57 protein-coding genes are annotated in these 57,671 nt (G+C 50.5%); 27 read left to right on the top strand and 30 right to left on the bottom strand.

Features of this window, described 5'->3' with window-relative positions:
* Positions 1–147 precede the first annotated feature (147 nt).
* The gene (locus C6Y40_RS08715; RefSeq protein WP_105934258.1) at positions 148–1,107 is read right to left on the bottom strand and encodes an alpha/beta hydrolase; all 960 of its coding nucleotides are present in this window, start codon (positions 1,105–1,107) and stop codon (positions 148–150) included.
* Positions 1,108–1,286: 179 nt separating this feature from the next.
* Here C6Y40_RS08715 and C6Y40_RS08710 point away from each other — a divergent pair, with 179 nt between their 5' ends.
* Positions 1,287–2,312, top strand: a complete 1,026-nt coding sequence (locus C6Y40_RS08710) for a CobW family GTP-binding protein (protein WP_105934257.1) — start codon at positions 1,287–1,289, stop codon at positions 2,310–2,312.
* Between the two features lie 109 nt (positions 2,313–2,421).
* On the opposite strand, the gene C6Y40_RS08705 is transcribed toward C6Y40_RS08710, so the two are convergent.
* From C6Y40_RS08705 to C6Y40_RS08690, 4 genes are read right to left on the bottom strand one after another with little or no spacing between them, the layout of a single operon-like run.
* Positions 2,422–2,637 (bottom strand): YgaP family membrane protein, encoded by a 216-nt coding sequence (locus C6Y40_RS08705; RefSeq protein WP_105934256.1) that lies wholly within the window; start codon positions 2,635–2,637, stop codon positions 2,422–2,424.
* A gap of 9 nt (positions 2,638–2,646) precedes the next feature.
* Positions 2,647–3,990 carry a DUF1302 family protein gene (locus tag C6Y40_RS08700; protein ID WP_105934255.1) on the bottom strand — a complete coding sequence of 448 codons (1,344 nt, stop codon included), beginning with the start codon at positions 3,988–3,990 and terminating at the stop codon, positions 2,647–2,649.
* Positions 3,990–4,805: an outer membrane lipoprotein-sorting protein gene (locus C6Y40_RS08695; RefSeq protein WP_105934254.1), complete on the bottom strand. Its 816-nt coding sequence runs from the start codon at positions 4,803–4,805 to the stop codon at positions 3,990–3,992. Before C6Y40_RS08695 ends, C6Y40_RS08700 begins: the two co-directional genes overlap by 1 nt.
* Positions 4,806–4,814: 9 nt before the next feature.
* The gene (locus C6Y40_RS08690) at positions 4,815–7,367 is read right to left on the bottom strand and encodes an efflux RND transporter permease subunit (RefSeq protein ID WP_105934253.1); all 2,553 of its coding nucleotides are present in this window, start codon (positions 7,365–7,367) and stop codon (positions 4,815–4,817) included.
* Between the two features lie 209 nt (positions 7,368–7,576).
* Here C6Y40_RS08690 and C6Y40_RS08685 point away from each other — a divergent pair, with 209 nt between their 5' ends.
* From C6Y40_RS08685 to C6Y40_RS08635, 11 genes are all read left to right on the top strand, one after another.
* Positions 7,577–8,785: an MFS transporter gene (locus tag C6Y40_RS08685; RefSeq protein WP_105934252.1), complete on the top strand. Its 1,209-nt coding sequence runs from the start codon at positions 7,577–7,579 to the stop codon at positions 8,783–8,785.
* Between the two features lie 223 nt (positions 8,786–9,008).
* Complete coding sequence (locus C6Y40_RS08680) at positions 9,009–9,590, top strand: TetR/AcrR family transcriptional regulator (RefSeq protein ID WP_105934251.1); 582 nt, start codon at positions 9,009–9,011, stop codon at positions 9,588–9,590.
* Positions 9,587–10,534 carry a DMT family transporter gene (locus tag C6Y40_RS08675; RefSeq protein WP_105934250.1) on the top strand — a complete coding sequence of 316 codons (948 nt, stop codon included), beginning with the start codon at positions 9,587–9,589 and terminating at the stop codon, positions 10,532–10,534. The genes C6Y40_RS08680 and C6Y40_RS08675 overlap by 4 nt, the downstream gene beginning before the upstream one ends.
* Before the next feature lie 60 nt (positions 10,535–10,594).
* Positions 10,595–12,088: a leucyl aminopeptidase gene (locus C6Y40_RS08670; protein ID WP_105934249.1), complete on the top strand. Its 1,494-nt coding sequence runs from the start codon at positions 10,595–10,597 to the stop codon at positions 12,086–12,088.
* Positions 12,089–12,186: 98 nt separating this feature from the next.
* Positions 12,187–12,258, top strand: coding sequence for a pyrroloquinoline quinone precursor peptide PqqA (gene pqqA / locus C6Y40_RS25405; RefSeq protein WP_073324441.1), 72 nt, complete (start codon positions 12,187–12,189; stop codon positions 12,256–12,258).
* Between the two features lie 164 nt (positions 12,259–12,422).
* The gene (pqqB, locus tag C6Y40_RS08660) at positions 12,423–13,346 is read left to right on the top strand and encodes a pyrroloquinoline quinone biosynthesis protein PqqB (RefSeq protein WP_105934248.1); all 924 of its coding nucleotides are present in this window, start codon (positions 12,423–12,425) and stop codon (positions 13,344–13,346) included.
* Between the two features lie 12 nt (positions 13,347–13,358).
* Entirely contained in the window at positions 13,359–14,117 is a 759-nt protein-coding gene (pqqC, locus tag C6Y40_RS08655; protein ID WP_105934247.1) for a pyrroloquinoline-quinone synthase PqqC, read from the top strand.
* Positions 14,118–14,393: a pyrroloquinoline quinone biosynthesis peptide chaperone PqqD gene (pqqD, locus tag C6Y40_RS08650; RefSeq protein ID WP_105934246.1), complete on the top strand. Its 276-nt coding sequence runs from the start codon at positions 14,118–14,120 to the stop codon at positions 14,391–14,393.
* On the top strand, positions 14,386–15,516 hold the full coding sequence (pqqE, locus tag C6Y40_RS08645; protein WP_105934245.1) for a pyrroloquinoline quinone biosynthesis protein PqqE: 1,131 nt from the start codon (positions 14,386–14,388) through the stop codon (positions 15,514–15,516). Before pqqD ends, pqqE begins: the two co-directional genes overlap by 8 nt.
* 7 nt (positions 15,517–15,523) lie before the next feature.
* Positions 15,524–16,972: an insulinase family protein gene (locus tag C6Y40_RS08640; RefSeq protein ID WP_105934244.1), complete on the top strand. Its 1,449-nt coding sequence runs from the start codon at positions 15,524–15,526 to the stop codon at positions 16,970–16,972.
* A 241-nt stretch (positions 16,973–17,213) separates the two neighbouring features.
* A complete protein-coding gene (locus C6Y40_RS08635) occupies positions 17,214–17,999 on the top strand; it encodes a siderophore-interacting protein (RefSeq protein WP_105934243.1) in 786 nt (261 codons plus the stop codon).
* On the opposite strand, the gene C6Y40_RS08630 is transcribed toward C6Y40_RS08635, so the two are convergent.
* The 5 genes from C6Y40_RS08630 to C6Y40_RS08610 all read right to left on the bottom strand — a co-directional run bounded on the left by C6Y40_RS08630 (position 17,996) and on the right by C6Y40_RS08610 (position 21,572).
* Complete coding sequence (locus C6Y40_RS08630; protein ID WP_105934242.1) at positions 17,996–18,616, bottom strand: DNA-J related domain-containing protein; 621 nt, start codon at positions 18,614–18,616, stop codon at positions 17,996–17,998. The two genes, C6Y40_RS08635 and C6Y40_RS08630, sit on opposite strands and share 4 nt — an antisense overlap.
* A gap of 40 nt (positions 18,617–18,656) precedes the next feature.
* A complete protein-coding gene (locus C6Y40_RS08625) occupies positions 18,657–19,532 on the bottom strand; it encodes a DMT family transporter (protein ID WP_105934241.1) in 876 nt (291 codons plus the stop codon).
* Between the two features lie 159 nt (positions 19,533–19,691).
* Positions 19,692–19,832, bottom strand: a complete 141-nt coding sequence (locus C6Y40_RS24715) for a hypothetical protein (RefSeq protein WP_170308446.1) — start codon at positions 19,830–19,832, stop codon at positions 19,692–19,694.
* Between the two features lie 767 nt (positions 19,833–20,599).
* Positions 20,600–20,947, bottom strand: coding sequence for a Fis family transcriptional regulator (locus C6Y40_RS08615; RefSeq protein ID WP_105934239.1), 348 nt, complete (start codon positions 20,945–20,947; stop codon positions 20,600–20,602).
* 46 nt (positions 20,948–20,993) lie between these two features.
* Entirely contained in the window at positions 20,994–21,572 is a 579-nt protein-coding gene (locus C6Y40_RS08610; RefSeq protein WP_105934238.1) for a DUF502 domain-containing protein, read from the bottom strand.
* Between the two features lie 220 nt (positions 21,573–21,792).
* On the opposite strand from C6Y40_RS08610, the gene C6Y40_RS08605 reads away from it, so the two are divergent.
* Both C6Y40_RS08605 and C6Y40_RS08600 read left to right on the top strand, forming a co-directional pair.
* Complete coding sequence (locus C6Y40_RS08605) at positions 21,793–22,614, top strand: inositol monophosphatase family protein (RefSeq protein ID WP_170308445.1); 822 nt, start codon at positions 21,793–21,795, stop codon at positions 22,612–22,614.
* Positions 22,615–22,747: 133 nt separating this feature from the next.
* Positions 22,748–23,722, top strand: a complete 975-nt coding sequence (locus C6Y40_RS08600) for a GGDEF domain-containing protein (RefSeq protein ID WP_105934236.1) — start codon at positions 22,748–22,750, stop codon at positions 23,720–23,722.
* Positions 23,723–23,799: 77 nt separating this feature from the next.
* Here the strand turns inward: C6Y40_RS08600 and C6Y40_RS08595 are convergent, their stop codons facing one another.
* The 6 genes from C6Y40_RS08595 to C6Y40_RS08570 all read right to left on the bottom strand — a co-directional run bounded on the left by C6Y40_RS08595 (position 23,800) and on the right by C6Y40_RS08570 (position 28,816).
* Positions 23,800–25,110, bottom strand: a complete 1,311-nt coding sequence (locus tag C6Y40_RS08595; RefSeq protein ID WP_105934235.1) for a sugar MFS transporter — start codon at positions 25,108–25,110, stop codon at positions 23,800–23,802.
* Entirely contained in the window at positions 25,107–26,237 is a 1,131-nt protein-coding gene (nagA, locus tag C6Y40_RS08590) for an N-acetylglucosamine-6-phosphate deacetylase (RefSeq protein ID WP_105934234.1), read from the bottom strand. Before nagA ends, C6Y40_RS08595 begins: the two co-directional genes overlap by 4 nt.
* Positions 26,238–27,236 carry a glucosamine-6-phosphate deaminase NagB-II gene (gene nagB-II, locus C6Y40_RS08585; protein ID WP_105934233.1) on the bottom strand — a complete coding sequence of 333 codons (999 nt, stop codon included), beginning with the start codon at positions 27,234–27,236 and terminating at the stop codon, positions 26,238–26,240.
* 16 nt (positions 27,237–27,252) lie between these two features.
* Positions 27,253–27,561 (bottom strand): BadF/BadG/BcrA/BcrD ATPase family protein, encoded by a 309-nt coding sequence (locus C6Y40_RS08580; protein ID WP_105934232.1) that lies wholly within the window; start codon positions 27,559–27,561, stop codon positions 27,253–27,255.
* Between the two features lie 105 nt (positions 27,562–27,666).
* On the bottom strand, positions 27,667–28,077 hold the full coding sequence (locus C6Y40_RS08575) for a chitobiase/beta-hexosaminidase C-terminal domain-containing protein (RefSeq protein WP_205664757.1): 411 nt from the start codon (positions 28,075–28,077) through the stop codon (positions 27,667–27,669).
* Positions 28,052–28,816: a TonB-dependent receptor plug domain-containing protein gene (locus C6Y40_RS08570; RefSeq protein ID WP_105934230.1), complete on the bottom strand. Its 765-nt coding sequence runs from the start codon at positions 28,814–28,816 to the stop codon at positions 28,052–28,054. Before C6Y40_RS08570 ends, C6Y40_RS08575 begins: the two co-directional genes overlap by 26 nt.
* 233 nt (positions 28,817–29,049) lie before the next feature.
* Here C6Y40_RS08570 and C6Y40_RS08565 point away from each other — a divergent pair, with 233 nt between their 5' ends.
* Both C6Y40_RS08565 and C6Y40_RS08560 read left to right on the top strand, forming a co-directional pair.
* Positions 29,050–30,072, top strand: a complete 1,023-nt coding sequence (locus C6Y40_RS08565) for a LacI family DNA-binding transcriptional regulator (protein WP_105934229.1) — start codon at positions 29,050–29,052, stop codon at positions 30,070–30,072.
* A 5-nt stretch (positions 30,073–30,077) separates the two neighbouring features.
* A complete protein-coding gene (locus tag C6Y40_RS08560; RefSeq protein WP_105934228.1) occupies positions 30,078–31,565 on the top strand; it encodes a tryptophan halogenase family protein in 1,488 nt (495 codons plus the stop codon).
* Between the two features lie 59 nt (positions 31,566–31,624).
* On the opposite strand, the gene C6Y40_RS08555 is transcribed toward C6Y40_RS08560, so the two are convergent.
* The 7 genes from C6Y40_RS08555 to recG all read right to left on the bottom strand — a co-directional run bounded on the left by C6Y40_RS08555 (position 31,625) and on the right by recG (position 41,721).
* Positions 31,625–32,806 carry a BaiN/RdsA family NAD(P)/FAD-dependent oxidoreductase gene (locus C6Y40_RS08555; RefSeq protein WP_105934227.1) on the bottom strand — a complete coding sequence of 394 codons (1,182 nt, stop codon included), beginning with the start codon at positions 32,804–32,806 and terminating at the stop codon, positions 31,625–31,627.
* 70 nt (positions 32,807–32,876) lie between these two features.
* Positions 32,877–34,478 (bottom strand): carboxylesterase/lipase family protein, encoded by a 1,602-nt coding sequence (locus C6Y40_RS08550; protein WP_205664756.1) that lies wholly within the window; start codon positions 34,476–34,478, stop codon positions 32,877–32,879.
* A gap of 105 nt (positions 34,479–34,583) precedes the next feature.
* On the bottom strand, positions 34,584–35,057 hold the full coding sequence (locus C6Y40_RS08545; RefSeq protein WP_105934226.1) for a peroxiredoxin: 474 nt from the start codon (positions 35,055–35,057) through the stop codon (positions 34,584–34,586).
* A 146-nt stretch (positions 35,058–35,203) separates the two neighbouring features.
* On the bottom strand, positions 35,204–37,690 hold the full coding sequence (locus C6Y40_RS08540) for a S8 family serine peptidase (protein WP_105934225.1): 2,487 nt from the start codon (positions 37,688–37,690) through the stop codon (positions 35,204–35,206).
* Positions 37,691–37,978: 288 nt separating this feature from the next.
* A complete protein-coding gene (locus C6Y40_RS08535) occupies positions 37,979–38,647 on the bottom strand; it encodes a response regulator transcription factor (protein WP_146129528.1) in 669 nt (222 codons plus the stop codon).
* A 220-nt stretch (positions 38,648–38,867) separates the two neighbouring features.
* Positions 38,868–39,647 carry a class I SAM-dependent methyltransferase gene (locus C6Y40_RS08530; RefSeq protein ID WP_105934262.1) on the bottom strand — a complete coding sequence of 260 codons (780 nt, stop codon included), beginning with the start codon at positions 39,645–39,647 and terminating at the stop codon, positions 38,868–38,870.
* Positions 39,640–41,721: an ATP-dependent DNA helicase RecG gene (gene recG, locus C6Y40_RS08525; protein WP_105934223.1), complete on the bottom strand. Its 2,082-nt coding sequence runs from the start codon at positions 41,719–41,721 to the stop codon at positions 39,640–39,642. Before recG ends, C6Y40_RS08530 begins: the two co-directional genes overlap by 8 nt.
* Positions 41,722–41,899: 178 nt before the next feature.
* On the opposite strand from recG, the gene C6Y40_RS08520 reads away from it, so the two are divergent.
* Both C6Y40_RS08520 and C6Y40_RS08515 read left to right on the top strand, forming a co-directional pair.
* The gene (locus C6Y40_RS08520) at positions 41,900–42,466 is read left to right on the top strand and encodes a hypothetical protein (protein ID WP_105934222.1); all 567 of its coding nucleotides are present in this window, start codon (positions 41,900–41,902) and stop codon (positions 42,464–42,466) included.
* A gap of 42 nt (positions 42,467–42,508) precedes the next feature.
* Complete coding sequence (locus C6Y40_RS08515) at positions 42,509–43,123, top strand: FMN-binding negative transcriptional regulator (RefSeq protein ID WP_105934221.1); 615 nt, start codon at positions 42,509–42,511, stop codon at positions 43,121–43,123.
* On the opposite strand, the gene C6Y40_RS08510 is transcribed toward C6Y40_RS08515, so the two are convergent.
* The 5 genes from C6Y40_RS08510 to gmk form a co-directional block, all read right to left on the bottom strand.
* Positions 43,120–43,746 (bottom strand): peroxiredoxin-like family protein, encoded by a 627-nt coding sequence (locus C6Y40_RS08510; protein WP_240621886.1) that lies wholly within the window; start codon positions 43,744–43,746, stop codon positions 43,120–43,122. The two genes, C6Y40_RS08515 and C6Y40_RS08510, sit on opposite strands and share 4 nt — an antisense overlap.
* Positions 43,747–43,846: 100 nt before the next feature.
* Complete coding sequence (locus C6Y40_RS08505) at positions 43,847–44,233, bottom strand: RidA family protein (protein WP_105934219.1); 387 nt, start codon at positions 44,231–44,233, stop codon at positions 43,847–43,849.
* Between the two features lie 16 nt (positions 44,234–44,249).
* The gene (gene spoT / locus C6Y40_RS08500) at positions 44,250–46,358 is read right to left on the bottom strand and encodes a bifunctional GTP diphosphokinase/guanosine-3',5'-bis pyrophosphate 3'-pyrophosphohydrolase (RefSeq protein WP_105934218.1); all 2,109 of its coding nucleotides are present in this window, start codon (positions 46,356–46,358) and stop codon (positions 44,250–44,252) included.
* Between the two features lie 138 nt (positions 46,359–46,496).
* Complete coding sequence (rpoZ, locus tag C6Y40_RS08495; protein WP_105934217.1) at positions 46,497–46,769, bottom strand: DNA-directed RNA polymerase subunit omega; 273 nt, start codon at positions 46,767–46,769, stop codon at positions 46,497–46,499.
* Positions 46,770–46,851: 82 nt separating this feature from the next.
* Positions 46,852–47,493, bottom strand: coding sequence for a guanylate kinase (gene gmk / locus C6Y40_RS08490; protein ID WP_105934216.1), 642 nt, complete (start codon positions 47,491–47,493; stop codon positions 46,852–46,854).
* 178 nt (positions 47,494–47,671) lie between these two features.
* On the opposite strand from gmk, the gene C6Y40_RS08485 reads away from it, so the two are divergent.
* The 8 genes from C6Y40_RS08485 (at position 47,672) to C6Y40_RS08450 (ending at position 54,522) form a co-directional block, all read left to right on the top strand.
* A complete protein-coding gene (locus tag C6Y40_RS08485; RefSeq protein ID WP_105934215.1) occupies positions 47,672–48,340 on the top strand; it encodes an alpha/beta hydrolase in 669 nt (222 codons plus the stop codon).
* Between the two features lie 120 nt (positions 48,341–48,460).
* A complete protein-coding gene (gene hemC, locus C6Y40_RS08480) occupies positions 48,461–49,390 on the top strand; it encodes a hydroxymethylbilane synthase (RefSeq protein ID WP_420836930.1) in 930 nt (309 codons plus the stop codon).
* 6 nt (positions 49,391–49,396) lie between these two features.
* Complete coding sequence (locus C6Y40_RS08475; protein WP_105934214.1) at positions 49,397–50,110, top strand: uroporphyrinogen-III synthase; 714 nt, start codon at positions 49,397–49,399, stop codon at positions 50,108–50,110.
* 3 nt (positions 50,111–50,113) lie between these two features.
* Positions 50,114–51,307: a uroporphyrinogen-III C-methyltransferase gene (locus C6Y40_RS08470; RefSeq protein ID WP_105934213.1), complete on the top strand. Its 1,194-nt coding sequence runs from the start codon at positions 50,114–50,116 to the stop codon at positions 51,305–51,307.
* Positions 51,304–52,476: a heme biosynthesis HemY N-terminal domain-containing protein gene (locus C6Y40_RS08465; RefSeq protein WP_105934212.1), complete on the top strand. Its 1,173-nt coding sequence runs from the start codon at positions 51,304–51,306 to the stop codon at positions 52,474–52,476. Before C6Y40_RS08470 ends, C6Y40_RS08465 begins: the two co-directional genes overlap by 4 nt.
* A gap of 63 nt (positions 52,477–52,539) precedes the next feature.
* Positions 52,540–53,454, top strand: coding sequence for a winged helix-turn-helix domain-containing protein (locus C6Y40_RS08460; protein WP_105934211.1), 915 nt, complete (start codon positions 52,540–52,542; stop codon positions 53,452–53,454).
* A gap of 127 nt (positions 53,455–53,581) precedes the next feature.
* On the top strand, positions 53,582–53,983 hold the full coding sequence (locus C6Y40_RS08455; protein WP_105934210.1) for a hypothetical protein: 402 nt from the start codon (positions 53,582–53,584) through the stop codon (positions 53,981–53,983).
* Positions 53,984–53,994: 11 nt separating this feature from the next.
* Positions 53,995–54,522, top strand: a complete 528-nt coding sequence (locus tag C6Y40_RS08450) for a tetratricopeptide repeat protein (RefSeq protein ID WP_105934209.1) — start codon at positions 53,995–53,997, stop codon at positions 54,520–54,522.
* 24 nt (positions 54,523–54,546) lie between these two features.
* Here C6Y40_RS08450 and feoB read toward each other — a convergent pair whose 3' ends face one another.
* Both feoB and C6Y40_RS08440 read right to left on the bottom strand, forming a co-directional pair.
* The gene (gene feoB, locus C6Y40_RS08445; protein ID WP_105934208.1) at positions 54,547–56,367 is read right to left on the bottom strand and encodes a ferrous iron transporter B; all 1,821 of its coding nucleotides are present in this window, start codon (positions 56,365–56,367) and stop codon (positions 54,547–54,549) included.
* A 37-nt stretch (positions 56,368–56,404) separates the two neighbouring features.
* Positions 56,405–56,638, bottom strand: a complete 234-nt coding sequence (locus C6Y40_RS08440; protein WP_105934207.1) for a FeoA family protein — start codon at positions 56,636–56,638, stop codon at positions 56,405–56,407.
* Positions 56,639–56,934: 296 nt separating this feature from the next.
* Between C6Y40_RS08440 and C6Y40_RS08435 the strand changes: the two genes are divergently transcribed.
* Complete coding sequence (locus tag C6Y40_RS08435; protein WP_105934206.1) at positions 56,935–57,306, top strand: VOC family protein; 372 nt, start codon at positions 56,935–56,937, stop codon at positions 57,304–57,306.
* Positions 57,307–57,671 lie beyond the last annotated feature (365 nt).

Below are 57,671 nucleotides of genomic sequence, written 5' to 3'. Positions count from 1 at the left end.
GCTCCAAGAACTAAAAACTCGCCAAACACCTTAAGTGTTCAGAACTTGAGAGAGTTATACGCACCAATTCACATGAATAAAAGTGACTTTATTTCATTAATTTATGAATAAAATGCATACTTTAATTGGTATAGAAAGAAGCACTGATTAGTGGCAAAACCGATCCAGTGCCTGTAGCAGGCGCTGATTAAACTCATCCGCCAGTTGGCTTTGCGGGGCTATGGACTCAAAGGCATGAAATGCACCGGGCACAGTGAAAAGCTCAGTTACAATACCTAAAGCCTTAAGCCTTTCGGCAAAGAAGCAGTTTTCGGCATAAAACAGATCCAGTTCTCCCACCGCAATGTAGGTAGGTGGCAATCCGCTAAGGGTTTTCGCTCTGGCTGGTACATGGTGACTGGGTATTTTATCGCTACCAGGGGCTTTGCCGAGGAAAGTGCGCCAGCCATAGTGATTCTGTTCGGCTGTCCATAAATACCGCCCCTGATGTGCTAGCGGCATCACGGTACTGCCGGTTTTGTCGTCCAGCATAGGATAAAGCAGCGCCATACCGGCTAAACCTATCATCTTATTATCGGCACAGCGTAGTGCCAGATTTACGGCATGGCAGCCACCGGCGCTCACGCCCAATAAGCTGATTCGGCTAGTATCAATTGCCAGCTTACCTGCCTGTGCAATGAGCCAGTTCAGCGCAGCCTGATGCTGTTTTTGCGCCTCGTCGGGCCCCACTTCAGGCGCCAGGCCGTATTCCACCGATACCACCGCGCAATTTAATGCTTTGGCCAGGCTTTGCATACGCGGCAGGGAATTCTGGCAGTTGCCCATTACCAGCCCGCCACCATGAAAGTGCAGTACTGCCGGCCGCGCCAGAGCATTCGCATTTGTATTGATTACCCAAAGTCGAAAGCCCCGGTATCCTTGCCCCTCGGCTACATCCACCACCTCAAAAGGCACATCATCAAGGGGCTTGCTGCCCCCTACTCTGGCGCGCTTGCGATAAAACCCCAGATTCGCGCCGTTTAAGGGCGGCGATTGCTCGGTTAGCTGCAATAAAGCATTAAGGGAGGGTAATAATTCATCCGCAACCAGCGGATCGGTTATGGCCATATGCGTTCTCTGTGATGGTTATACGATGTCAGCATCCAGACTTTATGCGTCATTCAGTAATGGTGTTTTACCAGGCCATACATGCTGCAGGCCCTTGAATTGTTATACTATAACGCCATTCTGTACCATACCAATATTGCTGTTTAGCAGTGTTTCATTTTTTAAGCGAAAGAGAAGTTATGAGCCAGAACACCCCGTTGATCCCCACCAATATTATTACCGGCTTTCTGGGCGTGGGCAAAACCACCGCCATTAATGCGCTGCTGGCTGATAAACCAGAGGGCGAAAACTGGGCGATACTGGTTAATGAGTTCGGCCAGGTGGGTATTGATCAGGAAATGTTACTCGATCAAAACGGTCTGCATGTAAAAGAACTGGCGGGAGGCTGTATTTGCTGTGCCCTTGGCGCTTCGCTGGGTAAAACGGTTCGCGCGCTGATTGAACAGGCCAGTCCCGACCGGCTGCTCATCGAGCCTACTGGTATTGGCCATCCTGAAGGGATAATTGATACGTTAACCGGCCCCGCGTTTCGCGATAAACTGGATTTACGCGCCACCATCTGCTTGCTGGACCCGCGTTCTCTGGGCGAACCGGAGGTAATTAACAACGAAACCTTTCACGACCAGTTAAACCTTGCTGATGTTGTACTGATTAACAAGTGCGATCTGGCTAGTGCAGAGCAGATTGCTGCCACCGAAAACGGCCTTAATGCTATGTTTCCGCCCAAGCAATACGTGGGCCGTACCACCCGTTCGGTTATCGATATAGCGTTACTGGACGTGGTACGAAACGGTGAACTTAAAGCGCAGTTTCCTGAATCTCATCACCATTCACATCACAGCCATGACCACAAACATGAACATACACAAGACCACAGCGACCATGCTGAAATCGCTACGCCAGGTAAGCCGGTGCGAAAAACCGGCGACGGCAATGGCCTTTACAGCTGCGGCTGGATATTTCACCGCGATGATTGCTTTGATTACTGGCAACTCGAAGCTATCCTCAACGGCCTTGAGCCTATAAGCCGCATTAAAGGGGTGATAAAGATTGGTACGGTGTGGGTCTTTTATAATCGGGTGAAAGACAAACATGACTTCGACAAAGTCGCCTATCGCCGTGATAGCCGGATTGAAATTATCAGTACCCAACCCTTGGACTGGGCACAATTCGAGGGCGAGATGCTGGCATGTTTAACCTCATAAAAAAGCCCCGCAACAGCCGGGGCAAGGAACGGATGGGAACATCCATCAATGAGGAAAGTATATAAGTAAGCATTTACTAACAAACACTTACTGACTGAATTTCCGGATATTACTGGTTGAGCGCCAGCTCTTTCTCGGTTTTAAAGCCAAACACCTTACGTAAAATAATGGTGGCCGGACAAAAACCGGTAAAGCTTTGCTGAAACAGGTTGGCGCCAATAAACACGGTAAACCATAAAAAGTTTTCATGAACAAACCAGGTGAGTACCACAGACAGCAACACCATAAATCCGGCAAAAGCGGTTAACGCACGTTCTGCAGACATAACTAACTCCTAATAAAAATAACGGAAAGACGCATACACATTGCTGGCGTCTTTAAATTGTGAGTAAAAGGTGTGGGGCTCATCACCGTAAAACAGATTGGCCCCGCCGTTTATCTGCCACTCATCCACCGGTGAATAGGTAGCACGAAACTTCATGTAACCATCACCGTCGGTGGGCGAATAAAAGTTAAACCAGTTAAGGGTTAGCGTTTGCCTGAGCGCCCGGTACATGAGTTGAGTGGTTACCACATGACGGCTTTCTTCCTGCTCGTACTGCGGCCAGTAAGCATTGGCCATCAGCGCATCGTGATCAACAATATGCTCGGCGTACCACTGCACGGTGCCGGTTAAATTGGCAATCAGTTCCTGTTCATAACCCAGTAAAAAACGGTGCTGACTGTTTGGCACCAGCGGGTTAGTGCCGTCACTGTCTTCCATGGCATCGTGGTAAGCGTATTCCACTTTTGCCAGGCCCGGTCCGAGCGGTTTAACGGCGCTGGCACCCCACACATTTAACCGGCTGTAACTAGGCAAGCCTTGCTCATCGGCAGCCATTGGCGTTTTGTTGTAGCCGTGATAACCGTAGAAGGCGAACTCGGTTTGGCCGACGGTTTTATACATACGCAACGCCCACTCGGCGTCATCCGGCTCGTTGCTGTCCAGTACTTCAAACGCAGGCGCTACGTTCATTCCAAACTGTGGATTAAAAAAAGAAAAATACTCACCGGTAATGCCGTTATCCGGCTCAAACCGGGGGGTAACCACCAGATCCACATTCACCCAGTCAAAATAGCCGGATAACTTGGCCGATAGACTGGGGGCCTTCAAATACTCGTCATCCCGACCGGCAAAGAAGGACTGATAATCCTTGGGAAACATATCATTTAAAAACACATAGTCACCCGTGCCCCAGGTTAATACCTGCTGACCGATTTTAGCGTCGAACTTGCTGCCCCAGTCACCTAAGAAGGCCAGGTTACCCTGCCAGGCCGCTTCGCGAATTTGCACTTCCACACTGTCGAGGACACCGTCGTAATACAGGTCGCCCCGAAACGACAGGGTTGACGCCTCAAGGGTATAGTCGGCCTGTAACTGCACCCGTAAATCCCGTAAGGTTTTATCGGTATTTACTGCCGGGTCGGAATTTAAGCGCTGACCCACAGCAATTTCCCCAAAGCCTGCCCAGGTAAAGGGGGATACTTCTTCGCTTTCTTCGAATTCATCAAACTCATCCCAGGCATCCCACTCATCACTGCTGGTCTGAGCTTCCTGAGCAGTCGATTCAGCTGAGTACAGTACCGGTGCTGCAATCAGAGCAGCCACAATGGCTAGGGATAACAATGAACGGCGCATTATTTTATCCACTGCACTGGTGGGTTACGCAGGCTTCGCTCGGTGAACACCTCATCCGGCAATCCCACGTTATATTCTGAGCCGCGGAACTCCATTAAGGTGTAGCCGCCGCTGCTCAGATCAGACACTTTTGAGCGCAATACGGTTGGGAAACCTTGCACATCATCGACCTGCACCGATTCTACGCGGCGGTAATTAGTATCATCACTTTTGTAGAAGTTAATCAGTACCGGTAAGGATGTAGCCTTGTCGATTTCGACGATGTAGTAGGCGAATTCTACCGAGGCTGGATCTTTAGGCACCGCTTTAAGTACATACCGCTCTGCGTTTTCTTCTACCAGTGAGAAGTCATCCTGGGATACGGCACGACCAGACACGTCTTCATAGAAGAAGTGCGAACCCACAAAGGAGGTGCGTTTATCGCCTGCTGAAATTCGTTTCACCAGATCCAGCGCAGGCAGGTACAACCAGCGGTCGTCATCCACATTGGTATCGGCATGTTTCTCTACCCGGAAAACCGTGTCTTTCACATCGGTAGGACGAGAGAAAAACACCATCATTTTCTGGTCGCCGTTATCTTCTACGTCCTTGCGTAAAATAGTGAACTGACGCAACTGTTTACGGCCCTGGCTGTCTACAATCATCATGCGGGCATCAGAGCGACCGTCGTCACCTGCATAGTAAGCGGCTTTTTCGGCCTGTTTGATCAGTTGGTCTACATTCACCTCTGCCATAGCGGGTGTCAAAAGTGTCAGGCTAGTGGCTGCCAGAATTGTCGCAGCCAGGGTTGTTTTAGCAAATTGTGTGAATTTCATAACCACTCCTTAATTCGCCGACTTGAAGACGATTTTACGGCCCAGACTCATTACCGCCGGTAATAACAACAGGGTTACCAGGGCGGAGATAGCCATAATGCTCGCAAGAAACACACCAACGGTGATGTAGGGTACGAGCGGGGCAAACAATAACGGGGTAAAGCCCAGCGCAATCACCAGTGCATTACGCGAAATGGCGGTTGCCGGCTCTTCAAACATAATAGCCATAGTTTGCTGAACGCTGCCTGTATCGTTGAAAGTAGCCCGGGCGCGTTCCAGGAAGTGAATCGCAAAGTCCACCGACAAGCCCAGGGTTAGCGCGGAAAGCACTGCGATAGGCATGTCGTAGTCCTTACCCACAATGCCTATCAGGCCATAAATAAAGGTAATGGTGATGGTAAGCGGCAGCATGGCCAGCACGCCGTACACCAACGAGCGAAACAGCACGATCATCATGACAAACACAATCACAAACGCGCCTATTAAGCTGTCGAGCATGCCGGCTACCATGTTTTCCTGCCATACCACGTTGAGGTAGGCTTTACCGGCCCAGTCGGCTTCAATACCGGCAGGCAGCGGATTGGCGTCAATATAGTCACTCACCAGCTGTACCACTGCGGTCATATCCTGGTTGTCACCGCTGGTCAGTTGCAGCCACACCAGCGCCGCCCGGTAGTCCGGCGTAACAAAGTGCCACAGGTCGTTTGGCCTGTGCGATGACTGATACTGCAACAAGGTTTGCGCTACAGCATTGCTGCTGTCAGGTAACTGATAGTCTTTCTGCTCGCCTGAACGTAGCTCGCGGTTAACCACTTTAACTACGTCTGGCAGCGCATTGGACTTGCCAACTAAACCAGAGTCCTGCAGGGTTTGTTGCAGTTTTTCAATATAGGCCAGTACTTCTGGATCCTGAAAGGTTTTGCCCTGACTATTAGCCGTTTCAACTTTTGCCATAACAGCATCAAGGTAGTCAGTTTCCTCGGGAGTGAGGTCATCAAACAGTTTATCGTCGATGGCAAAGATCAGGTTTTGCAGGGCTTCGCCTTGTGCACCTTTCTTCACCGTTGCCAGCGTTTCTTCGCGCCAGTCTTGCAGTGACGCAGGCATAGTCACACCATCCAGCATGCTCCGTGGCGTGGCCTGCTCAGTGCGGTCGGTTAATACCAGATAAGCATTATAAGTACCGGCAAAATTCTCGTTTAATACGCGGTCTGCCACGCGAATTTCGTGATCGGATTTAAACCAGCGTACCGGGTTATCATTAATCTGGATTTGTGTAACGCCCCAAACTGAAACCGCGAAAATCACGCCAAAGGCTACCAGTAAAGAGCCTTTATATCCGGTGGCAATTTTCCCCAGTCCGCGAGCGATACGAGCGATACGTGAACCATCGCCGTTGCCATCCTGATGCAGAGCTTCTTGTAAATTATTCAGCGCTTTGTCACTCATTCGCGAAAGGTAAGCGGGAATAAACACAATGGTCACCAAAAATGCAAACAGGATCCCAAAGCCCACAAAGGCACCAAAAATCTGTACCGGTGGAATAGGCGTTAGCATGAGCGAGAAGAAGCCAACCGATGATGTAATCGAGGTAAACAACATGGGGGTAAACAGGTGACCTACCACCTCTTTGACCACGGCTTTTAAATCTTCGCCAGGTTTATAGCGGTCAGAGAATTCCGACAGAATATGCACCGAATCCACCACCGCAATCGGCATCAGGAAGATGGCAATCATTGACGACATAATGTGCACGGTAAAACCAAAGCCAATCAGTAGTCCCATGGTCACGATAACGGTTGCCATGGCCACTACCATTGGTGCAATAATAAGTGGGATATTGCGGAAGAAAATAAACAGCAAAATAAAGATAGTCAGCCCCGCCAGTGGCGCAGAAATGCCCATTTGCACGAACATTTCAAAACCGAACTGATCTTCGGCCACCGGCAACCCGGTGATATACCATTGCTCGGTGCCGTCAAACTGATTGATGGCAGCGCGGATTTCTTCGGCAATTCGATAGCTCTCATTTTTATCGAGAATGGGCACGTAGATGGCCGCGGCTTTACCGTTTTGTGAAACCAGCGTGTCGTACAACAGAGGCAGGCGTTCAATATTGGTTTGAATTTGCGCCGCAGCGGCCTCATCAGCCGGTGGATTTGGCATCATCCATTCAAAACGAATGGTGCCCGGTCCGGCCTGAGAAATATTGTCTACCGTGGAGATAGACATTAAATCTGCATCTACCACGCCTTCAATTGACAAAATTGACTTAGTTAAGTCAAAAATGTCAGTCAAAGATGACTCATTGTAAACGCCCTGTGAATTTTCATCGTCCACAACACCAACAACAATGGCGTCGTACATGCCAAAATCTGCTTTGGTCTGATTGTGAAAAACCCGTGCGGGATGATCGGCATCCAACATGTTCTCCGGGTCTGTATCGATGGTAATCCGTGGGATCTGGCTACCAACGCCGAGGGTCAAAAGCAGCAGTATGGCATAAACCCATAATGGCTTTTGCGTACTGATTGCAACAAGTTTGCTGGATATACTATTCATAATCACCGTCGTTAAGACAATAAAACCTAATTTGTAGCAGCAATATATGCGCCAAATCTAATATAACAAGTCTTTTTATTCATGAAGTGCTGCTGCGCGGCAGCTGAATTGACAAATAAATACATCTAACAACCTGATATCGGTGGCAAAGCATCTGTTCGTGTTAGACTGGCAATTCATTCATTTATTTTCGGTGTCCCCTTCCTGACATGACCTTTCGCTTACTGTTCTTTTCGTTGCTTGCCACCGCCATGGGTCAGTCTGTTGTGATGACAACATTGCCGCCGCTGGGCCGCGAGGTCGGGCTTAGCGAATTTAACGTAGCGTTTCTGATGTCCAGCTCGGCCATGATGTACGCAGTGGGTAATGCATTCTGGTCACGAATTGGTAAGCGTCGTGGATACCGGCGTCTCCTCATCACCGGACTGACTGGCTACACCATAGGTACATTGATATTTGCCTCGGTATGGCTAACCGGTTTTCAGGGCTGGCTAGTTGGCTCGGCCTTATTTATCGCCCTTCTGTTTTCCCGCACAGCCCAGGCCACCATCATGTCGGCTACTCCGCCATCGGTGGTGGGAATGGCCATCGCGATCAGCAGTGAAAAAGAAAGGGTTAAAGCAATCAGTAAAGTGTCCTCTGCGCACAGTCTTGGGCAAATTCTCGGGCCAACATTCGCAGGACTGATGGTTAGTTTTCATCTGTTGGCACCACTTTATGGCATTACCCTGATGACCCTCATAGCGGTAGTACTGGTCTGGCGTTTTTTACCTGTGGAACATGGTCAACCTGCCAGCGTTGCACCCAGCAAAGCAATACAGCCAGGGTCTCGAAGTATACAGCCCTATGTACCGCTGCTAATTGGCATGAACGCCAGTGTCTTTCTGGCTATTGCGATGATGCAGCAATCCCTGGCGTTTTTCCTGATTGATCATCACAAACTTACCACTACCGAAGCCGCCCAGGCGGTAGGACTGGCGATGATGTTAAGTGCCATTTGTGCGTTAACCGTTCAAATCACGCTGGTTCAACGAACCAGCATGCACCCTGGTAACCTGGTTAAAATCGCTTTTCCATTGCTATCGATTGGCTATCTGATTATCTATTTGCATCAGCAAACGCCACACTTATATATGGCGATGCTGTTTTTAGGCAGTGGGTTGGGAATTAGCTACCCGGCCATCGCGGCACTAGCCAGTTCAAGCTGCAAACCGGAAAATCAGGCCACGGTAACCGGGTTTATTACCGCCTCGCCAGCCATGGGTTATATTATCGGTCCGCCTGTTGCGGCAACCTTATATGGCATCGGGCATAGAATGCCTTTTATTGCCGCATCGGTGCTGCTGGCAATAGTGACTGTAATCGCCATAACCCACTTGCGCGCCCGGCCGACGCCCCCGTCCACGTCTGTGGATTAGCCGCAAACTTGGTGGTTATCACCGTTTCTGAAAGGCATTAACTTTGGCTTTTTTAGGTGCCTTTCCTGGCATTATCACGCCTTTAAAAACAGATAGAATGATTGGTATAAAGACCAACAAAGACAAGCTATGGAGAATAGTTTTATATTTTAACAGTGATCTTACTTGTATCCTGAAAATTAACTATATAGACTAGTCTGTATAGTTAATTGTGGGGACGATTATGAGTCGGGTTAGTGCGCGGGATAAATTGCTTAAAGCAGCCGGAGAATTGTTTTACGACCATGGCATCACTGCTACCGGCGTAGACGCGGTGATCACCCGGGCCGGCGTTGCCAAGATGTCGCTGTATAATAATTTTAAATCCAAATCTGAGCTTATTGCCGCTTACATCGATGCCCGTCATCAGGAATGGCTCGACCTGTTTGCCCGCCGATCAGACAACCTTTCAAATGGCTGGGAGCGGGTTCTCGCGGTTTTCGATGCCTACCAGGATCACGCCGAGTTCGACTATCAGAATGGCTTTCGCGGCTGTGGTTTATTAAACGCCGCGGCTGAAATGCCAGCCGGAAGTCAGGAACGTGAAGCGGTCAACAGACATAAGCAGGAAGTTAGGGAAATCGTTATAAACCAGCTCAACGAATTACCCCTGACAGAAGAAAGCGGTAATACCGCTGCTTCACTGGCCGAACATATCTGTTTTTTACTCGAGGGCTCAATTTCGCTTGCCGGGTTGTCACGTGACGTACATGCCATCTCCCGCGCCAGAGCCATGGCAGACAAATTGATAGAGCGCGCCCTATGAGTTCACAGCCAGGCTATTTCGTTGGTATTATTGCCGTGGTTATTGCCGCCGTGCTGTGGGGAACCACCGGCACTGCGGCTACTTTCGCGCCACAGGTCAGCCCATTAGGTATAGCTTCAGTCACAATGGGGGTTGGCGGTCTGTTACTGGCGTTGGTTGCTGCAAGGCCCATAGCCCGGCATAAAACCGCACTTTTTAACAACCGTCTGCTGGTATTGGCAGCCGCGATGAATGTCGCCATTTACCCCCTGGCTTTTTACAGCTCCATGAAACTCTCAGGCGTCGCCGTTGGTAACGTAATCTCCATTGGCCTGGCGCCCATTGCCGCTGCGCTGATTGAGTGGACTTTCGATAAACAATCGCTAAATCGCAGATGGCTTATCAGTATTGCCTTCGGGATAACCGGAGTGGTGTGTCTGACGGCAGCAAAGCCCGCCAGCTCATTTGAAAACACTGCCACCAGCTGGCATAACAGCGTCGGGATCCTGCTTGGTTTAGTTGCCGCTTTCACTTATGCCATGTATTCCTGGATAGCTCGCCGCCTGATCGACCGGGGCATTGCATCCCGGGCCGCTATGGGCAGCATGTTTGGTCTGGGTGCCCTGCTGTTAATGCCCGTATTGTTCGTCACCGGCGCACCGCTACTCGCGTCAGTGAATAATTTTTCGGTGGGGTTATATTTGGCCGTGGTTCCTATGTTTTTAGCCTATCTGTTATTCGGCAGAGGCCTGACGGTTGTGCGCGCAAGTCTGGCCACCACTATCACACTGCTGGAACCAGTTGTAGCCGCCTTGCTGGCAGTCACAATAGTAGGTGAAAAGCTCTCCCTTACAGGCTGGTTTGGCATCGGCCTTATCAGCGCCTGTTTGCTTATCGCTACAATCAGAAGAAGAGTGAAAAGCAAACCCACGCCGTTACATCCGGTTAGCGAAAGCAGCACTTAGCCGTTACACTGATGGCACACTTACCCGCGTACAGATAGCACAGGAGTCGTTGCTGTGATAATGCAAACGCAACATCTGAATATGGCAGCCGTTGATAACCACAGTGCAGAATTGCTGGTTATTCTGGTGCCAGCCGGACAGACCGGCTTTCCTTCCCAGGCGTATCCGGCCTGCCTCGAAACCCTCATAGAACATTATAAAAAAATGGGTGACTGGCATTCAGAAAGTAAATACTTACTGTGCATAAATCCACCAGAATTTAAAGCTTCACGCATTTTGTTAGTCGACACTAACATGGATATTGTAAAGGCTGATGCCAAGCGTATCAGTAATGTGGTTAGCGACGTACTAGAACAACTGAACAAGGCGAAAGCTGAGATTATTATGCCCCCGTGGTTACAGGGTGGCGAACTTCTCATCCAGGCCCTTTTTCATGCCTCCTATAAGTTTAGCGATTACAAAACCAAAACATCCCGGCGTGAAGAAATTAGCGTAACGTTACTGGTCAGCGACGACAGCTTAGATGAGTCATTGGATTATGCCCGGGCTTTACATAACGGTATGAGCCGGACACGCGATCTTGCCAACATGCCGGGCAACCTGTGTACCCCCGGCTATTTTGCTGAATGTGCTCTGGCGCTTGACGAACAGTTTGCGACCATATCAACCGACGTTCTGGATGAAGCACAACTCACTGAACTGGGAATGGGCGCCTATCTGGCCGTTGGCAGAGGCTCGGTGCATCCAGGTTGTATGCCGGTAATTCGCTATGTAGGCGCAGAGCCTGAGGAGCCGGCAATCTGGGTCATCGGCAAAGGCATTACTTTTGACAGTGGTGGGATCACCCTTAAAAAGCCGCCGGGCATGCAAAGCATGATTTACGATATGTGCGGCGGCGCGTCGGTAATAGGCCTGATGGCCGCCGTGGCTGAGCTCAAATTACCGGTAAATGTTACCGGAGTAATTGCGACCGCCGAGAACATGCCCGATGGCGATGCTTTCAGGCCAGGGGACATTCTCACCACCATGTCAGGGCAAACGGTGGAAATTATCAGTACCGATGCCGAAGGCAGACTGGTACTTTGCGATGCCATTACTTACGCCAAACAACACCAGCCAGCGCTGATTATTGACGTGGCCACCCTGACCGGCGCACAGATTGTCAGCCTTGGTAGTCATGCCAGTGGCTTAATGGGCAACTCACCGCAACTCAACCAGGCACTGCAGCAGGCCGGTGATGAAAGTGGCGACCGCGCCTGGACCATGCCGGTATGGCCGGATTACCAGGATGCGCTGGACTCCCCTTTTGCAGATATGCGAAATGCAGGCAGTCAATCGCCAGGCATGATCACCGCCGGATGCTATTTAGCCCGTTTTGCCGGTAATACGCCCTGGGCTCACCTTGATATCGCCGGTACCAGCTTTCAATATGGAACAGGCAATAGCGCTACCGGCAGGCCTCTGCCGCTGTTGTTACAATTTTTACGAAATTATAGCAACTTAACTGCGCCGCAATGGTCTATCAATACGGACGCTCGTGGATTTTTACCCTAAAGGGATTATAAAAAGTAGTTCCAAAGTAGGATTTTTTTTTCGTGAGGCGAGTCCTACAATCATAAAAGTGTTAAAACGAAGTTAATAAGGAGCCCGTTATGTGGACTAAACCTCAATACACCGAAATGCGTTTAGGCTTTGAAGTTACTCTGTACATCAGCAACAGATAAGAGCTTCATGCCCGGAGAGAGTTTTCCGGAGACGTCATCTCAACAAGACCTATAAAAGGTTGCGCTTTCGCTTAGTAGTGGTGCAGCCTTTTTTATTGGTAACGCTTTTAATTAAATTTTACCGCAACCGTTTAGCGGTTAGGTAACCAATCAGGGCTCATTACATGAAGATTCTGATCCTGGGTGCGGGAGCCGGTGGTGGTTTTCCGCAGTGGAATTGCCACTGTGATAACTGCCGTGGCGTTCGCGATGGCTCCATTAAAGCCTCTCCCCGCACGCAATCGAGTATCGCAGTCAGCGCCAACGGCACTGACTGGGTGTTAATCAACGCCTCCCCGGATTTACGCCAACAAATTAATCATACGCCAGCACTCTGGCCGGCTGATAAACAGCAGCAACGCGGCACCAGTATTCGGTCTATTATCTTAACCGATAGTCAGATAGACCACACCACTGGCCTGCTGACACTGCGCGAAGGCTTACCGCTACCGGTTTACTGTACCGATGTCGTGCACGAAGATTTAACCACAGCCTTCCCGCTGTTCACCATGCTCAAACACTGGCATGGCGGTTTACAGCGGCATAGTATTGATACCGATTATGCAGCGTCTTTCACCCCACAGGGTGCAGAGGGTCTGGTGTTTAATCCGGTGGTACTGGAGTCCAACGCGCCGCCCTATTCCAGCTACCGGGATAAAGTGGTGCCGGGTAATAATATTGGTTTACAAATCACCGATACCGCCAGCGGCAAAAGCCTGTTTTATGCGCCAGGCTGTGTGCAAGCCAGTCCGCTCGTGGAGTCCATGCTTGACCAGGCGTCCTGCGTGTTGTTTGACGGCACCTTATGGCTCGATGACGAAATGATTCAGAAAGGCTTTAGCAATCGTTTGGGCAGTCAGATGGGCCACATGCCGGTAAACGGACCCGACGGTACCGTCAGCCTGCTGAATCGCTTTAACATCGATCGCAAAGTGCTGATTCATATCAATAATACCAATCCGGTTCTGAACGAAGATTCCGAGGCACATCAGTATTTAACTGATAACGATATAGAACTGGCATACGACGGTATGCAAATCACCCTATAAAAGAGGTATCCCATGAGCGAAAAACGCCCCTGGAGCAGAGAAGAATTCGAACAAAGGCTGCGTGACAAAGGCCAGTATTACCATATTCATCACCCTTTTCATAAGGCCATGAATCAGGGTAAATGTAGCAAAGAACAAATTCAGGGCTGGGTGGCCAACCGTTTCTTTTATCAGCAATGTATCCCGGTAAAAGACGCCGCCATTCTGGCTAACTGCCCGGATATGCAAACCCGCCGCAAATGGATACAGCGTATTCTTGATCACGATGGCGAAGAGGGTGATCCACGCTTAGGTGGCATCGAAGCCTGGCTGCGCTTAGGCGAAGCTGTGGGCCTTGACCGCCAGGACATTCTTGACGAAAAGCTGCTTTTACCAGGGGTTAAGTTTGCAGTGGGCGCTTATGTGAACTTTGCCCGCCGCGCGACCTGGGAAGAAGCCGCCTGTTCTTCTCTTACCGAAATGTTTGCCCCGGAAATTCATCAGAGCCGACTGGACACCTGGCCGGAACACTATCCGTGGATAGATGCAGAAGGGTTTAAATATTTTCAGATGCGCCTGAGCCAGGCCCGTCGTGATGTTGAACACGGCTTACAAATAACCCTGGATCACTTTACTACCCGTAAGCTACAGGAAAAAGCGCTCAACATCCTGCAATTTAAGCTGGATGTGTTGTGGTCACTGGCCGATGCCATTAGTCTGGCCTATGAGTTTGAGCGTCGCCCGTTCCACGGCGTGGCCGACCAGAGTATCTGCCATAAGGGGTTGATGTAAGTGAGTGAATTAGCCAGCAAAGTGCCCAAACTGAACCGTTTATTTAAGTTTCAGTTTGAAAAAGCCCAGGACTGCTACGTTCTGCTGTTTCCGGAAGGCATGATAAAACTCAACGGCAGCGCATCTGCTATTCTGTTACAGGTAGATGGCACGAAATCCGTTGGCGATATCGTTGCCGCACTGCAAGCCGAATATCCCGATGCCGAAGGTATCGAAGAAGATGTACTGACTTTTTTTGAGCATGCCGAACAAAAACGTTGGATAAACTATGTCTGAGAATGGCTCTGGCGCTCCACATCAGCCTGGCCCGCCGTTATGGTTACTGGCAGAGCTGACCTATGAGTGCCCGCTGCACTGCCCCTACTGCTCAAACCCAGTCAATCTGGGTTCCAGAGAGCAGGAGTGTGATACCGACACCTGGTTAAAAGTACTCAGCGATGCACGGGAAATGGGCGCGGTGCAGTTGGGTTTTTCCGGCGGTGAGCCGCTCCTGCGCAAAGATTTGGAGCAACTGGTGGCCCACGCCAGTGGACTGGGCTATTACACCAACCTGATTACTTCTGGAATCGGCTTAACCGAAAAGCGCATTGCCGCGCTGCGCGAGGCAGGGCTTGACCATATTCAGTTAAGTTTTCAGGCCGCTAATGCCGACGCCAATGATTTAATTGGTAACAAGCGCCACTCCTTTGAACAAAAACTCAAAGTGGCGAAGCTGGTTAAGCGGTTCGAGTATCCCATGGTCCTGAACTTCTGCCTGACCGCGCAGAACATTCATCAGATTGAAGAAGTCATGGCGCTATGCTGCGAACTGGAAGGCGACTATGTGGAACTGGCAACGGTGCAGTACTACGGCTGGGCGTACCTGAACCGCGACCATCTGTTACCCAGTCAGGCCCAGCTTATTGAAGCCGAAGCTAAGGTGAATGTCTTTCGCGACAAGCAGGATGGCAAAGGTCCGCACTTTATTTTTGTCACGCCTGACTATTACGAGGAACGTCCCAAGGCCTGTATGAATGGCTGGGGCACTACTTTCCTTACTGTCGCGCCGGATGGCAGCGCATTACCGTGTCACAGCGCTAAAATTCTGCCGCTGACTTTCCCTAATGTAAAAGAAAAGTCGGTGCGGGATATCTGGTTTGATGATTTTGCCTTTAATCACTTCAGAGGCAATGACTGGATGCAGGGGCCGTGTGAAACCTGCGACGAAAAAGACCTCGATTTTGGCGGCTGTCGCTGTCAGGCTTATATGTTAACCGGCGATATGTACAAAACCGATCCGGTCTGTTCTAAATCACCGGATCACCATTTAATGGCCGAAGCCGTGGCAAAATCTCAAACGCCTGAGCGCGAATTAGTGTATCGTGACCCCAAAGTAAAGATCCCAATTACGGAAATCTGAATCAGCCATGGGTAACCAGACACGCCTGGGTAACGGCCTCAACGTTGTCAGCTTCAAGCAACTTGCACAAGAATACGGTGCAGCTTTTGTGGTGCCCACTCCCGCCGTAGACAGCTCGGGCATCGCCCACCTGGTTGAGCATCTGGTATTCCGTTATTCCGATCGTTACCAGCAGCGCCATGCCTTATTTGCGGCCAACAGCGTGCTGCCGGTGAAAATAAACGCTTCCAGCCACAACGGCTTTAGTTATTTTTACGCCGTGTCGCCCAGCAAATCGGTGTTGCTGAAGATTGTGGGCTACCTGTACGCGGGCTTACAACAAATTGAATACCCCACCGACGACATTAAACGCGAGCGGGATGGCGTAATTGCCCGTGAGCTTGCCATGTACGAGGCAACGCCCGACTACCAGGCGCAAATGAGTATCTGGCGTGGTGACCGCTCACCGGATTGCTACCATCACTGGGGCGGTTATTGCGATACTTTAGCCGAGATCCATGCGGAAGATGTTGCAGCATATAAATCCCAGTATTATCAGCCGGAGCACATCACACTGCTACTGGCAGGCCTTGAGGCCGACGAACTGCCCCTGCTGTGTACTGCCATCAGTAAACCTACCGATAATACTTATGTTCCTAAGGAGCATCGCTTTTTCAGTGATACGCTGCAGGATGATTATATTTTCAGTTGGTGGCTGCCTGAGTGCTATATCGATGGCCTGTTATCGGCCCAGTCTCGTTTAAACGAAGCCATGAAACCCTACAACATGCGGGTGTTTGTGGAAGACTCGGCCAACCACGTTAAAAAGTTTGCCCTGCGGCTGATTGGCCGCCCTGGCCAGCTTATAGCAGCACAACAGACGCTGGTAGACGAAGTCCGTCATCTGCATATTGTGCCCAAGCAGCATATTTTCTTTGAATCGAAATACCCTGAAACCATCAACGCCCTGTTGGCGTGGTATCACGGGCAGCTGCCGCTTAACCGCAAGGTGGTAGCGCTATCTGAGGCGCTCACCTTAACACCGGTAATAACGGGCGCACGTCCGCTCAAAAAGCCTGTGATCCGCATAATGGAGCGCAAAGCCGACGCAGAAGTATCCTGCCCGCTGGTAACGGATACGCTGGAAAATCATGCCCCCCAGGTGCCGGCAGAACTGCCAAACCGTCTCGCTCCGTTAGCCTCAAAGCTGGGCGATAACCTTCACTTTGCCTGCGACTTACAGGATTGGATCCTGCATTATTCCCTGACCGGCATGTCGGCAGACCAACAAAATACCTTTCTTAAAGACGTCATGTGCGACGAGCGTTTATGGCTGCCACGCACCGGTGGCCACTGCTATGCAATGGGCGTTCAGCGAGTTGATAATGGATTGCGAATATACGGCGTAATGGATGATGAGCCCCAGCAACGCCGCGAAGCAATGGAGCAACTCCTCGCCCGCTATCGCCATTTATAAATAGCCTCGCCATTCTATTTTACCAATTAACCCGTTCGATTAGACAACTTTAATTACAAATGATTCTTATTTATAATTATCGACAGATAACCTGATCGCTGCGTCCGATGCTCTCCGGGCAGCGTTACAAACAGGTATGATTAAATCCGAGCAAGCCGGTCTCTCGGTTTGCACCTGCCAACTCCTCTCCTCTTTACACGGACGATTAGGAAAGGTTTTCGACCCATTATAAGGAGTGACTATGAAAAAACGGCAATACTACCAATTACAGGTACTGAGCACAGAACGCCTGACCCCCAATTTACAACGACTGGTCCTTAGCGGTGACGACTTAGCGTCTTTTCCGGATGCTCCCGCTGGCAGCTACATCAAATTGTTATTTAACCAGTTTGGTGAACCACAACCTACCGCGCCGCAAGAGGGCCAGAGAATACTGATGCGTACTTATACCGTACGTGCGCTGAACAAAGCTGCGAATACCCTGACCGTTGACTTTATGCTCCACGGCGAGGGCGTTGAGGCCGGCCCTGCCTCTCACTGGGCACAATCAGCCCAGCCCGGCGACACCATTATGGTGGCAGGCCCGGGCACTTCCAAGGGCCTGGCGCCTGAACACGACTGGGTGATTCTGCTGGGTGACATGACTGCGCTGCCAGCTATCAGCGCACAGTTAGAAGCCTTGCCTGAGCAAACCCGCGGCTATGCCATTATCAGTATCGTGAGTGAAGCAGACAAGCAGCCGCTGCAAGCGCCCGCTGGTATCGAAGTTATCTGGCTAGTGCAGGCTGGCAGCGCCGGTCTGGCCAAAAGCCTGCTGGATATCGAATGGCTGCAAGGTGAGCCGGCAGTCTGGGCGGCTTGTGAGTTTTCCTCAATGCGCGCAATTCGCAGTACACTGGACGTGGAATTTAACGTTCCGCGCACGCAGGTGTATGTCACCAGCTACTGGCGCGAGGGCCGCTCTGAAGATCAGCATAAAATTGACAAGCGGGAAGACGCCCAGCAATACACGCAGCTGGTCAGCTAATTATGCTGACCGCATAAAATACGATAAGCCTGGCTAATTTCCTGGGCTTTGGCCGTACTGCCTCCCTTATCGGGATGATGCTGCTGAAGTAATTTACGGTACTGTTTTTTTAGCTCTGCAGTGGTGAGTTCACCTTCGGTATCCAGCTCAAGCGTCAGCCTTGCTTTGGCCACATCGCCGGGCGGCAGATCGCGGCCAGCCATGCGCTGCCAGAAATCATCCAGCAAGGCCTCCACGTCGGCTCCGTTGGTATCGGTAAAGTTACCCCAGTTAAGGTAGTAAGCCTTGAGACCGTCGTGCCCGGTCACCCCTGCCGTATAGGCCGTTGCCGGTTTCAATCTGATGTTAAGAGTATGAATATCCAGCTCGCCCAACCCTTGCTGCCGCCACGCCTCGCTTAACGAATACAGGGCATTAAACAGCACAAAATGACAGCGAAACATCGCGAGCGGCTCGCTCAGCTCTACCCCATCAAACAACAGCCAGGGCGGCTGTTGCAGCTGTTTAATCAACTGGTATTCAGAAATCCCTTCATTAAACACCGCTTTCAATTCGGTTAATGCTTCAAGCAGCACCGGGTCGGTATAGTCGGGCAACGCTTTTCCTTTATCGCTCATAATATTCTTAGCCTAGCGCGGACCAGGCGGAATTGCGAGATCAGGTCCACATAACCAGTATGGCCGCCAGGCCGATGAGCACCAGCCCCACAAATTCATGACGTCGTACAGGCTGTTTAAACCAAACAATGGTAATAAGCATGGTAGTAAGCACTTCCAGCTGGCCGAGGGTTTTTACGTAAGCAACATGCTGCATCGCCATTGCGGTAAACCAACCGATGGAGCCAATACAACTGGTGACGCTGGCAGCGATAACCAGCCCCGGCCGGGCCGCCAGCTTTTTAAACGTTTCGGGTTGCCTGGCGGTAATAAATGTACACAGCAACACCGTTTGCAGCGACAGAACCCAAAACAACACCCACCCCGCAGCCTGCACGTAGGGCAGTCCCAACGCATGACTCGCCTCGCGTGCATACAGGGAAGTCAGCGCAAAACAGCTTCCACAGGCGAGTCCGATAGCCACGGTTTTCGCCGATAAGTCGCCACCCCGGCGCCAGCCACTCAGCACAAATACCGCCACCGCACCAATCAGAATACCCAGCCAACCTAACAGGCTGAGTTCGCTGCCAAAAAACAACATACCCACCACACCGGCCACCAGCGCTTCACTTTTGGCCAGCCCCGCCCCCACGGCAAAGTTCTTCTGTTTGAATAACACCACCATCAGTGAGGTGGCAGCAATCTGCAGCAGTGCGCCTAAAACGATAAACAGCCAAAAACGAGGCGTAAACTCCGGCACGCCGATACCCTCTTCAATAGACACAATACACACGTACGCGGCGGCAATCGGTGGCGCGAAAAGAAAGCGTGACAGGGTGACCCCGGCAGTAGGCACGGTACTACTGAGTTTACTTTGGATGGCATTGCGAAATGTTTGAAAGAACACCGCCATCAGGGTGAAAAAGATCCAGGCCACAAGCTAATTTCTAAACAAAATAAGAGGGCCTATAGGTTACGCTATTTAGCAGAGAATGTGTTGATTACTCTGCACCTTTATAACGTAGACGGACAGTGGTGACCGCAAGGAAAGAGCAAGCACCTGCCCCGAATAAGGCTGGTGCTTAGCCTTTGTCCATCAGCCAAAGATCATCAGTTTAATGCTTTGCGCAAAGGCCGGATTACCGGCCATTACCGCCACAAAGGCACTACTCCCTGCAATAAAAGCCGGTGCATATTTTTTAAAGAAAGCAGGTTTATTCTGGATTGCGTTATTCATAGTGATTTCCTTTTTAAGTAACAAACACAAGTGATTTATTATCCAGAAACGGCAATCAGTGTAGGTGTGACAGTAATGGCGAATTTAATGATGATTGAAGCCTCCGCTTTTTGTCGGATGCCGAGAGCACTGTCTTTACTTTTGTAGGTTAAAACTTCCTGCTTTTTTTGTGGTTCTGTTATGGCGAAATTAATGGTGATTGAACTCTCCGCTTTTTGTCGGGGTGCCGAGGGCACTGTTTTTACTGTTGAAGGTAAAAACTTCCTGCTTTTTTTTGTGGTTCTGTTATGGCGAAATTAATGGTGATTGGAGTCTCCGCTTTTTGTCGGGGTGCCGACAGCACTGTTTTTACTGTTGAAGGTAAAAACTTCCTGCTTTTTTTGTGGTTCTGTTATGGAGAAATTAATTGTGATTGAACTCTCCGCTTTTTGTCGGATGCCGAGGGCACTGTTTTTACTTTTGAAGGTTAAAACTTCCTGCTTTTTTTGTGGTTCTGTTGTGGCGAATTGTTGGCCGACAAAAAGTTTAGGGAAAGCGTAGGCTCGTCACGGACGACGAGCCAGGGCAGGCGGGCAGGACGCCCGCTCTGCCTCGTTAGGTTCACCCTTTTTGTTGGCCAGCATGCTGTTTCGCCACATAGAACTGAGGGGGGTCCAGGGGGAACCTCACTGTTCCCCCTGGGTGCTGTCGGCACCCCGACATATGGCGAGAAAACTATAATAGTGAGGAATAGTGTTTATTGCGAAACACTTCAAAGTGCTCTTTAATTAGCAATGAATTAACCTTTTCTGCCAGTCACCACTGTGCTCACGCTCACAGCTTTCTTCACTGTCGAAGCACACATGACGACAGATATCCTTTACCTTTATCCCTACTTTTAACAGATGCTGCTGAATCAACTGGCGAAGCTTTGTATCGTTTTCTTCAATAGTGAGCCGCCTTACGTCTTCGTCGTGTTCAAATACGCAGGTGACCATCAGGCTCCCCGGAAACTGCTCATAACGGGCAGTATGAGTGAGCCACTGAAAACCGATTTCCCAGTCCTTAGCGGTTTCACAGGCCAGAGTGAGCGCTTTGACCACGTTATTATCGAGCTTTTTGATAGTTTTCTTCATAATTAAACGCTCCGATATCTTTGCTGAACAGACACTTAGCTAACGTCTATTTAGCGTCTTTCTCAATCGAGTTACCGCCGGTCACCGCTATCCGCATGGCCGTTTCAACATCGATATCCAGCGGCGTTATTCTGTCTCGCTCAAGGTAAATGGTATAACCCCCAATCTGGTAGCTTAACGGCAGATACACGGCCACTTTATCTTCGCCGGGAAACAGCTTGTTGGCGACTTTTTCACTGGTCATAAACCCCACCAGTTTAATGCCATTATCCAGCTCAACGGCAACGGCCTTTTTGGCTTCCTTTTCTTTTTTCACCTCAAACAGTTCTACCGCATCCTGCACGGCGCCGAATAAGGTTTTCACCACCGGCACACGGGCAAAAAGACGTTCACCGAGCAAAATAACCCAATTGAATAAATACGCATTAATCAAAATGCCGATGGCTGTAAGCGCCAGGATAACCGTCACTACCCCAAGGCCGGGAAAGTAATATTGCGCAGGAATAAGTGGCGATAATAACGCCTCGGTGGAGCTGACCAGCCATACCAAAAAGTAAATAGTAATGGCGAAGGGCAAAATAGTAACCAGGCCCTTTACGGGTAATAACAATAATTTATTAAGCATTAGCACTCTACTGAAAAAAGTGAACCGTGTTGACGGGACCGATAACGGATCTGGCATTGTAGATCAGTCCACAGGTTATTTTAATCACGTTCTGCGGTGGGTTATTACGGCGGTTATAAGCCACGTACCGCACCGGCAAACCACTATTATAAAAAGATCACTGGCACACAAAGCTAAAGATGTCAGTATAAGCAGAGTAACCCATCACAACAGGACGACAATGTTGAACAGCGAACAACTTCATCAATTAGCCGATATTTGCCGTCAGGCTGCAGATACCGAAATTATGCTGAGATTCAGAAAGCTTGTCAGTGAGCAGGTTGAAGAAAAGCAGAATCATCACGATTTGGTAACGGTTGCCGATCAGGCCGCCGAAACCTTTATTCTGAACAAACTCCGCGCCCTGTATCCGGATGCCCTGTTGATTGGTGAGGAGAGTGTTTACCAGGACCCAACAGCGTTGTCTCAATTCAACAATGCAGCGCTTAGCTTTGTGTTAGATCCCATTGATGGCACCTGGCATTACGCCAATGGCTCGGTGAATTTTGGCGTGATGCTGAGTGTCGCCAGCTATGGTGAAGTTGTCGCCGGGATCATTTTTGAACCCGTCAGCGGCGATTATATGTGGGCCATTAAAGGTCAGGGCGCGTTTGACCGTGTTGATGGGCAGGACCGTCCATTGCAAGCGGGTAAACAATCTTCACTGCCCCTCAGCGAAACCATGGGCTGCTTTTCATTCGGGGTTTCTAAAGGCGCCGACAAACCACGAGCCCTGCAGGCGGTTATGCAGATGGGCAGAGTCATGGATTATCGCTGTGCGGCGGCCGAGTACCGCCTGCTCAACACCGGTGCCACTGCCTTTGTTATCTTTCAGGGAACGCTTAATCTGTGGGATCATGGGGCCGGGCTATTGATCAGTAAGGAAGCCGGTGCGGTTGCCCGCATGCTCGATGGCGCCGATTACTCGCCACAGGTAACGGGTAAATTGTTGGTAGCAGAAAGCGAAGCCCGCTGGAGTGAGGTGGCCGCATTATTTACCTGAACCACTAAAATAATGTCTTATATTTTGGCTGATATCGCGATTTAGCATTAAGCTCAATGAAGTAGCAACAGGAATTAATCTCGCCTTAGGACTCAAATACCAACGGCATTGATGTTGATTAAGCGGAGGCGGTATGCTGGACCGAATATTTGATGGAAGCCTGATGCCACACGGGCACTGCCTGCTGTGGCGTTGGGATTTGTTATTTTTGCATCTCGGCGGCGACCTGTTAACGGTCATGGCCTACTCACTTATCCCTTTTGGGATTTTCTATTTTCTGCACAAACGTAAAGATCTTAACTTTAATGGCATCGCCATGCTGTTTGGTGGGTTTATTGCCTTTTGCGGTGCTTCACACCTGGCCGGGCTCATTAACATATGGCATGGCTACTATTTTATAGAGGGTGTTATTAAGTTTGCTACCGGGGTTATATCCATTGTGACTGCGGTATGTTTGTGGCGCTTAATGCCCACGCTTATCAGCATCCCCAGTATTGATATGCTAAAGCAGCGTAATGCCGAGCTCGAAAGTCTCAGAACGGAGCTCGAGGAAGCCAACAAATCGCTGGAAGAAAAAGTAAAACAGCGCACACAGGAACTCGAACGTCAGGCCAATACCGATACCGTAACCGGTGTCGCCAGTCGCTTTGCCATTATGGATCGGCTTAGTCGCTGCTACCTTGAATATCAGCGTTACCATCGCCCGTTTTCTATTTTGATGATAGATGTGGACCACTTTAAAGACATTAACGATAACCATGGCCACCAAACCGGCGATACGGTACTGCATGAACTGGCCATGTGTATTGCCAGCAATGTCAGACAGCCCGACTCGGTAGGTCGCTACGGCGGTGAGGAATTTTTAGTCATATTGCCGGAAACACCAGGCGAACAAGCACATGAGCTGGCCGATCGGATCCGTCTTGCCGTTGAAGCAATGACACTCACCAGTAACATTACTATTACCTGCAGCATTGGTGTGGCAACCATCAGCGCCAGCATTTCTGATGACGGGCTGGTAAGTCGGGCCGATAAAGCGCTGTATAAAGCCAAAAACGCCGGGCGCAATCAGGTTGTATCCTATGCCAGTGGGATGGCAGACGGCTGATAGCAGCAAAAAAGCCCCGCTAGCGGGGCAAGAGGTCACACATCAATTACGCACAGCGTTCACGCTGTTACTGATTTTTACCAGCTTGCTTTTTTATGACCAAAGATGGCGTAGTAGCCAATAAACAAATAACACGGGATCATAATGGCATAGGCCAGCTGTGAAGAGAGCACATCGGCAAGGCCGCCATAGGCCAGTGGTAAAATTGCACCACCGGCAATGCCCATAATCAGAATTGCCGAGCCTTGCGGGGTAAATTTACCCAAACCGGCCAGCGCCAAAGGCCAGATCGTTGGCCAAACCATTGCATTGGCTAACCCTAACAGCGCAATCATGGCGATGGTATCTGGTACTTCGGGCAGGCCCATCCAGCCCCAGAGCAGGGAAGACAGCAATGTTGAATCGTCCGAGCCCAGCAAAATCGCTGCCGTCAGTACCAGCCCTAATCCGGCGGATGCCTTTAGTGCAGCAGCCTGTGAAATAACCCGGGGAATACACACCAAGCCAAGCAGATAGCCCACCACCATGGCGGTCATGGTAAACGAGGTGAGTGAGGTAGCATTGGCAACACCCAGTGAAGAGCCGTACAGGCCAATAGTGTCGCCGGCAATAACTTCCACTCCCACGTAACAAAACAGGGCTACCGCGCCAAGCACCAGATGCGGAAACTGCATCACCGAACCGGAAACTTCGGTAGCGGTATTTTCATCCTCAAAGCGAATATCAGGTAGGTTTACTTTCATTAACCCCAACGCTAGCAGACCCAGCGCAATCGCCATACCGATGTAAGGCTGAATAAGTTTAAAAGACATCTCGTTAAGTTGGATATTGCGCTCGGTTTCGCTCATCTGTGCCAGAGATACCTGGTTAACATGGCCGAAATCACCTAGCACCAGCGCCGTAAAAATCAGCGGTGCTAATACGCCGGCAAATTTATTCAGCAAGCCCATAAAGGCGATACGGGCCGCGGCACTGTCTGGCGAGCCAAGGTGCACAATAAACGGATTGGAAGCGGTTTGCAGAATGGTCAGGCCGGATCCCACCACAAACTGGGCAAGTAAGAAGATAATAAACGTTTTGCTCAACGCGGCCGGTACAAACAGCAGACAGCCGCCGGCAATCATCGCCAGGCCCAGCGACATACCTTTTTTATAGCCGGTACGCTCAAGGATTTTGGCCATTGGCAGTGCCATCACCACGTAGGCGACATAAAAACAGAAGGCGATAAACAGCGCTTCCATTTCACTGAGCTCGCACACCATTTGCAAAAAGGGGATCAGGGCGCCGTTAAGCCAGGTGACAAAACCAAAGATAAAAAATAACAAACCAATAGTTAGCACCGGCATCAGACTGCGGCTACCCGGTTGGGCAACAGATTGCGTATTCATAGGGTTATCTCTCCGTTAGCAACGGCGTTACCGCGCAACCAAATGGTCTCAATGTTAAGTGCATCGTCAAGCAATATTAAATTGGCCGTCTGCCCTACTGCAATACTGCCAAGGTGTTCCTCCTTGCCCATAAAGCAGGCGGGCGTATGGCTGGCCATAGTACTTACCTCTGGTAGCGTAAAGCCCAGGTCGCGGTGACAGTTTAGTAACGCGGTATGCATATCCAGACAAGAACCAGCCAGCGTCCCTTCCGGCGTAACCAGCTTATCGCCATGACGCTCGATAACGGTATTAAAAAAGGCCAGTTCCGTTAAGTCTGTGCCCACATGGGCCATGGCATCGGTCACCAGCATGGTGCGCTGTGCGGTTTTAGTTTTTATTGCCAGCGCAGCGCTTTGCGGGTGTACGTGATGATGATCCACAATCAGGCCGCAGTAGGCATCGCTGTGATTAAGCGCCGCTCCCACCATACCCGGCTCGCGGGATTGTAGGGCCGACATGGCATTGTACAAATGGGTAAATCCGCTGGCACCAGCTTGCAGAGCTGCCATGGCCTGTTCGTAGGTAGCATTGCTGTGCCCCAACGCCACTACCACACCGGCGGCCACAAGTTCGCGAATAAATCCAACGTCCACATTATCCGGTGCCACGGTCACCAACACCCGGCCCAGATCCTGGCGGGATAAAATAGCCAGTTCACTGTCTTTGGGATGGCGAATAAAGCCCGCTTCGTGAACGCCTTTTTTGGCCACGTTAAGAAACGGCCCTTCAAAGTGCACGCCTACGATGGTGGGGTGGTCCTCAGCTATCACTTCGGCAATAGCATCTGCGGCTCTTGCCATAGCCGGCTCACCATCGGTGATTAACGTGGGTAACATTGAGGTGGTACCGAAACACAGGTGAGCCCGCGCCAACTTATCAAGACTGGCAGCGTCTGGCTGCTGATTAAATAACACGCCTCCGCCGCCATTTACCTGGGTATCAAAGTAGCCCGGGATCAGCGTACCTGCCTGCACCGGCTCGCTGCCCGCCAGCTCAATTGCCACAATAACTCCATTTTCAATAATAAGGCTGGTATTTTCCAGCACACCGTTCGGGGTGATCACCCGCTGTACACACATCTTCATTTATAGGGTTTCCGTTACTTTGTTCAGCCCCGGCGGCGTATCAGGATCGAGGCCCATTTCCATCGCCACCTGCTCAATATCCAGGTAAAAACGCTGCATCAGCAGTAAGGGTACCACTCTTTTGTGCAAGGTCGTGTTGGCGCAGTCCATTTTCACCATGTTAGCACCCCGCTGACGCACATTGTCTGACATCGTATGATGATAGGGCTGCGACTCATCGGGTATGTCCAGATCGACAATCAACAATGGCTTTTCAGCCAGGGTTACCGGCCCGTGAATAAACTCTGCACTGCTGAATGATTCAGCGTGGATGCTCAGCACTTCCTTGAGTTTAAGCGCCACTTCCCTTGAGATCGCGTAACCAAAGGCGCGCCCTAATACTATGCAGTTCTGAACACCCTGCAAATGTTCGGTTTTAAGTTGTGGGGGCTGTTCGCAAACGGCTTGCATGGCCGCTGGCAAATCGGCAAGCGAAGCTTCCAGGGCTTTGTTCTCAGACCAAACGGCACATAACTGCAGCAGCGCCGATAAACTGGCCAGATAACTCTTGGTAGCTGCCACCGCCTGCTCTTTGCCAGCACGTATGGGTAACACGGCATCACAAATGGACGCCAGCGGTGAACTCTCATCATTTACCAGTGCCACCGTGTAAGCACCGCCCTGCCTGGCAAATTTGGCCTGATGCAGAATATCCGGGCTTCGTCCTGACTGTGAAATCACAATCACCAGCGCATTTTTCAGGTTAAGCTGTTTATTGAAAATTCCCGATACCGAAGGTGCCGCAGCGCACACCGGGATCCCCAGTTCCACTTCGTAAAGATATTTGGCAAACACACCTGCATGATCAGAAGAGCCCCGGGCTACCATCATGATCATACTCGGCTGCAGAATACGTAAAGTTTCGGCAAGCGCATCGCACACGGGCTTGTTGTGTTTAAGCTGATCGGCAATTACTGTGGCGGCCTGACGGGCCTCCTGCGCCATAATACTGTTGGTCATTATCCCTCTCCGGATGTTACTGTTTGTTTTGCCAATAAGATTGCGCCCTGTTCCGGGCTGTATGCGCAGGGCTGGCACCGGCAATATTGGCACCGGCAAGGCCCGCACACAACACTATCTGTTCTAGGGCAATATCCAGCCCGCTCTGTTCGATAGCCTGGGCACAGGCCTGACGAATAGACGCTTCAGCCACATCGGCATTGCGCATGATGTTAGCCGGTCCGCTGCTGGCCGTCGCCAGTAACTTGCCGTGCTGATCTTCCAGGCGAACCCGGCAACTGCTCCCCCCGCCATCAACACCAATAAAATACGTGTTACTTTTCATAGCTAATTGTTCTCAACTTGCAGTAGTTGCCCCGGCACCAACTGTCGGAATTACGCCTGTGGGCAGCGATATAAATATAATTGTGGTCTGTCGTCAGCATGCTGATTAGGGTTCCACGGCAATAATTCGGCTGGTGTGAGGGCTGTTAATTAAACGCGCTCGCACAAAATGGATATTGTCTGCCGACACTGCACCAGTATAGGTATGCCAGGTCATGGCATCTGCGCTGTACTCCAATTTTAGATTAGGCATGGCGGCCCGCAGTTCCAATTGGTGGTGTGCGTCGATTTGGTAACCCGGTGGCGGTATGCGGACATTGATATCCGCTTTAACCAGCCGAGAGTAGTGGCGCTTAGCCACCACCTGGGTAAATTCGGAAAAATCGCGATTGAGCGCTGGCAAAAACGCCGCCTGGCTCAGTTTGCCTTCCCACTCAGCCTGATGCCAGGCTCGTTCTGCAAATGCCAGTAAGCGGGGAAAGAGCATATATTCAACGCTGCGCTGATCGCGGGTCAATACGCGGGATGCTGGGGCCAAACCAGCCAAAATCTTCGTTGGTTTCGCGCTGCACGGTACGTTGCTGGAAGCTGGCTGAAACCAGTAATCCAAAAGTGCCGTCATCATTTTTCCAGCTGTATAAGCCAGACAGCGACGGATCGGTGGTTTCTGCGTTATCGCTGTATTGGCCTTCAATTGATACCTGCGAGGTGTTGGCATCAAGGTCCAGCGGTTTACGGGTACGCAAAATTACCGTACCACCCAATGCACCTTCATCTAAATCGGCCTGGGACGATTTGTACACCTCAAGACCAGCAACCATTTCTGAAGCCAGGATCTCAAAGTTAAAGTTACGGGTTGCATCAGACAATACAAACCATTGTGCAGTACCCACTGCCTGGCCATTCAGTAATGTCAGGTTTTGATCGGGCTGTACACCACGGATGGTCACGCCCTGGCCTTCACCGAAATCACGGTCGATGGTGATCCCAGGAATACGTGACGGCGATTCAGCCACGTTTTTATCCGGAAACTTGCCAATATCCTCTGCGGTAATGGCATCCACCACGCTGTCGGAAAAACGCTTGGTGTTAATGTTTTCTTTTTGGCTTGCCCGAATAACACGGATTTCAATAACTTCGGTATTATCCGCGCCTTCCTGTGCAAAGACAGCCGGCGTTGAAGTTGCCGCCACTGCACCTACTGCCAGTGCCAGACGAAGCCCACGAGTTAATTTAGTTATTCTGTGTTTTTGCATCACTCAAGCCCTTGTTCTCACCATAATGACAACGCTGTCATTTTACTCATAAATAAAATGACCGTCGCGTTCACTAGCCAGAATTTGGTTAATGACAACGCTGTCATTGAGTGTTAAGCTACAACAAGGAATTAACCTTTGCAAACATATTTATTTACTATTCGGCGTGAATATTACGTAACCTACTGATAAATACATGCGAAAAATTGTTTAAAAATTATTCTGGAGGCATAATGTCGGCCACAATAAAAAGTGTTGCGGAATACGCCGGTGTATCCATTAAAACCGTTTCCCGGGTTATCAATAACGAAGGCACGGTAAAACCAGACACCCTGGCAAAAGTGCAGCAAGCCATCGACGCACTGGATTATCGGCCGAACAAAGCGGCGCGGGATCTTGCAGGGCGCGATAACTATGTACTCGGTTATGTATACGACAACCCCAATGCCTACTACATTCTGGCTATGCAAAACGGTATTCTTAAGGAGTGTCGGTCCAACGGCTATGAGCTGCTGATCCACCCCTGCGACGCCACCAATCCTGACATTATCGATGAGCTGGTTAACATGGTTAACAGTGCCCGCTTAGCCGGCCTGATCCTGTCTCCCCCGCTATCTGAAATGCCTGATGTCCTGCATGCCATGGACGAAAAAGGCATTCAGTATGTGCGGGTGCTATCGGGCGATAAAGCCCCTGACGACAAGCCTTGCGTGCTGGTAGACGATTACCAGGCTGCCCGCCAAATTACGGGTCACCTGCTCGATCAGGGTCATCGGCGCATTGCGTTTATCGCTGGTGAAAAACAGCACCATTCCACCACCGAACGTCAGCGCGGTTTTTATCAGGCGTTGGCAGATCATGGCATTAAAGCAGACCCGGAGCTTGTGATTGATGGCACCTATTCATTCGGTACCGGTGTGCAAAGTATTCAGCAGCTACTGGCATTGCCTGAGCCGCCCACTGCGCTATTTGCCTGTAACGATGAAATAGCTGCGGGTGCGCTGTTCGGTGCCCGCATGCAAGGTGTAGATGTGCCTGAAGCGCTGGCCATTGCCGGGTTTGAGAACAGCCCGTTTTCAACCCAAACGTTTCCGCCACTCACCACCGCTTCGCAGCCCACAGCGCAAATTGCCCAGCGGGCTACGTCTTCATTAATTCGCTCGCTTCAGGCCCGCAAACGTAAAGCCGAGAACCACACGATTCCAGCTGATATCTTTGTGCCTGAACTGATAGTTCGCGAATCCACCAGCCGGTAGCCATTATGACCAATAGCACTCAACAGCCCGAATCTATCGTTATTGTTGGCGGCGGCACCGCCGGCTGGATGTGTGCAGCGTACCTGGCAGCTAAGTGGAGCCAGCGCTATCGCATTACGCTTATCGAATCGGCGCAAATTGGTACGGTGGGCGTAGGTGAGGGCTCCACGCCTTTTTTGAGACAGTTTTTTGCCGAACTGGGCTGGCAGGAATCCGACTGGATGCCCGCCTGTGATGCTACTTACAAAACGGGAATTGAGTTCAGTAACTGGACCGGTAGCGAACGGTTTAAACGCTATTTTCACCCCTTCTTCAGCGCGCTTGATTTAGACACTGCCGAACACTTTTTTGCTAATTGTAACCAGGTGCGACGGGGCCAGAATGCAGCTGTCCGGCCGGCGCAGTTTTTCTCTGCAGCGACAATGGCAGAAGCGGCAGTAACGCCGGTGAGTACCACTCTGGGCGGCGACATTGATTATGCTTATCACTTTGATGCCGGCAAGCTCGCCAGCTGTTTACGCAGCTTTGCCGTACAGCAGGGGGTAAAGCATCTTACCGGCAATGTACTGAATGTGCAGTGCACTAACGGCCACATTACGCAACTTGAAACCGATTGCAGCGCCCCCCTGACTGCCACACTGTTTATCGATTGCTCAGGCTTTCGCGGACTCCTGATGAAGCAAGGACTTGGACAGTCGTTGCAAAGCTATCAGGATTGCTTATTCAACGACCGCGCCGTGGCTATTCCAACGCCCCATAACCATCCACAGCAGGCTATTACCCCGCAAACCCGATCCGAAGGCCTATCCTGTGGCTGGATGTGGAATATCCCGCTAACCAGTCGGGTTGGCAACGGCTATGTCTACGGCAGCCACTTTTGCTCACCGGAGCAGGCTGAGGCAGAGTTGAGGCAACGTCTCAAGGTTAGCGATGAAACACCAGCCCGCCACCTTACTATGCCCGTGGGCCGCCTACAGGAACACTGGCACGGCAATTGTGTTGCCATTGGCTTAGCTCAGGGGTTCATCGAGCCGCTGGAGGCTACCGCCCTGATGTTGGTGCAATACGGTATTTACCAGTTGTCGAGCCGGCTAGGTGAGCTGGTAACGATTACCAGCCGCACTCAATACAATACGGAAATGAACAGGATGTTCGACGGTATTCGCGATTATATAGTTGCCCATTATTATCTGAATACCCGCAACGATTCACCATACTGGCAAGCCTGTCGAAATGATATCCGCGTGCCGGAAAACCTTACGTTACTGGTCAATGCGTGGGACGGAAAAGGTCAGTTTGAAGACGCTCTGGAGAGTATCGATGAACAATTGGTGTATTTACGCCCTTCCTGGTACTGCATTCTGGCAGGCATGGGGCGATTTAAATCCGAGGCAGTCAACCTCTCTGACCCGGGCGCCGCAGCGGGCATTCAGCAATATTTGACCAGGACTGTTGGTGAGCATTTTAAGGCGCAGTTAATGCCTTCGAGATAGCCTGTCGCCTCAACAGCCTGCTTTACTGTAACAGTTGTCTGTAAACAAACTTCAGATCACTACACATACTGCGCGGCAGCCCAACCGCTACTCCAGGCCCACTGGAAGTTGTAGCCGCCCAACCAGCCGGTGACATCCACCACTTCGCCGATAAAGAATAATTGTTCTACTTTCTTACTCATCATCGTTTTTGATGACAACTCGTCAGTGTCTACGCCGCCAAGAGTCACTTCGGCAGTTCGATAGCCCTCGGTACCGTTGGGATGAATCTGCCAGTCTTCAAAAAATCCAGCGATGGCGTCGGCTTCCTTACTGTTTAACTGTTTAACCGGTTTATTGTCCCAGCGGTTCAGTTCGCAAAAAGTTGCCGCGACCCGTTTGGGGAAGTGTTTTGATAACCAGGTTGTTATTAAAGAATCAGGATTCTTTAATTGCGCTTCCGCCAGACTTTCAGCGATATCGAAGGTAGGTGAAGCATTAATATGCAATATGTCGCCTGGCTGCCAGTAGCTTGATATCTGTAGCATAGCCGGGCCGCTCAATCCCCGGTGAGTAAATAAGGTGTTTTCCCGGAACGTCGTATCATTACAGGTGGCATAGGTATCGATAGCCACCCCGCTGAGTTCAGCCAGTATTGTCTTGTCTTTCTCATGCAGGGTAAAGGGCACCAGGCCTGCCCGGGTGGGTAACACGTTAAGGCCAAATTGCTCCGCCAGTTTATAGCCGAAGGGCGTGGCGCCAAGTTTGGGCAGGCTCAGCCCGCCGGTTGCAACCACCAGGGATGCACACTCGTAGTCGCCCATGGAAGTGGATAAAGCAAAGCCCTCATCGGTTTTGCTCACACTGAGGATCTCACAGCGTGTAGTAATCTCGACATTGGCTTTACGGCACTCACTCACCAGTAAGTTTACGATATCGGCGGCGGATTCGTCGCAAAAAAGCTGACCCAAGGTCTTCTCATGATAGGCAATACCGTATTCCGCCACCAGGGAAATGAAGTCCCACTGGGTGTAGCGGCTAAGCGCTGATTTGCAAAAATGAGGGTTACTGCACAGGTAGTTTTCATGGCTGGCATACATGTTGGTAAAGTTGCAGCGGCCACCGCCAGACATGAGGATTTTACGGCCGATTTTCTTTGCATGATCCAGCACTGCCACACTACGGCCGCGCTTGCCGGCTTCGGCCGCACAGAATAATCCGGCTGCACCTGCCCCAATCACCACTACATCAAACTTATTCAAAACAACACGCTCCTCTCCTGACCGGCGTATTATAGGTCAGGAGAAGCGTGGTTAATATGGTTTAGCTGATTTAATTGCCTTGCTCAACCGCAGCTTTAACGACATCCAGCCGGGCCTTCCATGGATCGGTACCGTGCTCCATTTTGCCATTGCGGGTCATATTCAGAATATTGCTTTGTGCCGGGTCGTAAGCCTGCCAGTCTGCTGCTCCAGCACTCACTGGCTGGCCTTTTTTGGCAAAACTCACAATATACTGATGAATGGTTTCAGCAGCCGCTGCATCCTGTTCGGTTAAGGCATCACCATACTTGGCTGCTACCGTATTAAAGAAAAACGGGATATCTGAAGCATGGGGGGCGCCCGGACTATCATTACTCTGGGCAACAGTACCAAACCGGTAATAGAAAGCTCGCTGACCATGTCCGGTCATCTGCTCTGCCACAAACCTTGCCGGTTCCTGCATGCTGCGGTCCTGCCCTACCGAATAGCCCACCGCCTGGAACGGTACATCACCGGTGGGATCGTAAACTTCACGAGCTTCATCGGCGTAAGGGCCGAAAGAAGCGAACAGTCCGTCTTTGTCTTTGAACATATTAAAACCAATGTCGAGACTGGTTGCGCCTACCATCACATCCACCTTCGCCACGTTGCCATCGCGAAGGGCATCTTCGGTAGTTGCCGTAATAATTTCACCATCCTGCATCGGTCCACCCGCCCAGGTTGGCTTGTCTGTAGGTGTGGGGTTAAATAATGCGGCCAGGTTAAATCCATCAACGATATCTTCCGGGCTTAGCTCCCGCAGAGCAGCCAGGGCTTCGGCGTCGGTACCGGTAATGCCGTGTTTTTCGGCATAATTGAGGCCATACTGTTCCCCAGCCAGAGACGCCGGCGTTGGCTCACTGACCTTGCGATTACCAAACAGTGAACGACCACCGCCAGACATGATAATCGCCCGATCAAACAGCCCTCTGACCTGCTTTGCCTGCATCATGGCATGTACCGAGCCACCACCGGCTGATTCGCCCATAATGGTAACGTTATTCACATCGCCACCAAAGGCAGCAATGTTTTCGTTTACCCATTTCAGCGCTGCGATTTGGTCCATGTACGCGTAGTTAGCCAGCATATCGCCAGAGGCTTTGGCTTCTGCCGTAAGCGCCGGATGGGCAAAGAAACCAAAGCGTCCCAGACGGTAGTTAAAGCTCACAAATATCACACCGTTTTTGGCGAATTCGCTGCCATCATAAACCGCTGGAGACGCGCCGCCGTTAACAAAGCCACCACCGTAGATCCACACCAGTACCGGCGTTGAACCATCGGCATCTTTAGGTGCCCAGACATTAGCGTACAGGCAATCTTCTGCCGGTGTTTTACCCAGTGGCGCAGCGTCGCTGGGGAAAGGCAGCTGCATGCAATCGTTACCGTAATCGGTGGTCTCCTTCACTCCGTTCCATGGCGTTACCGGTTGTGGTGGACGCCAGCGCAACTCACCAACAGGCGGCGCGGCAAAAGGAATGCCCTTGTAAGTCACCAGTTGTTCCGTAACGGTGCCTTTTATTTTGCCGCCGGTTACTTCAACTTCCCCGGGAGTATTTGCAGCAGAGCAGGCAAATAACCCCATTAATGAACCCAACACAATCAGGCCATACTTTTGTACTGAACTACGGAACATCTTCGCATCCTGTGAAACCTAAAAATGAGCGGTGCAGATAATCTAATGGTTACCTGTCACCGCCAGCAGAGACCGGCGCGCTGTCAGCACACCGGGGAAACAGCGTTATAAGCTTTTCAGCATCGATTCGGCGTCACTCACTTCAAAGCGACCTGGATCCTCAACATTCAGTTTTACCACTTCACCGTCTTCCACCAGCATGGAATAACGTACCGAGCGGATACCGCCAAAATCACTGGTGTTCATGTCAAGGCCAATGCTTTTAGTAAAAAACGCATTGCCATCGGCAACCATCAGAATTTCATTGGCATTAGCAGATTTGCCCCAGGCATTCATCACGTAGGCGTCGTTCACACTTAAGCAAATAATACTATCCACGCCCTTAGCTTTAATTTTATCTGCCAGAGCAACATAACCAGGTAAATGTGCTTCAGAGCAGGTTGGTGTAAATGCACCCGGTACTGCGAAGAGGACTACGCGTTTACCGCTGAATAGTTCATTAGTATGCGGACTGGTCATTTTGCCGTCTTTCATCAATCCAAACGTCACTTCCGGCAGGGTGCTACCCACATCAATCATGTTGTTCTCCCAGAGAAATTATATAATTAACAGCAAGCTGTCTTAGGTAAATTATCCTTTAACTATAACAGTATCTGTAAATTGTGAAATAAAAAAGCCCCCGAGTTACGGAGGCTTATTATTTTAGACAGACTTATCTGACGAATTTAAAAACTCACCGTCATTTCGTCTGAACAACCACGGTCGTCACAGATCTGATAAGTAAATTCGGTATCGGTAACATTACGGGCAACATCACGATAACGGCCGTTATTGGCTACAGTGGCAACTACCACACCATTGCGAATAATATCCACAGTTGGTGCAGGTGTTGGGCGCCAGGTCAGGAAAGTCACCAGCGTACCATTTGGTCGTAATACTGAGCGACGAATGTCAGCGATAATAAAGGCATCTGCCGGCTCACTTACCGTTACGGAGTCTGAATAGGTGTCAGACTGACCTTCTGAGTCAGTAACCGTTAATGAAACACTGTAAGTACCTTCTGCCGCATAGGTATACACCGGACTCATTGCAGAAGAACTTCCGCCATCACCAAAGCTCCAGTCCCAGCTAACAATGTCATCGTCTGTGTCGGTACTGGTATCAGTAAAGGTGGCGGTTAGCTCATCTGTACTGACCTCAAATCCTGCAACCGGCGGCGCGTTGGTGACTTCACCCAGAGCCTGGAAGCTCAATGACCAGTTGTTCAGCGTCCCTAAATCCTGGCCGGCATTATCAGTAATTGATAATACCCAGTCGCCATTCATCATTTCACCGTTGAAGCTGTCGACTGAATAGGTTGCAACAATATCATCATCACTGCTGCCTGAGCGGTTATGCAGATTAACGGTGGTACCAGACGGCGAAGTCAGATCGACAATCAGATCGCCAATCCAGGTGTGCGTGATATCAACACTCACCTCTGTACCAAACACCGTATAAGGGTCGGCTACGGTGATGGTGGATGTAATACCTGTCGAATCATTATCCGGGATTGAGACGGGTGTGTTATTAGAATAAGTGACGTCAATCAGGCCCGCTGGTAACACGGTTAAGTTAACAGTTTGCGAGCGTTCAATGTCATCACTCACCGCAGTCACCACATACTGATAATCGCCCCATGGAGTATCGTCAGCCGTTGGCGTAAATAGTGTCACTTCGTCACCAGGCATCGCCGTGGTGGAAGAGAAGCTCGCTCCGCCCAGAGGATCTGTTACCGAGAAGGTCACTTCACCCGACCAGTCCGCAATAGAGCTGATAGAAAAAACGAACTCTGCGGTATCGCCCGCCGTGACTTCCATTGTCGAATCATCAACACCTAAGCCAAAGCTAGGTTGAGGGTCTGCACCAAGCAATGCGTTGTACACGTTAAGGCGTTTTCCTGAAACCGTTCTTCCGGTCAGGAAGGTATTATCATCACCGGTTTCCATGAGCAGCGTTTTTACTTCTACCGCAGAAAGCGTAGGATTAACCGACCAAACCAGTGCTGCAGCACCTGCAACGTGAGGTGTGGCCATAGAAGTGCCAGAAGCGTAAACGTAGCCATCATCTACATAGGTTGAGCCGATATCTGTGCCCGGTGCCCCCATGTCGACCGACACCAGGCCATAGGAATACCCTGAATCACCATCGTTATGGTTGGTACTGGCAACCGCTAATACGTTATCTACCTCATAGCTGGATGGATAGTGCGGGCTGTTATCGTTATTCACTCCATCGTTACCGGCTGCTGCCACAAACAGAATGTCAGCATCAGCGGCAGCCTGAATGGAGGCCTCAAGCGCACCACTAAACGAGCCACCACCCCAACTATTGTTGAGGGCTTTAATGTTAACGCCATCTTCTTTCAGTGCCACCATGTAATCAATACAGGCAATGGCCCCTTCCGTAGAACCAAAGCCATCTGCAGCAAGGAATTTACAGCCAACGATAGAGACATCGTGGTTCACCCCAACAACGCCGATACTGTTATTCCCCTCTGCACCAATAGTACCCGAAACATGAGTACCATGGCCCTGATCATCGTAGGGGTCGGAGTCGCCGTTTACGGTATCAATACCGTAAATATCATCAACGTAACCGTTACCGTCGTCATCAATGCCATTACCCGCGATTTCGCCGGGGTTCATCCACATATTGTTAACCAAATCAGGGTGGTCATACTGCACACCGGTGTCGATCACACCCACGACTACGTCGCTGCTACCGGTTGAAATATCCCATGCTTCTGCAGCGTCGATATCGGCATCAGGTGTACCACCTGTCTGACCGGTATTATTCATGGCATAGAGCAACTCATAAAATTCGTCGTTAGGGGTTGCGTCAATAGACCAGATAAAGTTTGGCTCAGCAATGGCAATGGCTGGGTTAGCTTGCAGTTTATTAATGGCATCTTTAACCGACATGCCTTGCAGCTGAAATTTAGCAATTCGACCCTTCAGTAAATGACTGAACTTGTCGTCTCTCCCATCTGCATTCATGTCAGCGATGCTGGCGCCAACCAGGGCGCGTGCCGACAGCTTGTCGGCAGAGGTAGCGGATTCTTTATAAACAACAATAATAGAATCGTCCTTGAACTTTACAGTTTCTGCAGCAGCACTAAAGCCCAACGCGGGCAGCATGGCCAACGTTAATGCGGTAAGTTTTGTTTTCATAATTATGCTTCCAACAATAAAAAAACGCTTACTGGGTAAGCGTGATAGGTTCCTTCGAATCGATTGTGAAACTGCGACAATCCACCTTCATTTTTGGCACAAGCCATAGGGGATTGCTAGCGAGGAAGAGTAATTTACAAAAAATGTACTAGTTATCTGCGCTGCTTATTTTTTAACTAGTACCTTTATACTAGAGCCGCCATCAAACAGGCGTCAGGGAGTCAGCTTTGCAACCCCATGGAAGAAGTAACACTCGGAGAAAAAGCCAGATTAAATTGGGAAGTGGGATTAGCCGAAAACACTGCTCGACCAGGCAACAAGCTCAACCCGGTTACGCGAGTTGGTTTTACGAAAGATGCTGTAAATGTGAGTTTTAACCGTATTCACACTAATGTGCAGGGTATCGGCAATCTCCTGATTCTGTGCCCCTTTGGAAACGAGCAGCAGGATATTCTTTTCCCGTTTGGTTAAACCCGCCTGCTGAACCATTTGCTGTACTTCCATATTCTGAATGGCGGCAGCCGGATCGCTCTTATCACGCAGCTGGCGGAAGGCGCGATTAATGGTATCGCGCTTAAACCAGACATCGAACTTATTTAAACGATGGATGCCTTTCAGCAAAAGCTCTGGCTTGTCGGTGGTGTAAAAAACCCCTTCGGCACCAGCCATTAACAGCGTGAGCTCATCAACGGAGCCCGGCGAAACATTGAAAAACACCCAACGGCCGCTGCGGGTACAGCAGCTTAAAAGCTCACATAAATTAGCCGTTAACCGAATATCAATAAAAATCAATTGTGCTGGTTCGGCGTTAGCAGGCAGGCTCTCAACACCTTCCACACAGGCAGTAACATAGCCGCAGGCTTCCACTAGCTGCTTTAATAAGCAGTTAGGAGCCGCTATAGCACTACAATTGTCGGGTACCACAAAGCACACCGAATTCGTATTCGTTACAGTCAATGCAATTCTCCAGAAATCCTTTGGCTTTTGCAGATAACGAGGTTGAGAGTTGTGAATTTGCTCAGGCCTGCCGAGTTACTTCCTTTCGACATTTGAGCAAATCGTATACTTACTATACCGGTTAACAGCTAAATGTACATCCTTTGTACAGCAAAAATTACAATACCAATATAGCTATTTCGGTATACAAATCAACATTTTGAATATTATCAGGACGGCTTTATACGTTTTTGATGTACACATCGAAGCGATGTTTCTTACTGGCGATTGCCATAGAAGGTTTATGATTGGCCAGCAGTGGTGCACTGTTAGGGCGCTTTACCACCACCCTCTTTGCGGCTGCATGAAGCGCTGCAGGTAAAAGCAAATCGGCATCTTCATCGGCGCCGAGCATCAGCTGGAACAGGCGCATTTCCTTTTTTACCAATGCCGACTTTTTGCGGTGGGGGAACATGGGGTCAAGATACACTGCATCCACGCTACCCGCTGCCAGTTGCTGCATGTAATCGCAGCTGTTGGCATGGTATAGCACAAATTGTTTGGCCAGCTCTGGTTCCTGCACGGCGAGACGACGCAGGCCATCTGCTAACAACAAATAAGCCACCGGTGAGCGCTCAATCATAATTACATTGGCCCCCAGTGCGGCCAGAACAAATGCATCCCGCCCCAGCCCCGGCGTAGCATCCAGAACGGTAAGTGGTTGGTTGGCTTTTATGCCCACGGCTTTAGCCACCGGCTCTTTACTGCCACCACCGTGCTGGCGCCGATACTGACTTTGGCCTGACAGAAAATCCACATTCACGCCGTTACTGTTGGCCACCGTCAAATCCATTAACTGCAGGGTCTCGTCAACGATCTCCAAAACCAGCGACTGCTCGCCTGAATCCTCACTCTCGGGTTTGACACCCACCGAACTGGTCAGCGAGATTAGCTGCTGCTCAATCTCAGAGGGCGCAGCCAGTTGCTGCCCTGAAAGCCTTAAATACGGTAACTCAGGCATGGCCATAATGCTCCTTCTGCCCTATCCAGCGATTAATTATGGCCTGCGCCCGGGCCGGGTATTCTGCCCACAGGCGGTTGGCTATCTCCTGCACTTGTGGAATAAGCGGCGCGTCGCGCACAATATCGGCAATTTTCAATTCAGCGATGCCGGTTTGGCGAGTGCCCATCAGCTCCCCCGGGCCTCTGATTTCAAGGTCTTGCTGGGCGATATAAAACCCGTCATTCGACTCACGCAACACCGCCAGGCGCTTAGTGGCCGTTTTTGACAGGGGGCTTTGATACATGAGCACGCAGTGACTTTCCACCGCGCCCCGGCCAACCCGGCCCCGTAACTGATGAAGTTGAGCCAGTCCCAGCCGTTCCGGGTTTTCAATAATCATTAAGCTGGCATTGGGCACATCCACGCCCACTTCAATCACTGTGGTAGCCACCAGTAAGTCCAGTTCACCAGACTTAAAAGCGCCCATGATTTGTTGTTTTTCCGCAGCTTTTAACCGACCGTGTACCAGGCCTATTTTCAGGTCGGGCAGGGCGGTTTGTAAAATAACGGCCGTATCTTCAGCCGCCTGACACTGCAACACTTCAGACTCATCAATAAGCGTACACACCCAGTAAGCCTGACGCCCATGCTGCTGACAAGCCTCGCGCACCCGCGCAATCACATCCGCGCGGCGGGAGTCAGGCAAAGCCACGGTTTTTACTGGTGTACGCCCGGGCGGTAGTTCGTCAATAATTGAGGTATCCAGGTCTGCATAAGCCGTCATGGCCAGCGTGCGGGGAATAGGGGTGGCGGTCATAATTAACTGATGGGGAAAACGCCCCTGCAGCTCGCCTTTTTCACGCAGCGCCAACCGCTGATGTACGCCAAAACGATGCTGCTCATCAACAATCACCAGCGCCAGCTGATCATAGGTTACCTGCTCCTGAAAAATAGCATGGGTGCCCACCAGCATTTGCACCTCACCACTTGCCAGACGCCCCAGCACTTCAGCGCGCTGCTTGCCTTTTAATTTACCGGCCAGCCAGCCCACTTCAATGCCTAGCGGTGCCAGCCAGTCCCGGAAGTTATTGGCATGTTGTTCTGCTAACAGTTCGGTGGGCGCCATGAGCGCGACCTGATAACCGCCGCCGATGGCCGATAGCGCTGCCAGTGCGGCAACCAGGGTTTTACCAGAACCTACGTCACCCTGTACCAGCCGCATCATGGGTCGGCTGCGCGCCATGTCCTGCTGAATATCGGCGGTTACCCGTTGCTGGGCCCCTGTGGGGGTAAATGGCAGGGCGGCAAGTAATTTATCCACCAGTGCATGATCAACGTTTATGGCAATGCCCGGCTGCGCGTCGCTTTGCTGACGTACTTTTAGCACACTTAAATGCTGGGCCAGCAGCTCTTCCAGGATCAGGCGCATTTGCGCCGGGTGCTCGCCGTTTTCGAGCTCCTGTAGCGCCACGTCTGGCGGCGGACGATGCACCAGGGTGAGCGCTTCTTTGAGGCTCACCTGTTGCTGATACATGCCGTCGGGTAATAAGTCGGTCAGGCCGCCCTTGTTGAGAATTGCCAGCGCCTGATCGGTAAGGTTGCGTAAGGTAAGCTGTTTTACGCCTTCGGTAGTCGGATAGACCGGAGTGAGGGTTTCTTCCATGGGCGCGGCATCTTCTTCAATCAGCATAAATTCAGGGTGCATCATTTCGAGCCCCCATTTACCGGTGCGCACTTCACCAAAGGCGCGGATCTGATTGCCGGGCGACATCATGGTTCGCTGCAAGGCGCCAAAATGAAAAAATCGCAGCGTAATGGTACCGGTACCATCGGAGAGTTTCACTACCAGCATGCGCTTTTTGCCGTACTGGATATCGGCCGATTTAACTTTACCAAGAATACTGACGTGCGTGAAAGGCAAGCAATCGCCAATAGGATAGATACGGGTGCGGTCTTCATAACGTGCAGGCAGATGAAAGAGCACATCCTGCACAGTTACCAGATTAATTTTTGCCAGTTTCTCCGCCACCTTGGCCCCCACCCCTTTTAATTGGGTAATGGGCATGGTGGCAAGAGGCTGTTCAGACCGCATGTGAGTGTCATTCCTTACTTTTAGGAGCATAGTAAATCAAGCGCTTAGGCATTGCGAGCATCAATCATGCTAGGCCCGGTTGCGCCGCGGGGCTACTACTTTAATTGGCCTAAAGTACCCTTTCGCCACAACACCCTCGGTCTATAGTTAATAAACCATTAACTTTTCGGATATCGCCATGAAGCTGATCTCCCTTGCCACACTGCTATTGGCGCTGACCGGCTTTAGCGACTCAGTCACCTCAGCGCAGACCAATAACCCGCTCTCAGGTGAGAAACGCATTATATTAAAAGGCAACAAGGGCGAGCAACTGGACATCGGCAGTGTCACCTTCGTACCCGGTGCTAAAGGGATCCACTACACTCTCACCATCGACCACGGACACTTTACCGATTATTTTTTGTCGATGAAGGAAATGAAATGCCTGGAAGGCCCTGAGCTGTGGTGTCATCTGCCTTATCCCTACGAACAACCGCGTACGGTGAGTGCTGAGGATTTTAGCTGGCTGGCTCACGATCTGCTATTTATGTACAAGAAAAAAGGCGAGTTTGGCGCTAACTTCTGGAACGGTATCTACTATGAGATGTCACTTGATAATGGCCGGATCGCCGGCGTGGCACAGGCGGTGGACTTAAATCAGCTCGCGGCGCCGCCGGATGATCTCACTACACTACCTTTTGGCGAATTTGAACGCACCGACATTGAGCCTCAGCCGCGTTTTTTACCCTTTGTGGAAATTCGCTGATCACGTATTATCAAAGGCTAACCCTGATGTCTGAGAGTCTTTATGTTTGTCCCGTCGGCTTTTTCTTTTACCGATACCAAAACCCAGTTAGCTTTTATTAAAGCGCACCCTTTCGCGCTGATAACTACGCCCGACCTGCAAACAACCCATGCACCGCTGCTGGTAAGGCAAGAAGGTGACAAACTTGTTATGACAGGCCATATGGCCCGCGCCAACCCACACTGGAAGACATTGGATAACACTCCGGTAGTTGCCGTGTTCAGCGGCCCTCACGCCTATATCTCACCCACGTGGTACGCCAGCGAACCCAATGTACCCACCTGGAATTATGTGGCGGTACACGCCAAAGGCACGGTAAGTATTATGGATGATGAAGCGTTACCCGCAGCGCTTAACGAGCTCATGCAGGCATTTGAGCCGGATTACAACCCCGACACGCTCAAGACATCACTCATCGATTACCAGCAAAAACTGATCCGCGGTATTGTTGGCATTGAGATTAAGATAGACAGCTTGCAGGGTGTACACAAACTCGGCCAGCACAAAAAAGCCGCCGATATGGCCGGGGTTTGTGAAGGACTGAAGAACAGTGGTGATCACGAATCACTGGCGCTGCTCGACTACATGCAGCGCCATGATATTGGTTACGCAGATTAACGCTCGCTGGCGAGAACTTCAGCCACTGATAAAATCAGTTTAGCCGAAGGGCGCACTTTAAAATCAGGGTTTACATAAGTGAACTCGATAAGCCCCTGTTGATTTACTATGAATATGCCTGGTGCCGGTAAGACTGGCGTGCCGGTGTTGTCTTTGGTCAGTTCGATATTATAGTCGTCGTACTTTTTCGCAGTGGCATCATCCACGTAAAAGCCAATGCCGAATTCACGCAGGGCATCCAGTTTAACGTCTGACAGTTGCTGAACTTTCATTTCGGTTTCGAGTTCCTGAGATTGCAGCGCTGCCGGCGTTTGCGGTGAAATCGCGAGGATTTGGTAGCCTAATTCCAGCAATTGGTCTTCAATTGTCTGTAGCTCGCCAAACTGACGATTACAGTAAGGGCACCAGCCACCACGATAAAACAGAATGATGGCGGGTTTATTCATGGTCAGCGCATTCAGGCTTACCGGACTACCATCCGGAAATTGCAGGGTTACAGCCGGCACTTTCATACCATTTAGCAGCGGGGTAACGGAGTTAGCCTCAGGTGCTAACTGTTTGGCAGAAACACCCAGTGGCAGCAATATACACAGCAGGATAAAGAAAAACTTTTGTCGCATCATTGTTCTCGTTAAATAAGCATTAGAAACCAAAAAGACCCGCAAGCGGGTCTTTTTCTTTCAGTACCATTTTATCTAAGCTATCAATGGCTGCTGACAGCTATCACTCCGGCAGTTCCATCACGCCGTCGATTTCTATTTGAGCGCCTTTAGGTAACTCTTTAATACCAATTGCTGCGCGTGCAGGATAAGGCTTGGCAAAGTACTTAGACATAATTTCGTTTACCGTGGCGAAATGGCCAAGGTCAAGTAAGTAAATGTTTACTTTCACCAGATCATTAGTGGTACCGCCAGCAGCTTCACACACGGCTTTGATATTCTCGAACACCTGAGTGGCCTGCTCGGCAAAATCCTGGGATACCAGTTCCATCGTGGCTGGTACTAATGGGATCTGACCAGACAAGTACACAGTAGTGCCGGCTTTGACCGCCTGACTGTATGTACCAATTGCAGCTGGCGCGTTATCAGTTTGAATAATCGACTTTGCCATGATGAGTCCTTCTCAATTAATGATGTCGCGACTGGCTGTGTCGCGACACCCGTTGTACCTCCGGCATGATGCGGATCTTACGCATGACGTTGGCCAGATGTACGCGGTTATAAGTGGTTAATTCAAGATCTACAAAGTAGATATTGCTTTCTTTTTCCTCGGTTTGCAGCCCAATAATGTTTGAGTCGCACGAGGCTATGTTATTGGTCAGTGTAGCCAGTGTACCCTGATGATTAAACAGCTCAATACGTAATGACGCTTTAAACTCGCCCTGAGGCTCTTCATCCCAGGTCATTTGCAGTACCCGCTGGGGCTCTTCTTTAGCCAGCTTACGGATATTCGGGCAACCATTCTGGTGAATGGTCATGCCTTTACCCGGGCTCAACACCGAAACGATTTCATCATCCGGGATGGGGTGACAGCATCGTGCGTAGGTTACCAGCAGGCCTTCCGTGCCACGGATGGCCACATTGCCTTTCTTATCCGGAATATCTTCGTTCTCGCCCAACAGACGACGAGCCACAATAGCGCTTAATTCATTACCCAGGCCAATATCCACCAGCAAGTCCTCAAAGGATTCGTGCTTGGTTTCAGCGACCACGCGGTCTACCGACTCCTGGCTGATATCGTCCAGTTTTACCGCGCCCAGGGCGTGGCGTAACAGGCGGTTACCCATAGTCAGGGCTTCCTGAGAACGCTGTTTTCGCAGGTATTGGCGAATGCGCGTACGTGCTCTGGCACTAACCACAAAGTTCAGCCAGTTAGCATTTGGCTTAGCTCGTGGTGAGGTAATGATTTCCACCGTCTGACCATTTTGCAGCGGCTTGCTTAAACTGTAATTACGGCGCTCTACCCGCACACCTACGCAGGTATTACCAATATCAGAATGCACCGCATAAGCAAAATCCACTGCCGTAGCACCGGCAGGCAATTCGATAATCCGCCCGTCCGGAGTAAATACGTAAATTTCATCCGGGAACAGGTCGGTCTTAACGCTTTCGATAAACTCAAAGGACGAACTGGCGCTTTGCTGCAGTTCCAGCAGCGACTGCATCCATTTACGGGCCCGCAGCTGGGCGGTAGTGCCATCACTGGATTCTTTGTACATCCAGTGGGCAGCAACCCCTTTATCGGCCATTTGGTCCATGGCCTGGGTGCGGATCTGCACCTCCACCGGAATACCGTGGGGACCTACCAAAGAGGTATGCAACGACTGATAGCCATTAGTGCGTGGAATCGCGATATAGTCTTTAAAGCGCGTTTCAATGGGCTTGTACAGCCCGTGCATAGCACCGAGTGAGCGATAGCAGTCGTCCACCGAATTTACCACAATGCGAAAGGCATAGATGTCCATGACTTCGTTGAACATCTTCTCTTTGTTCTTCATTTTGCGGTAAATCGAATAGAGATGCTTTTCGCGGCCCACTACGGTGGCTTCAATATTGTAGCCTTCCAGGCGAGTGCCCAGTTCCTGGCGAATATTCTCGATGATTTCCTTACGATTGCCCCGCGCTTGTTTCACCGCTGACTTCAGGGCACGGTGACGCATGGGGTACATGGCCTGGAAGCCAAGATCTTCCAGTTCATTTTTAATATCGTGAATACCCAGACGATGGGCTATAGGCGAATAGATTTCCAGGGTTTCCAGCGCGATACGACGACGCTTATCCGGGCGTAGCGAGCCCAGGGTACGCATGTTGTGCGTGCGGTCGGCCAGTTTTATCAGGATAACGCGAATATCCTGCACCATGGCCATCATCATTTTGCGAAAGTTTTCGGCCTGGGCCTCCTGCTTACTGCTAAAGGCAATCTTATCGAGCTTACTGACGCCTTCCACCAAATCAGCCACCGTATCGCCAAAGGCTTCGGCCAGATCTTCCTGACTGTAGTGGGTATCTTCAATAACGTCGTGCAGGAGCGCCGCCATGAGGGTTTCATGATCGAGGTGCATATCAGCCAGAATGCTGGTTACCGCAACCGGGTGGGTGATGTACGGATCACCACTTGATCGCATCTGACCATCATGGGCTTCATGTGCCAATACAAAAGCTTCCTGAACGAGCTGAACCCGTTCTGGCGGCAGGTATTCGGCGATCTTTTGTTTTAACCCTTCAAACAGATACACGTGTGTAGCGTATTTCCAATAATTTCAAGCGTTTTTCAAGAATACGGTGAAACGCGTCGGTTTCCAACGAAAAACGCCAGTGTTTCTTATAAAAGACACACTGGCGCTGTCAATTTGTGCTTCCGAGGACTACCCGATTTACTGATCAGACAGAATATTTGCAACTGATGCAAACTCAGCGTGTTCCTGATCCTGCTGGTCACGCAGCTCATCTTGCTCAAGGGTTTCAGCAGTAACCAATCCTTTTTCGATTTCGCGCAGCGCGATAACCGTTGGCTTATCGTTACTTACATCAACCATTGGATCTTTGCCTTCGGTGGCGATTTGGCGGGCACGACGTGCAGCAACCAATACCAGATCAAAACGGTTACCTACTTTTTCTACTGCATCTTCGACTGTTACGCGAGCCATGAAAATCTCCGATTCGAACAAAAATATTAAAAAAATGGCCGCGTAGTATACAACAAGCCATACTTAATTGGGTAGCAATAAATCACTCAGCGCTCAATAAACTCTCTATTAACGCCTGGTGACGTACTTTTTGCTTAGCCGTACGTAAACGCTGGGCTTCAACAATGCTGCTTAACTCCTGCAAGGTTTCGGAAAACTCATCGTTAACCAGCACAAAATCAAATTCATCGTAATGCGACATTTCTGACACCGCTTCCGCCATGCGCTTATCAATCACGCTCTGCTCATCCTGACCACGCTTAACCAGTCTTTCGCGCAGCGTTTCAGTAGACGGTGGCAGAATAAATATACTGCAGGTATCAGGCATCAGGGCTTTCACCTGACGGGCGCCCTGCCAGTCGATATCCAAAAATACATCAATGCCCTGGCTCAGAGTATTTTCGATGGTAATGCGGGACGTCCCGTAGTAATTGCCGAAGACTTCGGCATATTCGAAGAATGCCTGCTGGGCAATCAGCGCTTCAAACTGCTCACGGGTGACAAAATGATAATGCTCACCATCCACTTCGCCGGGGCGGGGTGCCCGGGTAGTGTGCGACACAGACACCTGCTTCGGATTAAAGTTAACATCCGGCGCTTTAGACAATAGCGCTTTTATCAAACTGGATTTACCGGCACCGGACGGGGCCGCTAAAATAAACAGATTGCCGAGTTGTGTGGTCATAATGGTGTTCTATGCTTCATTTTTATGATGAGGTTATACCGCGAAAGTGTAGCACACTCGGCGTCGACATAAACGCCGCATCCACAATATTCATCAATACCGGTAAGACCATTGTGCCTGTGGTCGGTGAGTGTTAATTTTAATCTGTAATAACAACAGCAAAAGGAACCATCGGTCAATGAGCAGTGCATTACCTTACATCGAAACCAACCCGGTCTCAGAGATTAAAGCCACCGTTATCTGGTTACACGGGCTGGGCGATTCCGGCCATGGTTTTGCGCCAATCGTTCCGGAGTTAAAGTTACCCGACACGCTGGGCGTGCGCTTTGTTTTCCCGCACGCGCCGGAACGTCCGGTCTCTATCAATGGCGGTATGCGAATGCGTGCCTGGTACGACATTAAATCAATGGATTTCGATAAACGTGCCGATCTCACCGGGGTCAGAGAATCTGCCGAACAGGTAGAACAACTTATTGAAGCAGAAATCAGCAATGGCGTTGCGCCGGAAAAAATCATCCTCGCCGGTTTCTCTCAGGGCGGGGTTATTGCGCTACATCTTGGCCCGCGTTTCAGCAAATCACTGGGCGGAATTATGGGGCTTTCAACCTACATGTGTCAGCCAGAGTTACTGGCCGATGAAGCCCATCCGGCCAATCAACAAACCCCGGTTTTTATGGCCCATGGCGAAATGGACGACGTGGTCCCTATTGCGATGGGCAAAGCCGCCCACGATACGCTCACGGCAAATCAGTACAACGTAAGCTGGCAGAGCTATCGCATGCAGCATAATGTCAACATGGATGAGATAAACGCCATCAGTCAGTGGCTGCAAGCGCGTTTGGGGTAGATCAAATACAGGCGGTATAACATCGCCTGTATCGGCAAAATCGTTTACACTTTGCGCTTTAGCGTCGCTGCAACAAAGCTGGCGCTGTGATTGAATTCAAATTTAAAGGCGAATATTGCAGTGAAGTCTTCCCGCACTATCCGAATTGCCACTCGTAAAAGTGCCCTGGCCATGTGGCAGGCCGAGTATGTTCAGGCACAGTTATTAAAGCATCACCCTGAGTGCAAGGTGGAGCTGGTTCCCATGTCGACCCAGGGCGACCGTATTCTTGATACACCGCTGGCAAAGATTGGCGGTAAAGGTCTGTTTATTAAAGAGCTTGAAATTGCCATGCTGGAAGGGCGCGCTGATATCGCCGTGCACTCCATGAAAGATGTGCCGGTAGAATTTCCCGCAGAATTTGGCCTGCATGCTATCTGCCCGCGGGAAAATCCGTTCGATGCCTTTGTATCCAATACTTATAACAACATTGACGAATTACCAGCCGGTGCCGTCGTAGGTACCAGTAGCTTGCGTCGTCAGTGTCAGTTAAAGCACCTGCGCCCGGATTTGGTTATTAAAGACCTGCGCGGCAACGTTAACACGCGACTGGCTAAACTGGACGCCGGTGATTACGATGCCATTATTCTGGCCTGTGCCGGTCTTATCCGTCTGGGTATGGAAAACCGCATTACCCAACCTATTCCCCAGGAGCAGTCGTTACCTGCAGTGGGGCAGGGCGCGGTGGGTATCGAATGTCGCAACGACGATGCCGAGCTCATTGAATTACTGGCAGCTCTTAATGATGCCGACACCGCTTCACGGGTGATTGCAGAACGCGCCATGAATGAACGCCTTGAGGGCGGATGTCAGGTACCGATTGGCAGCTTTGCTACCCTTGCGGATGACACACTGTCGCTTACTGGTATGGTCGGCTCGGCGGATGGTCAAACCCTGTTATACTCGAGTACCCAAGGCCACCGCGATAATGCCGTTGCGCTGGGCATAGAGGTTGCTGAGTCGTTGCTGGAGCAGGGTGCCGGTGAAATCTTAAAGGCTTTGCATCAGTAAACTACTATGTATCTAATCACCCGGCCGCTGGCAAAATTAGCCACCACTGACTCGGCTTTTGCCGAGGCCGGGTTGTCGGCCAGTGTGATTGCCTTACAGCAAACCAAAGAGCTCCCGGCCGGTATTGTCCGCGTACAGGATTTGCTGAAAGCTCATCCGGATGCCATTGTCATCGTTACCAGTACGGCGGCGGCCGCACCGCTGGCGGCGCATCTGGCTGGTGATATTGTCGGTCAGCCGCTGATTGCAGTCGGTCAGAGTACCGCTAACATTCTTACTCACGCCGGTTTGAACCCGGTCGTCCCTGATAACGAGAATTCAGAGGGCGTACTCGCTTTACCTTTGCTCAATGATTGCGCCAATAGGCACATTTTGTTATTAAAGGGTAAAGGCGGGCGCACCACAATCCCGCAACAATTAACCCTACGCGGTGCCAGGCTAAACGAGGTGGTTCTTTATGAGAGAGTGCCATTAATCCCCCCCGTATTTAGCCGGACCTGTCACTGGACACAACTGGCGGGCATTATTGTCACCAGTAGCGAACAGGCCCAGGCACTATTAAAACAATTTAATACCCAGCCGCTAACCGGTGTAAAATGGTTGACGGTCAGTGAGCGCATAGCGCAACAGCTTCATCAACAAGGCATCCGGCAAACGTATGTATGCCCTAAAGCCAGCAACGAAGCGCTCATTACATGGATTCAGCAGAATTGGGAGTGATATATGGCTGATCAGCAGCAACCAAACCAAGAGCAACCCAAGCAGTTGCCCGACACAGCCAGCGCCAAACAATCTTCGGCCAAAGCCGCTGCGCCCAAAAGCTCACCAGACAACCCTAAACCTGCTCAGTCTGCTCCGCCCAAAACGGCCAAAACCGGCCTGCTGTGGCTTATCACTCTGTTAAACCTGCTGTTACTTGGTAGTGCGGCCTATGGTGGATACTGGTACTTCAATCAGCACAGTGTTACCCAAACCAAACTCGACACGCTGCGCAGCGAGCTGAATAACGAGCTTGGCCAGAAACACAGCCAGATGACTAACCGCGCCGCAACGCTGGAACAACAAATCAGTGCCCAGGCAGCCGCCACCCAGGATGTACTGGACGGCGAAGCCGCTCAGCAGGCCACTGTGGAGCAACTGGAAAATCAACTGCAGGGCGCACTGGCACAAATTCAGGAATTAGATGGCCGCCGGCCCACCGACTGGCTAATAGCCGAAGCCGATTATCTGGTGCGCATGGCCGGGCGTAAAATGTGGCTCGAAAAAGACCTGCGCACTGCCATTATGCTGCTCGGTAATGCCGACCAGCGCTTAAAATCATTAGCCGATCCATCGGTTCTGCCGGTAAGAGCTTTAATCGCCCAGGACATTCAGGCCCTTCAACAGGTCAACCCGGTATCAGAAGTGTCGGTCGCGCTGGCCCTCGACGGCCTGGTTAAACAGGTTGATAAACTGGCCATTATCACGCCAAAAGAAGCAAACGAATTTACCAGTGACGAAGTCAGTGACTCCACCAGCGACTGGAAGCAAAACCTGCTAAATGTGTGGCGCTCACTGGTGGATGATTTTATTCGGGTTGAATATCGCGACGAACCCGTTGAACCCATGATGACTGCTCAACAGGAATGGCTGTCACGCGAGCAAATAAAGCTGGCCCTGCAACAGGCACAGGCTGCCGCTCTGGCCGGTGAACAGGCGCTGTATCAGGCCTCTGTTGAACGCGCTCAGGCGATAATCAGCGAAGACTACATTCAGACAAACAGTGATGTTTCAGGATTTCAGAGTGCCCTTAGCCAGTTAAAAAATACCGATATCAGCAAAGCCATCCCCACTGAACTGAGTTCACAGGCTGCCCTTGAATCGCTGCTCGATAGCCGGGTAAAACGTGTGTTTGGTGAAGGAGCCAGCGCACTATGAAAAAGCTAATTTATATTTTAGTCATCGTGGCGATATGCCTGGTCGCGATGATTGCCGCACCCTCATTAGTGGGCAACAAAGGCTATGTGCTGATACAGATGGGCAACCTGGTGGTAGAAACCAGTGTTGTTGCCCTGGGTATCATGATATTTATTGGCCTGGTAAGCTGGATCATAATCTCCACCTTATTCAGCCGCACCTGGCGTCTCACCAAACTGTCTGGCAGTTGGTTTGGCAACCGGTCACGCCGCAAGACACAAAAGGCCTTTTATCGCAGTATTCAGGCCCTGGCTGAGGGTGACTGGGATGCCGCGACCAAAGCGGCGGATCAGGCTGAAAACGGCGAGTTTGAAGGGGTAAACTATCTGGTTTCAGCGCAGGCTGCCGTGGCCAGAGGCCGCAAAGACACTGCCGAGCGCAAGCTAAACGAAGCGGCTGATTATGAGAGTTCCGCACTGGCCGCCAGAGTGACGCTGGCGCGTATGGCGCTGGCCGAAGGTCAGCCTGGCGACGCCTTAAAAGAGCTGGCTCAACTCAGCGACAAACAACAAGCCACTGCACCGGCCATTAAGTTAAAAGTGCAGGCGCTGGCCGAGAGTAATCAGTGGGCCCAACTGGAAGAAGAGCTGGGCAGCTATAAAAAAGTGCTCGGCGATGACTACGCCAAATGGTCTAAACAAATTGCGAAAGGCCGGCTGGCCGAAGTGGCCAGTAAACAAGGGGCCATTGCCCTCAAATCGTTCTGGGACAACCTGCCGCGCAAACAACGCAATGATATTGGCTACCAGGCCGCCTACGCCGAGCAATTGCTTGCTCAGGGCATGCATCAGGAAGCGCAAACCGTATTACTTGACTGGCAAAAGCGCGGGCCTCAGCCACAGCTGTTACCGCTGCTGAAAGGCTTACAATTACCTAATCCGGCACCTGCCATTAAGGCGCTGGAAAAATGGATCAAGGCTGACGACGAGAATCACGAACTGTATATGGTGCTCGGTCATGTAGCTTATAACGCCGGAGACAGTATGCTGGCCGACAAAGCACTGCAAAAAGCCATGAAGCTTAATCCTACCCAGGAAGGTTTACTGTTACTGGCCGAAATAAACGAAAAGGCCAACAACCGCGAATCGGCGATGGCCTTTTACAAGCAAAGTCTTAACCTTAAAAAGTAGTTTGGGCTCGCAATAAAACACGCGCCCGGTACCAGCCTGATTTTGGGGTTTTTGAGTAGGCTTATGAGTCGATTTATTATCGTTTTAGCACTCTTTGTGGCGATGCTGGAAATCGTACCACAACTTGCCCTGGCATCCCCAAACAACACCGAGATAAATGAATATCTGCAAAGTGAGTTGCAGCATATAGCAACATTAAATGAGCGCAGTGATGTAGCAGGCACCAGACTGTATATTTCTGCCTCGCCAGTCATCAACAGTGCGATAATTTGGCAAGCCGATGGTGAACAACACTATCCGGCTACCGCACAAGTACTCCATGTATTGGATCAGCCTGTTATCGCTGCCGAAAAGCGATTAAAAGCACTTGCAGAACTCGCCCGTCCCTGGCGGGCAGAAAAGGCAGATGCTTCGGGCGCCGAATTATTTTATTGCTATCGAACACAGCAGATCATTTGCGCACTGCTTAGTGTCGAGCAACTGGCCACTTTATTTTCTGTCTCGCCTGATGAGATCAATCAGCAACTCGCACTTGCCGATACTGAAGTGCCAAATCATAATTGGGTCACCTGGGGCGTAGCCGCTTTGGCGATACTGGGAATATCAGCAGGCAGCGTTCTTTTCTCGCGCCGTCAGCAACCAGCAAAGGCAACCCAAACACGACATCAGGAAGCCGGTTTCAGGTTAGGCGATCTGACAATCTACCCGAAACAACTGCGTGCCCTACGGCAAGACTTAGCCATCGACCTCACAGACAGGGACGTAAAGTTGCTGCAGCATTTTGCCAATCATCCTTGTGAAGTGATCACCAAACAAGCATTGTATGATGCCGTATGGGGCCGGGAATTTATGCCAAATAGCCGGGCGCTGGAACAACACATCATCACCCTACGTAAAAAACTCGATCCCGAAAAGAAGCTGCCAACGGTCATTGAAACCGTACACGGTCAGGGATACCGATTTAGCCCTCCCGCATAAGTCTCTATCACCATTTTTAATACAATCTTGCAAATTTCTTGCGAATTACTTTGCGTTTTCTGGCATATCCGATTGCCGTTTAGTGTGCAATGAACTGGTCGATTAACTAGCAACAAAAGGTATTACTATGTCCTGGATTGGAATTTGGTCAGAACACGCACAAACCTACCTGTTGGTGATAACGCTCATCACGTTTTTTGCTTTCAGTCTGCCGCTTTTTTTTAAGCCTTGTCTGTGGGCAAAGCTTTTACTGTGGAAGATTCCTGATGACACGCACCTGACCATTTACTTCGGAAGGTGCCTCGGCGCGTTTGCCATAGTCACCAATATTATGTTTATGCAAGCGGCTCTCTTTAACCTTGGAACGCCCTTTATCCTGCAATTTTTTATTCTGTTTTGCATTTTAATGGTGATCGTACACATTTGGGGCGCGGTGCTGCGTATTCAGCCTGTTACAGAAACTCTTGAAACCGGGTTTTGGGCGTTATTACTGATCCTCAATTTGCTGTTTTATCCTGTTCCGCAATAGGGGGCGCCATTATGAAAATCGTAAATTATGTGATGGTGCTGATGATTTTCCTGTCTCTGCAGAGTAGAGCTCAATTTATGGATGGCGAGCTTGATGAATATGGTGGCGCGTTAAATCCTACTGATTTTTCGTGGCATTACTATCAGGAACAAATGGACCGCTTCCCAGAGCGAATAGGCACGATCTGCTATAACGCCTACTTGCTCGACAAGGGCGGTCTACACAGTGACAGTGAAAAATTTTTAATCCAGTGCGCGCAGCGAGGTTCGACTTCGGCAATGATCTATTTAGCACTGCTTTATGAACAAGGCACTATCAGGGAGCCACAACCAGCATTATCAACCCGGTGGCTGGCTGAAGCCGCCAATGCCGGTAACCCGATTGCTCAGTATCATTATGGCATGGCGCTGATTAATGGCGTCGGTATAACCAAACAGCCGCAATCGGGCATACAATGGATAGCCGAGGCAGCTAAACAGGGAGAAGTGTTAGCCATAAAGCATTTAGCAAAAACCCGCTGCCTTAACGCGCATTGCTAGTAATCCTATTAATTAAGCGGTCTGTTAAAGCAGACCGCCTATCTGGTTAACCGCTACCGCAATCGCGTAAGCCAGTAATCCGTATGCCACATATAAGCCCCAGGACAGTTTACTGCTGCCACTTTCACCTTTCAGCATGGCCACCGTTGCTACACACTGCAGCGCTACCACGTAAAACAACATCAGGCCTAATCCTGCTTCTGTGGTCATGCCGTCTGCCTGTACCCGTTCAGCAAGACCGGCAACGTCTTCATCTGCGCCTTCCAGTCCAAACAGAGTCCCCAGCGCGCCTACAAACACCTCACGGGCCAGGAATGACATCAGAATGGCCACACCATAACGCCAGTCGAGTCCCATCGGCGTAAAGATAGGTTCAATAAAGTGCCCGATCTGACCCAGCCAGGAGTTTTGTAACGTTGAGTTCAGAGGGAAATAGCCTAAAACCCAGATCCCCACCGACACCATAAAGATAATGGGGCCAGCGCGCTTAATAAACATAATGCCGCTGTTTAACACGCGTTGGAACAGTGGTTTCCAGTGCGGCAAGCGGTATGTTGGCAGTTCCAGAATAAACGGCATATCGGTTTTTTCCAGATCCCGGGGTAAAAAACGATTAAGGATCTGACTGACCACCAGAGCCATAAAAATACCAAAGAAATACAAACCAAAGAACGCCGCGCCCTGCATATTGAAAATGCCCAGGAACGTCTCATTAGCCGGCACCAGCACTGCTACCAGCAAAGCATAAACCGGCAGGCGTGCAGAGCACGACATTAGCGGAATAGTAAGCATGGTGATGAGGCGTTTATGGGGTGATTCAATGGTGCGTGCCGCCATGATAGCCGGAATGGCACAGGCATGACCGGATAAATACGGAATAAAGCTGCGCCCGGAGAGCCCGAAGAAACTCAGCGGCCGATGACACATTAACGCTGCCCGGGCCAGATAGCCGGAGTCTTCCAGCAGGCCAATGATAAGGGTAAGTACCATTATCTGCGGGACAAACACCAAAAAGGAACCAAAACCACCAAAGATGGCATCGTTAATAAAGTCGTGCACCACGCCTTCTGCGGTAATCGCACCCACACCACCGGCGAGGGTTCCAATAAAATCTTCCACCCCGTCCATTAACGGCGTCGCCAGAGTAAAAATGCTCTGAAATAACACGAACATCACAGCAATAAAGATAAAGCCGCCGGTCCAGTTATTGAGCATGAAATTATCGATACGATTCTGGTTTTTGAGTACGATATCGTGCTGAATGCCGAAATCCCGGGCCAGTTCCTGACTACGCTCGGCAGCATCTGCATGAGGTGTGCTGTTGTTTGTGGCATAACGCGCTGGTTCACCAGCCATGCCCAGTAAACTCTGCTTAAACTCGTGTAAACCGTCTAACGAACGGGCCGATAGTGCCAATACCGGACTGCCCAGGGCTTTTGACAGGCCGTCGGTATCGATGCTCTCGCCCACACGCTTTACTTCGTCAATAAAGTTAAGGGCAAACATTACTGGCTTATTATGCTCAAAAGCGAGTCGCTGCACCTGTAGACCCATCACCAGGCTCTGCGCCAGACGTGTGGCGTCGAGCACTACCAGCACCATCGAGGTGTCATCGTCAGCTACCGAGCGTTTAATTTCATCAACTGCGATCACTTCGTCGCGGGTAAGACCATTCAATGAATACGCGCCGGGCAAATCTACCAGTTCGAACTTGTCACACTTACCCCGAGTAATTTCAACGGTAATACCTGGATAGTTGGCGACTTTCTGGCGTAACCCGGTAAGCTGGTTAAACAGCAAACTCTTACCACAGTTGGGTTTACCTACCATTAAAATGCGTTGCATGAATACGGCTGTCCTGAATTGAGACTAACTGGATATTTCAGTCAGTGGGGGAAATCTGAATACGGGTGGCCAGGTCGTGCTCCATAGCAAAAATACTACCACCTAACTGCATGACCATTGGCCCGCCTAAGGGACCGCGGCGGATGCACTGGACATCACGGCCTGTGGACAGGCCCATTTCGCTAAGGCGGGCAATAATTTGTTGATCGAGGGAGGCGTCAATTTGAGTCACCTTGGCAGACTTTGACTTACCTAATTCCCATAACGTCATACTTATAACACCTAATCAGTGGCACCTGCTGGCCAAAACTGTGCTACGGGCACCCGCGCACCAATTAAATAACAATCATTCCCATTTAGACTACCAGAATTTGACCAGTCAGGCTATAGCAGACCGGGTTTTGTTCGTTGTCGGCAGACGATTTGTTGAGATTAGTCCGTTTTGCCCCATATGTCTTATAGAACAAAGACCTTATCAGGCCTGATAAATATTCATTCCGTGCTCTGTGGTCTTGCTCTACACTACCTTACAAGCCAATGGGGCCTGTTAATAACAAGGAATTTTACATGATTGCTTACACTATCGTTGGTACCAACAATATTGCAAAGGCCGCTGCCTTTTACGACGAACTGCTCAGTCTGGCAGGCGCACAACGCGCTATAGACGCGCCGCGCATGATTGCGTGGGGCAATAACCCTGCCGCACCAATGTTCGCCATCGCAACCCCTTATGATGAAAAGCCAGCGACCGTGGGTAACGGTAGCATGGTGGCAATTGCTGCTACTGATCCTGATCAGGTAAACGCTTTTTATGCTAAAGCCCTTGAACTGGGTGGCACCACAGAAGGTGAGCCTGGTGTGCGTATGGACGCCTATTACTGCGCGTATGTTCGCGACCTCGACGGCAATAAACTGAATTTCTTTTGCATGGCAAAATAAACAGCACAAGTAAAGAATCCACCTTCAAAAAAAAGGAGGCTTTGTTTAAATCGAAGAAAGGACAATAATTGTGCCCTTCTTCAGTGTTGTCATTGTCACTGGCAGACATAACAAACTAGAAGAATCATCATGGATGAGGATTCAGTCGATGCGGCACAGGGACGTGCCGTCATTGACGGTCTAGTTTGTTCTGTCAGGGACGATGGCGCTTTTCACTGATAAGGGCTGCGGGGAGTCCAGAGTGGTTCCCGGTCACCGGGTCGCACTACCCCCTCTGGTCGCTGTCGGCGACTCCGACAACAATGTATAGACACCTTTCTTTGCCAGCTTAAATCTATGCGGGCAAAGCCCTACCACGAATGATA

Source organism: Marisediminitalea alba (assembly GCF_002993365.1).
Classification (GTDB): domain Bacteria; phylum Pseudomonadota; class Gammaproteobacteria; order Enterobacterales; family Alteromonadaceae; genus Alteromonas; species Alteromonas alba.
The sequence above is the reverse complement of the archived record's forward strand: the minus strand, read 5'-3'. Positions and strand labels throughout refer to the sequence as shown.

Bases quoted from the DNA above. Each gene is read 5' to 3' on its own strand.
- C6Y40_RS08685 (WP_105934252.1), top strand. From the start codon at position 7,577: ATGACCTTTCGCTTACTGTTCTTTTCGTTGCTTGCCACCGCCATGGGT.
- C6Y40_RS08615 (WP_105934239.1), bottom strand. From the start codon at position 20,947: ATGAAGAAAACTATCAAAAAGCTCGATAATAACGTGGTCAAAGCGCTC.
- C6Y40_RS08520 (WP_105934222.1), top strand. From the start codon at position 41,900: ATGAAGCTGATCTCCCTTGCCACACTGCTATTGGCGCTGACCGGCTTT.
- C6Y40_RS08680 (WP_105934251.1), top strand. From the start codon at position 9,009: ATGAGTCGGGTTAGTGCGCGGGATAAATTGCTTAAAGCAGCCGGAGAA.
- C6Y40_RS08560 (WP_105934228.1), top strand. From the start codon at position 30,078: ATGACCAATAGCACTCAACAGCCCGAATCTATCGTTATTGTTGGCGGC.
- pqqC (WP_105934247.1), top strand. From the start codon at position 13,359: ATGAGCGAAAAACGCCCCTGGAGCAGAGAAGAATTCGAACAAAGGCTG.
- recG (WP_105934223.1), bottom strand. From the start codon at position 41,721: ATGCGGTCTGAACAGCCTCTTGCCACCATGCCCATTACCCAATTAAAA.
- C6Y40_RS08695 (WP_105934254.1), bottom strand. From the start codon at position 4,805: ATGAAATTCACACAATTTGCTAAAACAACCCTGGCTGCGACAATTCTG.
- C6Y40_RS08715 (WP_105934258.1), bottom strand. From the start codon at position 1,107: ATGGCCATAACCGATCCGCTGGTTGCGGATGAATTATTACCCTCCCTT.
- rpoZ (WP_105934217.1), bottom strand. From the start codon at position 46,769: ATGGCTCGCGTAACAGTCGAAGATGCAGTAGAAAAAGTAGGTAACCGT.
- C6Y40_RS08475 (WP_105934214.1), top strand. From the start codon at position 49,397: ATGTATCTAATCACCCGGCCGCTGGCAAAATTAGCCACCACTGACTCG.
- C6Y40_RS08440 (WP_105934207.1), bottom strand. From the start codon at position 56,638: ATGACGTTATGGGAATTAGGTAAGTCAAAGTCTGCCAAGGTGACTCAA.
- C6Y40_RS08690 (WP_105934253.1), bottom strand. From the start codon at position 7,367: ATGAATAGTATATCCAGCAAACTTGTTGCAATCAGTACGCAAAAGCCA.
- C6Y40_RS08670 (WP_105934249.1), top strand. From the start codon at position 10,595: ATGCAAACGCAACATCTGAATATGGCAGCCGTTGATAACCACAGTGCA.
- C6Y40_RS08435 (WP_105934206.1), top strand. From the start codon at position 56,935: ATGATTGCTTACACTATCGTTGGTACCAACAATATTGCAAAGGCCGCT.
- C6Y40_RS08455 (WP_105934210.1), top strand. From the start codon at position 53,582: ATGTCCTGGATTGGAATTTGGTCAGAACACGCACAAACCTACCTGTTG.
- C6Y40_RS08510 (WP_240621886.1), bottom strand. From the start codon at position 43,746: ATGATGCGACAAAAGTTTTTCTTTATCCTGCTGTGTATATTGCTGCCA.
- gmk (WP_105934216.1), bottom strand. From the start codon at position 47,493: ATGACCACACAACTCGGCAATCTGTTTATTTTAGCGGCCCCGTCCGGT.
- C6Y40_RS08630 (WP_105934242.1), bottom strand. From the start codon at position 18,616: ATGAGCGATAAAGGAAAAGCGTTGCCCGACTATACCGACCCGGTGCTG.
- C6Y40_RS08550 (WP_205664756.1), bottom strand. From the start codon at position 34,478: ATGTTCCGTAGTTCAGTACAAAAGTATGGCCTGATTGTGTTGGGTTCA.
- C6Y40_RS24715 (WP_170308446.1), bottom strand. From the start codon at position 19,832: ATGAATAACGCAATCCAGAATAAACCTGCTTTCTTTAAAAAATATGCA.
- C6Y40_RS08605 (WP_170308445.1), top strand. From the start codon at position 21,793: ATGTTGAACAGCGAACAACTTCATCAATTAGCCGATATTTGCCGTCAG.
- pqqB (WP_105934248.1), top strand. From the start codon at position 12,423: ATGAAGATTCTGATCCTGGGTGCGGGAGCCGGTGGTGGTTTTCCGCAG.
- C6Y40_RS08450 (WP_105934209.1), top strand. From the start codon at position 53,995: ATGAAAATCGTAAATTATGTGATGGTGCTGATGATTTTCCTGTCTCTG.
- nagA (WP_105934234.1), bottom strand. From the start codon at position 26,237: ATGAAGATGTGTGTACAGCGGGTGATCACCCCGAACGGTGTGCTGGAA.
- C6Y40_RS08640 (WP_105934244.1), top strand. From the start codon at position 15,524: ATGGGTAACCAGACACGCCTGGGTAACGGCCTCAACGTTGTCAGCTTC.
- C6Y40_RS08485 (WP_105934215.1), top strand. From the start codon at position 47,672: ATGAGCAGTGCATTACCTTACATCGAAACCAACCCGGTCTCAGAGATT.
- C6Y40_RS08705 (WP_105934256.1), bottom strand. From the start codon at position 2,637: ATGTCTGCAGAACGTGCGTTAACCGCTTTTGCCGGATTTATGGTGTTG.
- C6Y40_RS08700 (WP_105934255.1), bottom strand. From the start codon at position 3,990: ATGCGCCGTTCATTGTTATCCCTAGCCATTGTGGCTGCTCTGATTGCA.
- C6Y40_RS08580 (WP_105934232.1), bottom strand. From the start codon at position 27,561: ATGAAAAGTAACACGTATTTTATTGGTGTTGATGGCGGGGGGAGCAGT.
- C6Y40_RS08465 (WP_105934212.1), top strand. From the start codon at position 51,304: ATGAAAAAGCTAATTTATATTTTAGTCATCGTGGCGATATGCCTGGTC.
- C6Y40_RS08570 (WP_105934230.1), bottom strand. From the start codon at position 28,816: ATGCAAAAACACAGAATAACTAAATTAACTCGTGGGCTTCGTCTGGCA.
- C6Y40_RS08545 (WP_105934226.1), bottom strand. From the start codon at position 35,057: ATGATTGATGTGGGTAGCACCCTGCCGGAAGTGACGTTTGGATTGATG.
- C6Y40_RS08565 (WP_105934229.1), top strand. From the start codon at position 29,050: ATGTCGGCCACAATAAAAAGTGTTGCGGAATACGCCGGTGTATCCATT.
- feoB (WP_105934208.1), bottom strand. From the start codon at position 56,367: ATGCAACGCATTTTAATGGTAGGTAAACCCAACTGTGGTAAGAGTTTG.
- C6Y40_RS08635 (WP_105934243.1), top strand. From the start codon at position 17,214: ATGAAAAAACGGCAATACTACCAATTACAGGTACTGAGCACAGAACGC.
- C6Y40_RS08460 (WP_105934211.1), top strand. From the start codon at position 52,540: ATGAGTCGATTTATTATCGTTTTAGCACTCTTTGTGGCGATGCTGGAA.
- C6Y40_RS08600 (WP_105934236.1), top strand. From the start codon at position 22,748: ATGCTGGACCGAATATTTGATGGAAGCCTGATGCCACACGGGCACTGC.
- C6Y40_RS08710 (WP_105934257.1), top strand. From the start codon at position 1,287: ATGAGCCAGAACACCCCGTTGATCCCCACCAATATTATTACCGGCTTT.
- C6Y40_RS08540 (WP_105934225.1), bottom strand. From the start codon at position 37,690: ATGAAAACAAAACTTACCGCATTAACGTTGGCCATGCTGCCCGCGTTG.
- nagB-II (WP_105934233.1), bottom strand. From the start codon at position 27,236: ATGACCAACAGTATTATGGCGCAGGAGGCCCGTCAGGCCGCCACAGTA.
- C6Y40_RS08515 (WP_105934221.1), top strand. From the start codon at position 42,509: ATGTTTGTCCCGTCGGCTTTTTCTTTTACCGATACCAAAACCCAGTTA.
- C6Y40_RS08530 (WP_105934262.1), bottom strand. From the start codon at position 39,647: ATGCCTGAGTTACCGTATTTAAGGCTTTCAGGGCAGCAACTGGCTGCG.
- pqqE (WP_105934245.1), top strand. From the start codon at position 14,386: ATGTCTGAGAATGGCTCTGGCGCTCCACATCAGCCTGGCCCGCCGTTA.
- C6Y40_RS08595 (WP_105934235.1), bottom strand. From the start codon at position 25,110: ATGAATACGCAATCTGTTGCCCAACCGGGTAGCCGCAGTCTGATGCCG.
- C6Y40_RS08675 (WP_105934250.1), top strand. From the start codon at position 9,587: ATGAGTTCACAGCCAGGCTATTTCGTTGGTATTATTGCCGTGGTTATT.
- C6Y40_RS08470 (WP_105934213.1), top strand. From the start codon at position 50,114: ATGGCTGATCAGCAGCAACCAAACCAAGAGCAACCCAAGCAGTTGCCC.
- C6Y40_RS08610 (WP_105934238.1), bottom strand. From the start codon at position 21,572: ATGCTTAATAAATTATTGTTATTACCCGTAAAGGGCCTGGTTACTATT.
- C6Y40_RS08505 (WP_105934219.1), bottom strand. From the start codon at position 44,233: ATGGCAAAGTCGATTATTCAAACTGATAACGCGCCAGCTGCAATTGGT.